We start from the raw sequence: 57,671 nt of genomic DNA on the forward strand, positions 1-57,671 counted from the left end.
GGAGCAGAGGAGCAGGGGAGCGGAGGAGCAGAGGAGCGGAGGAGCGGGGGAGCAGAGGAGCGGAGGAGCGGGGGAGCGGAGGAGCTGGGGAGAATTTTTCTATTCCCCACTCCCCACTCCCTCCCACAAAAGAACTAATCTTGGTATCAGGGTATTCCGGCATCGGTAAATCAGCGCTGGTGCAGGAACTGTACAAACCCATTACTCGACGGCGCGGCTATTTCATTAGTGGAAAATTTGACCAGTATCAGCGTGATATTCCCTACAGTGCAGTGATTAAAGCATTTCGGGGATTAGTTCGGCAATTGCTAACAGAAAGTACCGCACAGCTTGCTGAATGGCGAAACCATATTTTAACGGCTTTGGGAAGAAATGGGCAAGTTATTGCTGATGTGATTCCGGAAGTGGAACTGATTGTCGGGAAGCAACCTTTATTGCCTAGCTTACCACCTACAGAAGCCCTAAATCGTTTTAATTTGGTGTTTCAAAATTTTATTGCCGTCTTTGCAAAGCCAGAACATCCTTTAGCTATCTTTCTCGATGATTTACAGTGGGCAGATGCGGCTTCTTTAAAATTGATGCAACTGTTGATGACGGCTTCAGAGAGTCACTACCTGTTGCTAATTGGAGCTTATCGAGATAACGAGGTGAGTATAGCTCATCCATTAATGCTGACGTTGGAGGAGATTTGTCAAAGCGGAGCTATTGTTAATCAGATTTATCTGGAACCGTTGGAGTTACCTAGCATTACTCAGCTAATTAGCGAAACCTTAAAATGCTCTGCTGATGAAGCCAAACCTCTTGCTGACTTAGTGAAATTAAAAACAGGAGGTAATCCTTTTTTTATTAATGAGTTCTTGAAATCCCTTTATACAGAAAAACTCTTAGAGTTCAATTTTAAACGTGGCGGTTGGCAGTGGGATTTAGTCAAAATTCAAGCCAGTGGATTTACCGATAATGTTGTTGAATTGATGGCGAATAAGATTCAACAACTCACGACTGAAGGTCAACAGGTGTTACAAGTTGCTGCTTGTATCGGTAATTCATTGGACTTAAAAACCTTAGGGATTGTTTTAGAGAAATCTCAAAGAGAAACTGCAATCCAATTGTGGGAAGCGGTATCTAAAGGTCTAATTTTACCTTTAGGGGATGAATATAAGTGGATTGGCGGAGTATTCACATCAGATAACACCAGTTCTGTTAATAAAAATTTAGATAATTTACCGGATAATTTAACGGTTGAATACAAATTCTTTCATGACCGAATTCAACAAGCAGCTTATTCATTGATTCCAGGCGATCGCCAAAAAGAAATCCACCTAAAACTGGGTCGGTTGCTATTAAAAACAACTCCTCTAGAGCAACTAGAAGAACGTATTTTTGAGATTGTTAACCCTCTCAATATCAGTCGTGAGTTAATCACGCTGCCAGAGGAACGCTATCAACTTACCCAACTCAATCTAATCGCTGGCAAGAAAGCTAAGACAGCAACTGCTTACGAAGCCGCCGTCCGGTATTTAACTTTGGGGTTGGAATTGCTACCTGACAAGAGTTGGCAGTTTCAGTATGATTTAACTCTCAGTCTCCACGTTGAAGCCATAGAAGCTGCCTACTTAAATACTCATTTTGAACAGGCAGAAACTCTCGGTAAAGTTGTCTTACAGCAGGCAAAAACCCCGATTGAAAAAGTCAGAGTTTACGAGACAAGTATTCTGTTTTCTGTGTCTCAAAATAAAATGCTCTCAGCGATAGACACGGCAGGAGAAATTTTAGAACTGCTGGGAGTATCTTTATCGCAGGAACCCCCGACTTATCAAACCGTTGAAGAGTTGCTAGAGCTACCAGAGATGACGAATCCGGCTCAACTGGCAGCATTGCGAATTTTAATGAGTGTCATGGCTCCTGCCTATATTGCTAAACCCTCTCTATTGCCATTACTCATTTTTACAATGGTTAATCTATGCGTAAACTCTGGTAATTCTCCCCTAGCAGCCTATGCCTATAGCGTTTACAGTTTGCTTTTATGCGGTAAGCCGGAAACCATCGATTGTGGCTATCGATTTGGTAAACTGGCATTAAAATTATTGGATCAATTTGACACTAGAGACGTTAAAGCGAAAGTTCACCAGCAGTTTAATGCTTTTGTTCGCCCTTGGAAAGAACCAGTCCGAAAAACCCTCAAGCCATTTCTTGAAACAATAAACGTAGCAATTGACAGTGGTGATATTGAATATGCCTGCCACTGTACGGTTAATTACTGCACCTACTCATTTTTTGTGGGACTACCGTTAGATGAGGTGGAGAGCAGGCAAAACCAACATCTCGAACTGACAAACAAGTACAAGCAATTTTTTCAATTCAATTATATAAAAATATGGCATCAATTGGTTCTGGCGTTAAAATCTGAAGAAAAAATAGAATCGATAGATGCAATTCTGGAGAAGGATAATATTTTATCAGAATTATTTCAAACCAATAACCAGTTATCTATCTTTTCGTTATATTTTTCTGATCTTTTTCTCAGTTACCTTTTTAAAGACTCTGCCCGTTCAGTTGCGAGTGCGGCTTTGGCTGAGAAGTATCTTCCTGGTGTTCGGGGATTATTGAACAGTGTTTTATACAATTTTTACTCGTCTCTCGCCTTACTTTCTCTGTGTTCTCAGGTTTCCCAGACAGAGCGCAAGCCCTATCTACAGAAAGTATCACGGCATCAGAAGATGATGAGTCTGTGGGTAAGCCATGCCCCGTATAACTTTAAACACAAATATGAGTTGGTGGAAGCGGAAAGAGCGAGGGTGCGGGGTAAAATTGTCACGGCGATGGAGTGTTATGATTGCGCCATTCAAGGTGCGAGAAAATGGGGATACATTCAAGACGAAGCGCTAGCTTACGAATTGGCAGCAGAATTTTATTTGGCTCTGGGGCGGGAAGAAATTGCTCAAAATTATATGCAAAAAGCTTACTATAGCTACAGTCGATGGGGGGCAACGGCTAAAGTCAAGCAGTTAGAAGAAACCCACAGCAAATTCTTGTTTGCAACATCAAAAGGAAATAGTCCGAGTAACCTTCATCGAAAATCCTCAACGTTTTCAACAACGAGCAGCAGTGAAAGTAATTCTTCGGCAGTTTTAGATTTAGCGACTGTGATGAAAGCGGCGCAAGCCATTTCTAGCGAAACCATACTGGATAAGTTACTGGCTTCACTGATGAAAATTATGATTGAGAATGCGGGAGCCCAAAAGGGTTTTCTGATTTTAGAAACAAAGGGGCAGCTTTTGATCGAAGCGAAAGGGGTTGTTGATAGCGTGCAGCAAGGGTGTGCTGAGTGTAATCAGGTTAAAGTGTTGCAGTCAATTCCTGTTGAAAATTCTCAATTCTTGTCCGTCGCTATTGTCAACTATGTTGCCCGTACTCGGGAAACAGTGGTACTCAATGATGCGGTGCATGAGGGTCGATTTACTAACGACTTTTACATTAAAACGAATCTACCTAAGTCTATTCTCTGTGCACCTTTGATTGATAGAGGTAAACTTAGCGGCATTGTTTATTTAGAAAATAATTTAATCAACGGCGCGTTTACACCCCAGAGATTGGAACTCTTAAATCTTCTCTCAGCACAAGCGGCGATTTCGATTGAAAATACCCGTTTTTATACAAATTTAGCAGAACTAAATGATGCTTATGAGCGCTTTGTTCCCCGTCAATTCCTGGAGTTTTTGAATAAAGAGAGTATTGTTGATGTCCAACTCGGCGATCAAGTTCAGCAGGATATGTCGGTGCTGTTTTCTGATATTCGTAGCTTCACTACCTTGAGTGAAAGTATGACACCGGAGGAAAATTTCCGATTTATCAATTCCTATCTGAGTCGTATGGAACCTGCGATCGCTGAAAATAACGGCTTTATCGATAAATATATAGGTGATGCGATTATGGCGCTGTTTAGCGGCGATGCCGATGATGCAGTTAAAGCTGGAATCGCTATGCTGCACCGCCTGACTGAGTACAATCAACACCGCCAAAATCAGCGTTATGCGCCGATTAAAATTGGTATTGGCATTAATACGGGTTTATTGATGCTAGGTACAGTCGGCGGACGCAACCGGATGAATAGTACGGTGATTAGTGATGCGGTGAATTTAGCTGCTCGTATGGAGAGTTTGACTAAAGAGTATGGAGTTTCCCTGTTAATCTCTCATTACACGTTTGCGAGGTTGCAAAACCCAATGGGCTATTGCATCCGACTAGTCGATCAAGTAAAAGTGAAGGGAAAATCTCGATCGGTGGCAGTTTTTGAGGTGTTTGACGGTGATCCTCGGGAACTTCGAGAGGTGAAGTTAGCGACTGTCAGCACCTTTGAGGAAGGGTTGCTGCTTTATTACCGCGATCGCTTTTCGGAAGCTGCACAGCGGTTTGTCGATTGTTTGCGAATTAACCCTAGCGATCGGGTAGCTCAAATCTATTGGGAACGCTGTCAATTATAGAAGGAACGTAAAAAAAGCTGATTCAACTGAGTCCCTTTGAATCAATTAGGTATTACCGTCACCTCCTAGGGGAGGGTAATACTCTCTCGTTGAGCAACCATTCGCTCAGGAACACCCAACGATGCTCACCCTTCCAGGCTATCAGATTCAGTCCAAGATTTATGAGAGTGACAACTCTCTCGTTTATCGAGGCGTTCGAGAGGCGGACAATCAAGCTGTTATCCTCAAAGTTCTCAAGGGAGAATATCCCACACCCGCAGAACTCACCCAATACAAGCAAGAATATGCGATCGCGCACAGTCTTGACCTAGAGGGTGTGATCAAGGCGTATTGCCTGGAGACGTATCAAAATACCTTAGTAATCGTCTTCGAGGATTTTGGCGGAGATTCCTTACACCTATTAATCAATAAACAAACGTTTAACTTAGCGGAATTTCTCAATCTGGCGATAAAAATTGCCGAGATTCTGAGCCAAATTCACGCCGCCAATATTATCCACAAAGGCATTAACCCATCTAACATAATTTTTAACCCAGAAACTGAGCAAATTAAAATAATTGACTTTGGCATCTCTACAGTTTTGAGGCGAGAAACTGCCGCCCTTCAAAATCCCAATGTTTTAGAAGGGACTCTAGCCTATATGTCCCCCGAACAAACGGGTAGAATGAACCGTTTGCTCGACTATCGTACTGATTTTTACTCTCTTGGTGCTACCTTTTATGAACTACTCACCAATCGCCTGCCCTTTGAAACAACCGATCCTCTGGAGTTAGTTCACTGCCATATTGCGAAACAACCTATCCCCCCCCATGAGCTTAATTCAGCAATTCCCAAAACCCTCTCAGATTTGGTGATCAAACTTTTAGCAAAAACGGCTGAGGAACGATACCAAAGTGCCTGGGGAATTCAAGCCGATTTGGTATTGCTGCTGATGCAGTTAGAAGCGAACGGTGAAATTGAGGACATCATTTTAGGGGAGAATGATGTGTCAGACACATTTCAAATCCCACAAAAATTGTATGGCAGAGATGCAGCGATTGCCACCTTACTGACTGCCTTTGAGCGTGTGAGCCAGGGAACCCGTGAAATGATGCTAGTAACAGGGTATTCTGGTATGGGTAAATCAGCGCTAGTACAAGAAATTTACAAACCCGTCACTCGACAAAAAGGATATTTCATTTCTGGCAAATTTGACCAGTTGCAGCGAAATACTCCCTATGAAGCCTTGATTAAGGCGTTTCAAAAATTAGTCGGGCAACTCTTAACGGAAAGCGAAACCCAACTCCATTGGTGGCGAGAAAAACTTACCGTTGCGTTGGGTGCTAATACTCAAATTATTATTGATGTTATTCCAGAAATAGAACTCATTGTTGGTACGCAACCCGATGCACCAGACGTAACACCACCCCAATCTCAAAACCGCTTTAGTCTACTCTTTCAAAACTTCATCAAAGTGTTTGCCCAACCTGAACATCCCTTAGTCATTTTTCTAGATGACTTAGAATGGGCAGATTCTGCTTCGTTAAAACTGATGCAACTGCTGATGACGGCACCGGATAGTCCCTATCTATTTTTAATCGGGGCGTATCGAGATAACGAAGTCAGTGCAGCTCATCCCTTGATGTTGACTCTGGATGAGATTTGTGAAAGTGGAGCAGTTGTGAATCATATCTCCCTATCACCCTTAGGGTTGCCGGATATCAATCAGCTCATTTCTGAAACGCTCCACTGTCAAACTCAATCCTCACACGCCTTAGCCGAATTAGTGCTAGCTAAAACGGGGGGAAACCCTTTCTTCTTGCAGGAGTTTTTGCAGTCGCTGTACGCAGAAAATTTATTAACTTTTGACTTAGATTGCCTGAGTTGGCAATGGGATTTAGCACAAATTCAAGGGCAAAAAATTACCGATAATGTTGTCGAACTGATGGCTCAAAAGCTTCAAAAATTACCAGAAAATACGCAATGTATTTTAAAATTTGCCGCTTGTATTGGCAATCAGTTTGAGTTAGAGATGTTGGCAATAGTCAGCGAAAATAATCTACAAGACACAGCCTTGATCCTGCATTTAGCCGTTACTGAAGGTATAATATTACCCCTAAGTGACGCTTACAAGTCTGTTGAATTAAAGGCAATTAAGGGTAAGGAAAAACTGATCGTTACTTACAAATTTGTCCATGATCGAATCCAGCAAGCTGCCTATTCCCTTATTTCTGACAGACAAAAGCAGATCATACACCGACAATTGGGACAGCAATTGTTGCAAAGGACTCCACCGGAAAAGCAAAGTCAGAAAATCTTTGACATTGTTAACCAACTCAATTTTAGTATTGAACTTATTAATAACGAATCAGAACGTGTGCAACTGGCACAGTTAAATTTGATAGCCGGTCAAAAAGCAAAAGCGTCAGCAGCGTATGCATCAGCCTTTGATTACCTTCAGGTTGGTATCAAGTTATTGGGAGGCGATCGCTGGCAAAAACAGTATCATTTAACCTTAACTTTATACGAGGAAGCAGCAGAGGCGGCATACCTGCGGGGCGACTTTGAGCAGATGACTCAATTAACAGATACAGTATTTAAACGGGGCAAAACTATTCTGGATAAAGTGAAAGTTTATGAAATTAAAATTCAGGCGTATACCGTACAAAACAAACTCGTAGATGCTGTACAAATCGGGCAGCAGACTCTCAAACAATTAAGAGTAAGATTACCTAAAAATCCAACAACAGTTAACACATTGATCGGCTATCTATCAACAGTCCTAGCCTTAGCTGGAAAAAAGCCCCAAGACTTAAAAGAACTGCCAGATATGACCGATCCGTACAAACTGGCAACGATGCGCATTCTGTTGAGAACTGCGTCCCCAGCATACTTCACCATTCCCAAACTATTTGCACTCATTGTATTTAAATGTATCAAATTATCCGTTAAATATAGCAATGCTGCATCTGCCTATGCTTATGCCACCTACGGACTCATCCTTTGTGGGTTAATCGGTTCTATTACTACGAGCTATGAATTCGGTAAGCTTGCCCTTCATTTACTCGATAAGTCCACTAATAAAGAACTCAAAGCTAGGACGCTTTTAATTTTTAATGGCTTTCTCAGGCATTGGAAGGAGCCGCTCCGGGAAACCTTAACTCCTTTACTCGATACCTATCAAACTGGACTGGAAACCGGAGATTTAGAATATGCAGCATACGCCATTCATATCTACTGTATTAATTCCTACTTTGGGGGTAGGGAACTTCCAGGAGTTGAACGAGAGATGGCAATCTATGGTTCTGCGATAGAACAACTCAAGCAAACTACCGCCTTGTATTCTCATAAAATTTATAGACAAGCTGTACTAAATTTATTAGATCGGGCTGAAAATTATTGTTGTCTGGTTGGTGAGAGTTATGATGAACAGAAAATGCTGCCGCTTCACCTGGAAGCCAATGATCAGACTGCCGTTTATAGCTTATATCTGAATAAATTTTATTTGTGTTATATCTTTCAAAATAAAACCCAGGCTTTTGAAACTCTCAAAAAAGCTCAAACCTATTCCCACTGTATTAAAGCTACCATAACAGTTCCTGTTTTTTATTTTTATAGTTCTCTCACTCAGTTAGCCGTTTATCCAGATGTTTCTAACTCTCTCAAACGTCACCTTCTCCATCAAGTTCGATGGAATCAAAAACGTATGAAACGATGGGCACATCACGCGCCCATCAATTACTTACATAAATTTTATCTGGTGGAAGCCGAGCGATATCGAGTGATCGGGCAAGATACTAACGCCATGGAATTATACGATCGCGCCATTACTCTAGCCAAAGAAAATGAACATCTGAATGAAGAAGCCTTAGCTTACGAACTGGCTGCCAATTTTTATCTATCCAGGGGAAGATATTTAAGTGCCAGAACCTATATGCAAGAGGCTCGTTACTGTTATCTCAAGTGGGGAGCTACAGCTAAAGTCAAGCAGCTCGATGAAACCTATCCCCAACTCTTCCCCTCTTCCCAACCCAGCGCTCAAGAATTCCCCTCCACCCCATCGATAACCGGAATCAATTCGAGTGAGGTGCTAGATTTAGCGACTGTCATGAAAGCCTCTCAAGCGATTTCTAGCAATATCGTGTTGGATAAGTTATTGGCGTCTTTGATGAAGATTCTCATTGAGAATGCTGGGGCGCAGTTTGGCTACCTGATTTTAGAAGCCAAGGGCAAACTGCTAATCGAGGCGTCAGGCTCGGTAGAATCTGAGAGTATTACTGTGTTGCAGTCGATTCCTATTGAAGAGAAGGATAACCTAACTCAACCCCAAAACCTGCCCATTCGATTCTCTACAACCCTCATTAATTACGTTGCCCGAACCAAAGACAGTGTAGTATTAAAGAATGCCACGGAGGAGGGCAAGTTTACCAACGATTCTTATATCAAAGAATATAAACCCAAGTCAATTTTGTGCGCCCCCCTACTCGATCGGGGTCAACTTGCGGGTATTGTTTATCTAGAAAATAATTTAACCACTGGAGCTTTTACACCCCAGAGGCTGAAACTCTTAAATCTCCTCTCAGCCCAAGCCGCCATTTCAATTAACAATGCCCGCTTCTACAACAACATGGCAGAACTGAATAAGGCTTACGAACGCTTTGTTCCCCGGCAATTTCTCCAGTTTTTAGATAAAGAAAGCATTGTCGATGTCCAGCTAGGCGACCAAATTCAACAGGATATGTCGGTGCTGTTTTCCGATATTCGTGATTTTACTAGCTTGAGCGAACGTATGACGCCGGCAGAGAATTTTCAATTTATTAATTCCTATTTGTCCCGGATGGAACCTGCCATCAGCGAACATCACGGTTTTATCGACAAATATATCGGCGATGAAATTATGGCACTCTTCAGTGGTGGTGCTGATGACGCCGTTAAAGCCGCAATTGCCATGCTGCATCGCCTGACTGAGTACAACCAACACCGCCAAAAGCAGGGTTACATACCGATTGAGATTGGCATTGGTATCAATACCGGTTCCTTGATGCTGGGTACGGTTGGGGGACAAAACCGCATGGATGGAACGGTAATTAGCGATGCGGTTAATTTAGCCTCTCGCTTGGAACGCTTGACTAAAGAGTATGGAGTTTCCTTGTTAATTTCTCACCACACCCTAGCCCGTTTGAACGACCCAACGGAGTATAACATCCGGTTAGTAGAACAGGTAAAAGTGAGGGGGAAATCGAAAGCTGTGGCAGTCTTTGAAGTCTTTAACGGCGATCCGCCGGAACTCCGAGACGTGAAGTTAGCGACAGTGGGAGTATTTGAGGAAGGGTTACTGCTTTACTACCGCGATCGCTTTTCAGACGCCGCACTACGGTTTACCCATTGCCTGCAAATTAATCCAGCCGATCAAATCGCTCAACTCTACCTCGAACGCTGCCAGCAACAGATAGGATAGTAGCATTCTTCTATAGAATGTTCAGACCAATCCCCTGCAAAGGAAACGGGTTGTTACAATTTTCCTTAATTTCACTTTTTAAAGTGCCATGACTGACACCGTTCTCGACGTTCGCAACCTACAAGTACAATTCCAAACTGATGAAAAGCGAGTTCTGGCTGTTGACGGTATTAACTTCCAGCTCAAACGGGGACAAACCCTCGGAATTGTAGGCGAGTCGGGTTCGGGGAAATCGGTGACATCACTAGCCGTCATGGGCTTAGTGCCGAGTCCTGGTAAAGTTAGCCAGGGTGAAATTTATTTTAAACCCTCAGAGGATAAGTCAAAACCCATCGATTTGCTGAAACTCAGTAACGAGCAAAAGCGGCTCTACCGGGGCGGTAAAATTTCCATGATTTTCCAGGAACCCATGAGTTCCCTCAACCCCGTCTATACCTGTGGGTTTCAGTTAGTAGAAGCAATTCTCCAGCACCAAACGATTTCTAAAGTGCAAGCGCGGCGTCAGGCAGTTGCCAGCCTCCAAGAAGTCAAACTCCTCCCCAGCGATGACGAGATGAGGCGGCACTATGTGGAAGAATTCCAGCAGGAGAACCCCGGTAAACCTCTGCCAGATGAAAAGGAAATCAATCACCAAATCAATCAGCTCAAGCTAACCATCCTTGAGCGCTATCCCCACGAGCTTTCTGGGGGGCAACTCCAGCGGGTAATGATTGCCATGGCGATTTCCTGCAACCCCGATATATTAATTGCCGATGAACCCAGTACCGCCCTCGATGTCACGGTGCAGGCGGCAATTCTGGATTTACTCCGGGAGTTGCGGGACAATCGCGGGATGTCGATGGTTTTTATCACCCACGACTTGGGGGTAATTGCGGAAATTGCCGACACCGTGGCGGTGATGTATCAGGGAAAAATTGTAGAAAGTGGGGATGTTTTGCAGATTTTCTCCAACCCCCAACACCCATACACCAAAGGTTTGCTAGCGTGTCGCCCCCGCCCGGAAGAACATCTGAAGTACTTGCCCACGGTGTCTGACTTTATGGAAGTAACCCGCGAAGAGAATGGCAAACTGGTGATTCGCGAAAAATCGCCGGATTTGAACGTGGGGAATGGGGAGCAAGGCTTCGCCGTGAGCGTTCAGCCGAACGGGAGCAGAGGAGCGGGGGAGCGGAGGAGCAGGGGAGCGGGCGATCGCATTTCTGCATCCTCTGCATCTCAATCTCCCCTCGTTACCGTTCGCAACTTGCGGGTGGGTTTCCCGGTGCGGGGCGTCTTTGGCAGAGCCAAGCGCGATGTTATGGCAGTCAATAAAGTATCCTTTGACGTTTATCCGGGGGAAACCTTGGGACTGGTAGGCGAATCAGGTTGTGGTAAATCAACTCTTGCCCGGACGTTGCTGCGTTTAATTGAACCGATAGGCGGCAAGATAGAATTTGAAGGTCGAAATATCACCCATCTAACAGGTAAGTCCCTGCGGCAGTTGCGCCGCCAGATGCAAATTATTTTCCAGAATCCTTTTAGTTCCCTCGACCCCCGGATGAAGATTGGGGAGGCGGTGATGGAACCCATGGTAATTCATAATGTTGGTGGTAAGGGGAAAACCCGTCGTGATCGCACGGCGTATTTATTAGAACGGGTAGGCTTGAATCCTGACTTGATGAACCGCTATCCCCACGAGTTTTCTGGGGGGCAGCGTCAACGGGTTTGTGTGGCGAGGGCGCTGGCACTCAAGCCTAAATTTATTATCTGCGATGAATCGGTGTCTGCCCTGGATGTTTCGGTGCAGGCACAGGTACTCAACCTACTTAAGGAGTTGCAGGATGAGTTTAATTTGACCTACATCTTTATTTCCCATGACTTGAGCGTGGTGAAATTCATGAGCGATCGCATTATGGTGATGAACCAGGGCAAAATTGAGGAAATTGGTACTGCTGAGAGTATTTACCGGGAACCGGAAACGGACTACACCCGCCAGCTTATTGCTTCAATTCCAACGGGCAGCTTGGAAAGGATTCAGGCGCAGCAAGAGGGGCGGCGTGTTTCTCAGTTATCGGCAATTAGCGATCCTGGGTCGGTTGGGTAAACGGTGGATCGAACTTACAGGAATATGTATCCTGATCATAGGAGTCAGGTATCAGAAACCAAAGAAAAAACTAGAACGCATAACCAACACAATAGTAATCGCTTCACAAAAGTTTGACAAAATCTTCATATATAGCAAGCCTAAATAAGTTGTACAATTTAAAATAAGCTCACAACTAAATAAATGCTCAAGCGATGGAATTCGGCGGACTATGGAAAAAAATAACCTGCATCCCGTGTTCTGGAAAGCCGTAGTGCTAGTTAAGCGTTTCTATCCCGAGCTGGGGATGCGGTCAATTAGAAATACCCATTTTGCGATCGCGGCTGATGAATCTGACATATTTCGTTGAACAGAGTTAAGCTGATGAACTCTTGAAGGCTTTTCCATCTTTTAACGAAAATTATAAATATATATAATAGAGATAAACCGAGTGGAAGCTTGGGAGTATGAATTAAAGATTATTTTGTATAACTCGCTGAAACTATCCCAAATTTTTCATTATAGAGAAACGCTATCTAAAAATCTAAATAGTTATGGATAAAGTTAAAATTCTCAATATTTTTATCGATAATTTATCCATGTCAGAGTTTCTCGAAGATTTGGAATTTGGCATAGTTTTTACCCCTAACGTTGATCATTTGGTAAAATTACAGAAAGATCAAGAATTTAGACAAGCTTATGATTGTGCTGACTACAAGGTCTGTGATAGCCAATTAATCCTTTTCTTGTCTAAGCTTTTAGGCTCACCTATAAAAGAGAGGGTTTCTGGCTCTGATTTGTTCCCAGCTTTTTGCCAGCATCACAAAAATAATGAAAATATCAAGATATTTCTTTTAGGAGCTGCAGAAGGAGTCGCTCTTAAAGCTCAATATCAAATTAACCAAAAAATCGGCAGGCAGATTATAGCCGATGTTCATTCCCCATCCTTTGGATTTGAAAAGAATGAAAAAGAATGTCAGGAAATTATTGGAATAATAAATCAATCTGGAGCTACAGTCCTGGCAGTAGGAGTTGGATCACCAAAACAAGAGAAGTTTATTTCCAAGTATAAAAAATACTTTCCCAAAATTAAAATATTTTTAGCAATAGGTGCAACGATTGATTTTGAAGCGGGCAATGTAAAGAGAGCGCCAAGGTGGTTGAGTAATTCAGGACTAGAATGGCTTTATAGATTGTTGTCTGAACCAAAGAGATTGTGGAAAAGATACTTGTTTGAAGACGTAATTTTTTTTTGGTTAGTTTTAAAACAGAAATTCAATTTTTATGTGGAACCGTTTATGGAATCAATATCAACAGAAGAAAACTTCAACTTTCAAGTAACTTTTTCAAACAATACTGCTGTAATGCGTCTGCCTGATCGGTTAACTGTGATTGAAGCTGTTACTTGGAAAAATACTTACCAAGATCTTCTCCAAGAAAGTTTAAAATTCAAAGAAATTGTTTTAGATTTCAGTCAAACTAAGTTTATCGATAGCAGTGCTATTGGGGTGCTAATTAGTAATTATAAAAGGACAGTGGAGAGAGGAATTGAACTTTTACTCAGAGGAGTCAATCCCACGGTGATGGCAGTGTTAGAGATGACGGGACTCGATCAAATTTTAACGATTGAGTCACCCCGCCAGCGTAAATCGTTAACAAATCCCGTCAGTTGGCCTAAATGTCAGTTGCCAACAACCCATCCTTCCGTTCGTTCGGGGCTGAAGCGATTTCTGGACATTCTGGGAGCCATCGTGGGTTTAGGAATTACTGCCGTTGTGTTCGTTCCTATTGTCATCGCAATTAAACTCGACAATCCAGGTCCCATCTTCTTCAGCCAAATCCGTTGTGGTTGGATGGGACAGCAGTTTCGGATATGGAAATTTCGCTCGATGTGTGTTGGTGCTGAACGCCTGCAAGACGATATCGACAATCACGCTGATGGGAAAATTTTCAAGAATGAAAATGATCCGAGAATCACGCGAGTCGGTCGTTTTTTACGGAAAACCAGTCTCGATGAACTGCCTCAGTTCTGGAATGTATTAAAAGGTGAAATGAGTCTGGTAGGCACTCGACCCCCTATACCCAAGGAAGTGGAAATCTATGATGTACCGGAGTGGCAGCGGTTAGATGTTAAACCGGGAATGACAGGTGAGTGGCAGGTGAATGGGCGATCAAAAATCCGAAATTTTGAGGACATCATTAAACTGGATTTGCGTTATCAAGAAAACTGGAGTTTGATGCATGACCTGAAGTTAATCGTTAAAACAATTACAGTTGTGTTTGATAAGGATAGTGGTGGTGGTTTTTAGAGTTATAAAATAAAGGATGGTTAATGGTGTTAAGCAATCATTTAGCGTTCCTAGTTATAAATATTCTACTAATTGCGATCGCTCTGGGATTGTTCGTTCCTGTTGCGGTTCTTTTTATTGAGTGTACTGCTGCTTTACTGCCAAGTCGTTCCAAGATAGGAAATGTTCAGACACCCCGACCGAGGACTGCGGTGTTAGTTCCAGCTCACAATGAAGAATCTGGAATTAGTGCCACCTTGCAAACCCTAGTACCCCAGTTAACAGAGCGAGATCGACTGATCGTCATTGCCGATAATTGCACAGATCGAACGGCGGAAATTGCTCGAACTTTCGGTGCGACAGCAATCGAACGACAAGATCTCGAACGGCGGGGTAAGGGGTACGCTTTGGACTATGGTTTGCAGTTCATAGAGGCAGATCCGCCAGATGTAGTCGTGGTAGTAGATGCCGACTGTATTGTTCATCAGGAGACAATTGAACAGATTACCCGCGTCACGGCGGCTTTAGGACAACCTGTGCAAGCAACCTACCTGATGGCACAACCAGCCAACCCTAGCCCGAAGGATTCGGTGTCCGCTTTGGCGTTTATGGTCAAAAACTTAGTGCGTTTGAGGGGATTAGCTCGATTGGGCTTGCCTTGCTTGCTGACAGGCACAGGTATGGCTTTTCCTTGGTCGGTTATTCGTGAAGCACCTCTCGCTAGCGGCAATATTGTTGAGGATATGCAGCTTGGTTTAGATTTAGCGATCGCAGGCTATACGACCGTATTTTGCAGCGAGGCTAAAGTGACCGGACTTCTGCCGCAGCAGCAGCAAGTTGCTAAAGGGCAAAGGACAAGATGGGAACACGGTCATTTGCAAACATTATTAACCCAAGTTCCTCAACTCCTCAAAGCGTCTCTAAGTCAGAAGCGTTTCGACTTGTTCGCCCTTGCCCTAGATATGTGTGTGCCGCCCCTGTCGCTATTGGTCATGCTCTGGCTAGCTGCCACAGGGTTAGCATTACTTGCAGGAGCATTGGGAGCAACCTGGATACCAGGGGTTTTGTTAGGAATAGAAGGACTTCTCCTTCTCCTCTCGATTGTTACGGCTTGGGCTAAATTCGGCCGTGCTGACTTGCCCGTACAGGCGCTGCTGGCTGTACCCTTTTACATTCTGTGGAAGATTCCCCTTTATCTGGCTTTTTTAGTACGTCCTCAGACGAAGTGGATTCGGACTCAACGGGATGCTGTTGATGCTTCGGAGTCTTGATGAACTGGGTGTGAGCGAGTGTTTGCTTCGTTAAAGTTCACAATTTCTTTACAAAAACCTTCTGAGTTAACAGTTCCAAACTTGATATCAGAGGTAAAAATGGATAGAGATAACAATCGAAATTGAAAGCCAATACAGTTGATAAAGGAATCTCAATCGCTCAGATATGGATTGGTATGTTATAATATAAAACTGCCAAAATTAAAATGACCCCGGATACTGAACAGGATTCTAAATTCTTATTAAATAGCAAGCCAAGTGCGCAGTTGCAGGAATTCCCTGTAGAGGAAGAAGTCGAGCCTAGTGCTCCGCCTCAAAAAGGGCTGAATTTGCGTCCCTATTTGAGGACTGCAAAGCGGAGAGCTTGGCTGATTGCTGGTTTCACCGCTATAACTACGGCTGCTGCCTTGTATTCAAGTTCAAAAGCCCTACCCATCTACGGAGGAAATTTTCAGCTATTAGTCGAGCCTGCAACCTCTGAACAGAGAATGGCAGATCCTCTTGCTTTGACTCGCAGTCGAGGAGGAGTACCAGATGCGGGCGCTTTTGAACTGGATTATTCTACTGTTTTCACAATACTAACCAGCTCTAGAATGCTGTCTAGTATTGTTGATCAAATTCAAGCTGAGTATCCCCAGTTTAATGTCGGTCAACTCAGAAGCGGATTACAGGTCGAACGCCTCAAATCGACACAGTTTGGTCCTGGCAGAGACGCAGAAACCAAGATCGTTCAAATTAGCTATCAGGGGCTAGACCCGGAACTGGTCGAATTAGTCTTAGAGCAAACGGCGAAACGATATTTAAAGTACAGCCTTGAGGAGCGCAAGACGAACATTGGTCAAGCGGTTGAGTTCATTGAAGAACAACTCCCCTCGTTACAAGAGCGAGTCAAGACTCTCCGGGCGCAGCAGCAGAAGTTGCAACAGCAGTATAACCTTATCGATCCTACATCCCAGGGTTCAGAATTATTCGCCCAAGTTCGTCAACTTGCCAACGAACAAATAGCCGTCCAACGAGAGCTACAGGAACAAAAAACTCTCTACACCCACTTGCAAGAGCAATTACGTCTAAATCCCGATGATGCCCTTGCCGCTTCAGCGTTGAGTCAAAACCCTGGCTACCAACAGTTGCTGGCTCAACTGAAGGAAGTAGAATCTCAGATTGCAGTAGAGTCAGCTCGCTTCCAACCTGACAGTCCGCAGATCCAATCTTTACAGGAGAAACGACAGAATTTACAAAATTTACTTGATCGAGAAATACAGCAAATTGTGGGGCAGAACTCAACCAATACTGCCAGCAATCCTCAAGTTTTAGCATTTCAAGATTCGACTCGTCAAGGTCTGATTGGACAATTAGTTGAAACCGCTAACCAAATTCAGGTGTTAGAAGTTCGCAATCAAGCACTTCTCCAGACTAAAAATACTTTTGAGCAACAAGCACAGAAATTCCCAGCGATTATCAGCGAGTATACTCAGCTTCAGGGGGAGTTAGATCTGGCGACTCAAACCCTTAACCAACTCTTGAGTCAGCGCGAAACCCTCCGGGTTGAAGCGGCTCAGACTACTGTGCCTTGGGAACTCGTGTCCGAACCTCAGATTGTCCGTGATGGGAGCGGAAATCCACTTCCCCAAGTCGCTGAGTCTAAGAAGAAGCTGATCATGGCAGTGGCAGCAGGTTTGGTATTGGGTATGGGAACAGCCGTATTTTATGAGAAACTCCGCAATATTTTCTACAGTGTTGAGGATATTGAAGATGCAACCCGATTGCCCTTGTTAGGAACAATTCCACAGGAGCGCAGCATTGAACCCTCATCAAAATTCAGGCTACTATCGCCAACATTCAGCTCGTTGGCAGAATCTGGTGAAGAAATTGAAGGTAGTGAACAGAGTAGTTTTCTATTTTGGGAAGCCTTCGATTCCCTCTACACCAATATCCGTTTTATCTCTTGCGATCGCCCAGTTCGTTCTATAGCTGTTTGCTCGGCTACACCTGGGGATGGCAAGTCTGTGGTTGCTTTACATTTAGCTCAAACAGCCGCCGCCACGGGTCAACGAGTTCTGTTGGTAGATGCCAATTTGCGATCGCCTAAACTCCATCGGCGACTAGATACACCAAATTTTAAAGGACTCAGTGACCTTCTTGACACGCAGCTAGAACCAAAAGACCTGATTGAGCAACTGCCTCTAGCGGATAATCTATTTGTATTAACCTCTGGTCAACCTTTACCCAAGTCTACCAAACGGTTAGCATCCGATCGGATGGATTATCTCAAGGAAAAATTTCAGAGACTCTTCGATTTAGTTATTTACGATACACCCAATCTGCTGGATTACCCAGACGCCAGTTTCTTAGCCGCCAATACAGATGGAATCTTGCTAGTTGTGACGGTTGGCGATACTAAGCAATCGTCAGTAATGAAAGCCATTGATCGCTTAAATAATTTTGGTTTACCGCTCTTAGGACTAATTGTTAATCGGGTGAAGGCTCGCTAGGTCTAAGACGGTAGATATAGAGATGTAAATAGCTGCTATTTTTTTATCCATAAGACTAGAATAGTTCTGCTATACAAGCCAAGTCCAATTCATTGATCTACAGGGTTGATATGTCACTGTAAAAATCCAAGTTTTTAATCTTCAAATAAAATTTAAAGTTATAAAAATTAAAACTATTGCCAAGCCAATCTTAAGAAGGCTATAATGATGTTTATACTCAGATAAAAATGAAAAAATTAATAAATAAAGTTTTATAAAAACTAATTAAAAAAAAGGATGACAATTGCTTATTTAGTTAATCAGTATCCCAAAGTAAGTCACAGCTTCATCCGCCGAGAAATTTCGGGGCTTGAAGCCTGCGGTATTCGAGTTGCCCGTTTTTCAATCCGCTCCTGCGAATCTGAGTTGGTTGATGAGGCAGACAAACTAGAGTTGGAAAAGACTCGATTAGTTTTAGGAGTTGGCAAGGTAGGCTTGCTATTTGGCTTGCTCCGCATTTTCGCAACTAAACCTGTTCGTTTCCTAATCGCTTTGGGGCTGACGCTTAAAATTGGCTTAGGTTCAGAGCGAGGTCTTTTGAATCATTTAGCTTACTTGGCTGAAGCCTGTGTTTTGCTGGGTTGGTTCTCAGAGTTGGGAGTAACCCACGTTCACGCTCATTTCGGGACGAACTCAACCACAGTGGCAATGTTGTGTCATGTCTTGGGTGGTGTTCCCTACAGCTTTACAGTGCACGGACCTGAGGAGTTTGATAAAGTTAAAGCGATCGCCTTGGAAGAAAAAATTAAGCGAGCGGCTTTTGTTGTCGCAATCAGTTCCTTCGGGAAAAGCCAGTTATATCGGTGGTGCGAGTATCAACAGTGGTCAAAAATTCATGAAATTCATTGTGGTGTGGACAAGATGTTTCTGCATCAGTCTCTTACCTCCGTACCGGATGAGCCACGGTTAGTTTGTGTCGGTCGGTTGAGCGAGCAAAAGGGACATTTACTTTTAATTGAAGCCGCAGGTCAGTTAGCGGCGGAGGGATTGCCGTTTAAGCTGGTATTAGTGGGGGATGGTTCCCTCAGACCTCAGATTGAAGCTCGGATTGCCCAGCTTGGGTTACAAGATAATGTTGAGATTACTGGCTGGGCTAGTAATGCTGAGGTTCAGCAACAGATTTTGGCTTCGCGGGCGCTGGTACTGCCCAGTTTTGCTGAAGGGTTGCCGGTGGTAATTATGGAAGCGCTAGCTTTAGGTCGTCCTGTAATTGGTACTTATGTGGCTGGGATACCTGAATTGGTGGAGCCTGAGGTTTGTGGTTGGTTGGTGCCGCCTGGGTCGGTTGAAGAACTAATAGCAGTAATGCGAAAAGTTTTGCAGTTGCCAGTGGAAACGCTGGAGCGGATGGGTAAGGCAGGAGTTGAGCGGGTTGCCCAACGACACGATGCAGCGAGGGAGGCTGGTAAATTAGCGGTGCTATTTCGAGCTAGCCTGGAGCCGTTATCGGAGCCAGAAATTAACTCTGAAAAAATTAAGGAGGTTCAATCAGTGAGTTGATTTTTTGTTTCGGCATAGCTGAGATGGGGGACGAAAGCCCCCTTACAATGCTCCCAGCATTCACGAAATCTAGAACCGCTAATACCTCAACGGCGAGAGCATTCCTATAAATTTCCTTGTTTAAAATTTAAAAAGTTCCATCCAGATGCAAAAATATCTCTCAAAACTATTCTATGTCCTGACAGGAACTAAAAGAAAGCTGGCTTTAATCCTGTTGGCATTCATCTCAACATCTGTACTCGAAGCCTTCGGTATTGGACTAATCGGTCCCTTTTTCAGCATAGCGTCTCGCCCCCAAGTGATTCAGGAAGTTTCTATCCTTGACGGGATTTATCAGAAACTAGGATTGCAAGAGAGTAGTCAATTTATTTTAATTTTAGGTTTAGTAATTGTTGTCATATTTTGTGTCCAATCCGCCTTATACTTTCTGGCTCAAACCTACATTTATAGGTACAGCTTCAATCAAAAAACTCGACTAACTTCTAGGTTGATGAAGTCTTATTTAGCAGCGCCTTACACATTTTATTTAAAACAAAACACAGCGGCTATTATTAAAAACATTCTGACTGAGACAAATACTTTTACTCAAAACAGTCTACAAGCACTGCTAATTTTAATCACCAACCTAATTGTTACAGCAGTTCTGTTAATACTACTGGCTTATACTAGCCCACTACTTCTAGTGATGATTCTGGGAATCTTAGTGCCTGTATTTTTATTATTTCAACGACTAGGAAACAAATTCCAAAACTGGGGTCAGATTCAATCCCAAACCCAGAGCGAGATGGTGCGCGTTATTAATCATGGCTTGGGAGGATTGAAAGAAACGCGGGTTATTGGGTGTGAAGAGTACTTTGAGAACCAAATGGATCGGGAAGCTCAGAAATATTCTAGAGCAGCCACCTTATTTCAAGCGGCTCAGTTGTTACCGAATATTCTGATCAAAACCTGTTTACTTGTTTTTGTGGTACTCTTCATCTCATTATCTCAAGTCTTCTTTAAGAATAACGGACAAGACTTAACCGCAGTGATGAGTGTTTTTGCTGTGGCTTCAGTACGCTTAATTCCAGCGTCGAGTCAGTTGATCCAGTCCATCGGCAGAATCCGAAATTCTAGCCATGCTCTTGATATGCTCTACTTGGATTTGAAGGAGATAGAGAAACGAGAGGTTTATGTTTACAAGAATAGGGAGTTATTGCCGGAGTCAAAGAACAATGGCTTGGGCAATTCTAGGTTTAATAAAAATCAAGCCATGACTTTCGTCAATCAAATTGACTTAACTAATGTTACTTACCATTATCCTGACATCTCAGAGCCTGCTGTTAAAGATATTTCTTTAAGTCTTAAAAAGGGTGAATCAATCGCGCTAATCGGTAAATCGGGAGCAGGTAAAACCACATTAGTGGACGTGATTTTAGGTCTATTGGAGCCGCAGAGCGGCGATATCCAGGTTGATGCTGTATCTGTCTATGACAATATCCGCTCCTGGCAAAATCTAATTGGTTATATTCCCCAGTCGATTTTTCTGATCGATGACACAATGGAGAGAAATATTGCCTTTGGTGTTGCCGACGCTCAGATTGACTCGGAGCGATTGCACAAGGCGATTAAAGCAGCACAGCTTGAGGAATTAGTAGAGCAACTGCCGGAAGGGATTAAAACTAGCGTTGGAGAAAGGGGGGTGCGGTTATCGGGGGGACAGCGCCAGCGAATTGGAATTGCACGGGCGCTTTATCATGAACGGGAGATTTTGGTGTTGGATGAGGCGACGGCGGCATTGGATAATGAAACGGAGAGTCGAGTGACTGAGGCAATTAAATCTTTGGCGGGGACGAAAACGATGATTATCATTGCTCACCGTCTGACTACGGTGGAACATTGCGATCGGGTTTATTGTTTGGAGAGGGGGCGTGTAGTTAAGTCGGGGAGTTATCAGGAAGTGGTTTTGGAAGGATGAGAAAGCTGATATCTATGGAAATTGACGTTAAATCTTCTGGTCAAAGATTGGTGAATTATTATTAAAAATTAATGGAAGCAAAACCGCGTTGGAGGTTTCCTGTAATGTTACCTAAAATCAGCGTCTTAATGTCGGTCTACAACGGCAGTAGTTACTTACATGAATCTGTAGAAACTATTATCAATCAAACCTTTACTGATTTTGAATTCATCATTATCAATGATGGTTCAACCGATAAATCTGAATCCATATTGCAAAAGTTTCAAAAGCGGGATAAACGTATCCAACTTATCAGTCGAGGTAATAAAGGACTTACAGCTACCCTGAATGAGGGACTGGGTTACGCTCAAGGGCAATACATTGCCCGAATGGATGCTGACGATATTGCTTTTCCAGACAGATTTGCCAAACAAGTCGAATTTCTTGACCAAAACCCTGACTATGTTGCCGTTGGTTCACGAGTCTTGCTCATCGATCCGGAGGGCTTGTCAATTTGTCCATTCGCTCAACAAACTAGTCATGAAGAAATTGATAATGAGCATATGGCTGGTCATGGTGGCTCAATCGTTCATCCGGCTGTCATGCTTCGTCGCTCTGCCGTGCAACGCATTAACGGCTATCGAGAGGAAATGCAAATTGCCGAGGATTTCGATCTGTTTCTGAGATTAGCAGAAATTGGTAGGCTCGCTAATCTTCCAGATATTCTATTGAAGTACCGTATGCACCCAGAGAGCATCGGTCATAGTCATCGCTTAGAGCAAAAACGGATAGCAAATTTAGCCGTTATGGATGCTCATCGCCGTAGAAAACTCGCACCCCCAACGAAGATAGACAGTGGAGGTGAACATCAGAGTTCACTAAGCGAACTTCACCGTAAATGGGCATGGTGGGCTTTAGGTGCAGGTAATGTGGCAACTGCCAGAAAACACGCTCTTCTCGCACTCACAAAAAAACCAGTTTCCAGCCAATCGTGGAAGGTGCTTGCCTGTGCTATGCGTGGATATTAGTTTCAGTTTAAAAAGAAGGTTTTTCAATGAAAATTACATTCATCCTTCCAGTTGCTAACCTTTCTGGAGGTATTCGCGTCGTGGCAATTTATGCCGAACGATTGAAACGTCGCGGGCATGAGGTATGCGTGGTTTCGATACCTCAACGGAGTCCAAGCCTTAAAGATAAGTTTAAATCCCTCCTTAAAGGCAATGGATGGCTCACAAATCAGAAGCCAAAGCCTTCCCACTTCGACAATGTAGATGTTCCTCACCAAGTAATTGACTCTCCTCGTCCGATCACAGATGCTGATGTGCCGAATGCTGACGTCGTTGTAGCAACTTGGTGGGAAACTGCTGAGTGGGTAGCGAATCTATCTGAAAGAAAAGGGGCAAAAGCCTACTTCATTCAACATCATGAAGTTCATGATTACTTACCTAAAGACAGAGTAGAAGCGACTTATTTACTTCCTCTACACAAAATCACGATCGCCGAGTGGTTGATTGATCTGATGAAAACTCGATATAGCGATCGCAATGTCTCCCTCGTTCCAAATAGCGTAGATTTTGAGCAGTTTTACGCGCCACCGCGTGGCAAACAAAGCATTCCTAGGGTCGGTATGTTGTATTCTAGAACTCCGTGGAAAGGGTGCGATATTACCCTTAAGGCTTTTTCTCTGGCTACCCAAAATATCCCCAATTTGCACTTAGTTGCCTTTGGAAGCCAAGAACCCCATCCAGATTTACCACTGCCCCCGGATACAGAATACATCGGTCAACCACCACAAACTACCATAAAAGACCTTTACGCCAAGTGTGATGCATGGCTTTTTGGTAGTCGCCTAGAGGGTTTTGGTCTCCCAATTTTAGAAGCGATGGCGTGCCGCACACCAGTTATCGGTACTCCTGCTGGTGCTGCCCCCGAACTATTGGGGGATGGTGCAGGGGTGTTGGTGAAACCTGAAGATTCTGAGGATATGGCACGGGCAATAGTACAGGTTTGCAGCCTCTCTGATAGTGAATGGCAGGCAATGTCCAATGCCGCCTATGCCAAAGTTAGAGGTTATACTTGGGATGATGCCACCGAACTATTTGAGGCAGCGCTATACACCGCCATTGAGCGCTGGCAACGGGGTGAGTTTTCCAGCACAACACTGCCAGAAGAGGTGAACTCACAGCAGACTCTGACTTAACTATACTTTGATCAATGACTTAGGAGTGCGATCGCAAGTGAGCAAAAACTCAGTTTGTCTTGATGCCCAGCAAACTCTATGACTCCTCAAGCGCAACTTGCCCTACTCCTCTGGATGCCAGTTGTTTTCTACCTGTTTACCGTGTTTACCCCTCGGAAAGCAGTCATTGTCAGCTTCATCGGAGGATTGCTATTCCTGCCACAGCGAACAGGATTTGCTCTGCCCCTAATCCCAGATTATGCAGGAATGGTGGCGACTTGTTACGGCATTATACTGGCTATCCTTGTCTACGATTCGCAACGCTTGAGTTCATTTCAACCAGGCTGGATTGACCTGCCGATGCTGATCTGGTGTATCTGCCCCTTTGCTTCATCAATCACAAATGGCTTAGGTGCTTACGATGGCTTGAATGAAACACTTTCCCAAATGGCAACCTGGGGATTGCCCTATTATTTGGGGCGGCTGTATCTAGGTAATCTAGCAGGACTGCGAGAGTTAGCCCTTTGCATCCTTAAAGGCGGCATGATCTACGTGCCTCTCTGCCTTTGGGAAGGTCGTATGAGTCCGAATCTACACTTGATGATTTACGGTTACTTCCCCCATTCTTCAGGTCTCAGCCAAGCAATCCGTTATGGGGGATATAGACCGAACGTCTTCATGCAACATGGTCTTATGGTAGGTATGTGGATGATGACGGTGGCGTTGGTTGCGTTTTGGCTCTGGAAGGCTGGGGCTATCAAGAAAATCTGGGGTGTTTCTATAAATTGGCTGGTGGTGGTGCTGCTGTTCACGGTTATCTGGTGCCGATCTACGGGAGCATATATGTATCTAGTGTTAGGGATTATCATCTTGTTCGCTGCCAAGTGGTGGCGTACTAGTTTGCCACTGTTGCTTCTCATCGTGGGACTATCCTACTACCTGTACACTGGAGCAACTGGAACGTTTCAGGGTGATGAGATTGTTTCCTTTATGTCGGAGAAAATTAATCCCGATCGAGCTGGATCATTAGAGTTTAGATTTGATAATGAAGAAATCCTTTCGGAGAAGGCGCGGCAGCAGATGACATTTGGTTGGGGAGGATGGGGACGCAATCGTGTTTATGAAGAGAACTGGCGAGGAGAACTCGTAGATATATCGGTCACAGATAGTTTGTGGATTATCGCATTTGGTGTTAATGGTGCGGTGGGTCTAGCCAGTGTAACAGCATCTCTGTTAGTACCTGCTGCTAGCTTTGGTTTGTTGCGTTATCCACCCAGAACCTGGTTTAACCCTAAAGTAGCACCAGCGGCTGTACTGGCAGTGGCTTTAGCGTTGTTTATGCTGGACTGTGTCTTAAACAATATGTTCAATCCAGTTTTTCCGCTCATTAGTGGGGGGATATCCGGAGTTGTACTCAAACAGCCAGAAAGCCTTAAGACAAAACCCTCTCGTCCAGCAGTAGCCAAGCGCTCCCTGCCGCGACAGAGACAACGCCTGAATGGGAAGCAATCTTTAGCCGTGGGAAGTAAGCTGTCTGATTGACTGAAATAAACAATCCTGATGGCACGGATGATAACTCCTGAACTAGCTAATTAATAAACGTTAGGCAATCGGAACTTAGAGAATTTTCTCATTAGACGACCTTCACAAGAAAAGTAAGATACGGAGATTGATTTATGAACCTAACTTCAAGTAATTACCTAATGATTTTGCAGGTAAACTACTACAGAATTCAAGGGAGTAAAATTGCTATTGAAAGTGCTTTTCTACAACATTTAAGATTGCTAAAGGCAAAACTTAATCCAGTATTCAGCCGATTGACCGTTGCGCTGGTCGAAATGGATGATGGAAGCTATGAGAAGCGCAAGAATTCTCTAGAAATTTTTGATGAAGAACAAGAAGGTATTTTTTGTAAAACCTTATATACCTCTCGGACTAACGAGCGAGATCCTCGCTTTATTGCCTTGAATTTTATTCCCGTATTTAAACATATTTACCAACTCGTAAAAAACTGCGATGTTCTGCATTCAGGGCTTTCTCACAATATTTGGTTTCCGACCAGTTTTATGGCGGTTTTATGTGCAAGTTTACTCAGAAAACCAACTGTCTATGTTGTCGATATAGACTTTAGAAATTCAGCTTGGATGTACTACAAAAGTGGTGAATGGTCTCTGAAAAGCTATTTGCTGTGTAAGTATGTTTATGACAAGTTTCGATCCTTACAAATTTGGGTTGCGATTTCTTTCTGCTCGCTTGTCCTATTAAAAGGTAGGAAAATGTGTGAGGACTATGGGCGAAGAAAAGCCCATGTAATAAACTTCTTGAATGCCGCTCATTCTGAAGAGCATATTATAGACAGCGAAACTCTTTCTAAAAAGCTCTCAACTATAAAAAATGAAGCAAACCTTTTGGAAGTTGTTTACTTCGGAAGACTAGTTACCTATAAGGGAATCGATCGGTGTATCCAGGCAGTTGCTCTAGCACAAAAAAAGACGAAACAGAAGATTATTTTTCATATCATTGGTTCTGGAGAGGAAAAGGAACAGTTGGTACAACTTACTGAAGAACTAGGAATGCAAAACAATATCCTTTTCCACGGTTCTCTACCATTCGGTCCGACTCTCTTCAAAAAATTGTACGAATGCCACTTGTTATTGGCTGCACCTCTTAGAGAAGACACACCCCGAAGTGCTCTCGACGCTATGGCAGCAGGGATTCCTATTCTTGCCTTTGATACTTACTACTATAAAGACCTAGAGGCAACAGGTGCTGTTACCGTGGTTCCGTGGTTATCCACCGAGCAATTGGCGGAAAAAATTGTTTCCCTTAACATCAATAGAGAGAAATTAGCAGATATGGCAGAAAAAGCAGTAGATTTTGCTAAAGACAATACACAAGAAATATGGCTGGAGAAGCGATTTAATTGGACAATTGAAAATATTAATGAGCATCAATTAAAGCATACATCCTGAATGCGAATAATCCATAAGTAAGTAATGAATTTAGTGTAATAATACCCATGCGCCTTGCTATTATTATCGTTAACTATCGCACTCCTAAACTGGTTATTGATTGTTTAGCTTCACTCCAAGGTGAAATTGAGGTGGGTTGTGATTCGGTGGTGGTGGTGGATAACGCCTCCGGTGACAATTCAGTCGAACAAATCGAACAGGCAATTAACCAAAACGAATGGAGTCAATGGGTACAAGTCTTGCCATCTCCCGTCAATGGCGGTTTTTCGGCGGGCAACAATCTGGGATTGAAAGCGGTCATAGCAGACGCTTACCTATTGTTGAATAGCGACACCATTGTTCGGGCTGGAGCAATTAGCTCATTACTAGAGGCTATGCAAGCCCATCCAGAAGCAGGCTTAATCAGTCCGCGCCTTGAGTGGTCTGATGGAACTCCGCAGATTAGCTGTTTCCGCTACCATTCTCCCGTCAGTGAATTGATTGATGCTGCGGCAACCGGACTGATAACCGAACTACTGAAACACTATGATGTACCCATTCCGGTCTCTGACATTCCGATAGAACCCCAGTGGACAAGCTTTGCCTGCGTACTAATTCGACGCGAGGTCATTGAGCAGATTGGCTTGATGGATGAGGGATACTTTATGTATTTCGACGACGTTGACTACTGTCGGCAAGCGAGAAATGCAGGCTGGCAGATTCTACACTGGCCCGCTGCTAGAGTCGTCCACCTGCGCGGGGGTAGTGGTCCGGTAAAGGCAGAGATGGCTGCCCGCAAACGTCCTCGCTCTTATTTGTATGCTTCGAGATCAAGGTACTTTACAAAGTTCTACGGTCTAAGCGGCGTGTGGATAGCAAACTTGTTTTGGCTTGCTGGTCGGAGTATCTCACTCCTGCGCGAGTTAGTGGGCAACAAAAAGCCCCATACCTGTGAATATGAGGCTCAAGACATTTGGATAAACTGGCGAGAACCCATGAAAACTCCCCAGCTACCTGAGATTTAAAGTTACTGACTTACCTTGCCCAGCACTCTGATTAAGCTACTAGTTAGGAACGATAACCTGTGAATAATGCCCCAGACTTTCTGATTATTGGCGCAATGAAATGCGCGACGAGTACCCTGCACGAGCAACTGGCTCTACAGCCAGGTATCTTCATGACTGAGCTGAAAGAACCCAACTTTTTCAGCAACGACGAAGAGTATGCCAAGGGAATAGAATGGTATTTATCTCATTTCAAGTCAGCCAGTCCCGATGATTTATGCGGCGAGTCAAGTACCCATTACACCAAGCTACCGACCTATCCCCATACCATCGAACGCATTCAAAAACACCTGCCCGATGTGAAGCTGATCTATGTAATGCGTCATCCGATTGACCGACTGGTATCGCAATACATTCATGAATGGACGCAAGGCGTGATTTCGGTCGATATTAATCAAGCGATCAGTAAGCATCCCGAACTGCTCGAGTACAGTCGTTATACTATACAACTGAAGCCATATTTTGAGACTTTTGGTCAAGACCGAGTCTTGCCAGTGTTCTTTGAAAGACTGCTCAAGCACCCGCAAGAGGAACTAGAACAAGTCTGTCGCTTCATCGGTTACAAGGATAAACCTGTTTGGGATACCGAACTTGATGCCAAGAACGTCTCAAGCGAGCGGATGCGCAAGAATACCTTACGAGACTTCTTTGTAGAAGCCCCCATCCTTAAAGACTTTCGACGAATGTTCATCCCCAAGAGCTGGCGCACTCAGATCAGAAGTTTGTGGACGATGAAAAAGAAACCAAAGATTGAGCCGCAACAACTAGAACACCTGCGGACTATTTTTGATGAAGATTTAGCTATCCTTGGCTCATGGCTGGGTATTTCACTATCCTGCGATAACTTCAAAGCCACAGCACAAGTCAGCTCCGGGAATTGGATTGATTTGTCCTAAACAGAGTGCCAGATAAACCGATGAAGACAACCCTTCAAGCAACAAATACGCCACAAATCTCTGCCACAGAACCAGATTGGAGCCGCGAACAAATTCGCCAATGGTGGGACTCCAGTCGTCAACTGCTTAAATCTATCCGCGAGTACCAAAAATGGCAAGCACACGGCGGGTTATTCGGACGTTTTTTCCGTTGTTGAGGGGGTTAAAATTGGCGATCACGTTGATATCGGTGCTGGAGCGAAAATCATTCGCCCTGTAAGTATTGGTGTACCTGCCTACGTTATCAATCCGCCAAATCTTCAAGATACATAGTTCTTTTGTTCGTTCAGAGTCGTCAGACAGTTCATGCTTTATCTATTTTTCATATCTATAGCATTTTGTGAATTTTTGGCTAAGTTTTAGTCACTTATAAAGTTCCGCATGATTTAATATTAGTTAACCCATTAATTTTTTAAGTTTAGGAGGCTGCAACCTTTAACTTCATTGGCTTAGAAGTCATATAAAAATTTTCATGAACATTATCCCAACTCAACTCCCTGATGTTTTAATAATCGAACCTCAAGTCTTTGGAGATGACCGGGGGTTTTTCATAGAAAGCTACAACAAGAAGGCTTTCAAGGACAAAGCAGGCATAGATGCTGAGTTTGTCCAAGACAATCATTCCCGTTCCACGCAAAACGTCTTGCGGGGTTTGCACTATCAAATTCACCAGCCTCAAGGTAAATTGGTACGAGCCATTGTCGGAACGGTGTTTGATGTGGCAGTAGACATCAGAAAAACTTCTCCTACCTTCGGTCAGTGGGTTAGCTGCCTCCTCAGTGCTGAAAACAAACGACAGCTCTGGGTGCCACCAGGATTTGCCCACGGCTTCTATGTCGTCTCAGAAGTGGCTGAGGTCATGTACAAAGCCACTGATTACTACGCTCCGCAATACGAACGGTGTATCTTATGGAACGACCCGGATTTAGCGATCGCCTGGCCCCTGACAAAAGACCCAATTTTATCAGCTAAAGATCAAGCGGGTCAACCCTTCAAGACAGCCGAGGTCTTCTCATGACGCGAATCTTGCTCACAGGCACAGCAGGTCAACTCGGTCAGGAACTGAAACAAAGCCTAGCCGCCTTGGGAGAAGTAAGAGATTTTGACCGCCAGATGCTGGATTTAGCCCAACCCGACAAAATTCGTCAGGCAGTCGCTGAAGTCAAGCCCGATTTAATCGTTAATGCTGCTGCCTATACAGCAGTTGACAAGGCTGAAAATGAAAACGAACTGGCTAACGCGATTAACGGCACGGCTCCGACTATCATGGCAGAAGAAGCCCAGCGGTTGGGTGCAGTCCTAATTCACGTTTCCACCGATTACATATTCGATGGTCGTAAAAATACTCCTTATACGGAAGATGATACTCCCAATCCCCTCAGCGCCTACGGTCAATCCAAACTTCTTGGCGAAGAGGGAGTGCAGCAAAAGTGCGATCGCTATATTATTCTCAGAACAGCTTGGGTCTACGGGGTTGGCGGTAAGGGAAATTTTGTCAAAACCATGCTACGACTAGGAGCAGAACGTGAAGAACTGCGGGTAGTAGTTGATCAGGTGGGTAGCCCGACCTGGACGAGGGATATTGCCCGCACCATTGCTCAACTCGGTCAAAAAATCAGCCCAGAACTTGGCAGTAATGGAATGAGTGCTGGTATCTATCACTTCACCAATAGCGGTGCAATTAGTTGGTATGATTTTGCCGTCGCTATCTTTGAAGAAGCCCAGCAGATCGGTTTCCCTTTGAAAGTACGGCAGGTTGTGCCAATTATCACCTCGGAATATCCCACACCAGCGCCTCGTCCGGCTTATTCGGTACTTTCTAGCCAAAAAATATCCGCTATCTTAGGAAATCACCCTCCCCATTGGCGCACAGCACTGCGGCAAATGCTTAAACAACTCTACACTCAAAACTAATTATGAAAGCACTTATTCTTTCAGGTGGTAAAGGCACGCGACTGCGCCCCCTGACCTATACAGGTGCAAAACAACTAGTTCCAGTTGCCAATAAACCAATTTTGTGGTACGGAATTGAAGCCATTGCTGCTGCTGGCATTACAGATATTGGTATTATTATTAGCCCAGAAACGGGAGAGGAAGTTAAAACTAAAACAGGAAATGGCGATCGCTTCGGTGCCAAGATTACCTACATTCTTCAGGATAAACCTGCGGGTTTAGCTCATGCGGTCAAAATAGCTCATCCTTTCCTAGAGAATGCCCCGTTTTTAATGTATCTGGGAGACAACCTGGTTCAAAGTGACCTGCGCCTATTCGTTGATCGCTTTAAAGAGAGGAATTTGGATTCCTTAATCCTCCTATGTACAGTTCCCAATCCCACTGCCTTCGGAGTTGCCAAGATTGACGAAGATGGGCGAGTGTTGGAACTTGTAGAAAAGCCCAAAGTTCCCCCCTCGAATTTGGCACTGGTGGGTATCTATATGTTCTCGAATGCCGTTCACAATGCGATCGCGAAGATCCAACCCTCCCCCCGAAGTGAACTTGAGATTACCGATGCGATTCAGTATCTGATTAATCAGCCCAACAGCAAAGTAGAAGCCCGTCAATTGGAGGGTTGGTGGCTGGATACGGGGAAGAAAGACGACCTCCTAGAAGCTAACCGCACTATTCTGGATGCTTGTCTTAACTGTACGGTTCTGGGTGAAGTTGATGCTCAAAGTCAGGTCATTGGACGGGTACAGATTGGAGCGGGTTCCAAAATCATCAATTGCACGATTCGCGGTCCGGTAACGATTGGTACCGACTGTCACATGGAAAACTCTTTTATCGGTCCTTACAGCAGCGTAGCTGATCACGTCACTCTGATTGATGCTGACCTTGAGCATAGCGTGATTTTGCAGGGCGCTCAGGTTGTAGGCATTCATCAGCGAATTGTGGACAGCGTGATTGGACAGCGAGCTCAGCTTAAGGTTGCGCCACGGCGTCCTAAAGCTTTGCGTTTCATGATTGGTGATGATTCTCAAATTGAGCTAGTTTAACCAATTAGGACAGTTATTTTCTGTAAACGAGAACAACCTTGATTAAGAGAGTGACATCAATGGATTGGACAGTTGTTGCACCCTTTATCCATGAACATAAGGCTGAGAAAGCCTTTTGGCTAACTCCTTTTGTTCCAGGAGAACGGCACCAGTTCCGTATCATCCCGCGCCAGGACACATTAGCTAGTCTGAGTTGGCACAATCGTTCCTCTCGCGTGACTGGATATCGAGAATGGCTTGGATACTGGAAGCAGAGTGAAGAAGCATGGCAAGTTTCACAGGGCGGCATTATCACAGTCTTTCCCCAACTAGCGGCAATGGTAGGAGTGCGGCAGCGTTTAGCCCGTAAGCATATTCCTGTGGTTGCTTGGTGCTTAAACATTGGCGCTTGTTACCCTGGCTTTAAAGGTTGGTTAGCCCGAACCGCTTTTAAGGACATAGATCGGTTCATTGTCCACTCGCAGCGTGAGGTGAACAACTATAGCCAATGGCTGGAACTTCCTAGGGAACGCTTTGAATTTGTTCCGCTGCAACGATCACAGATTCCTGTGACCTATAAGGAAGAAACGAACAACCCCTTCATACTAGCGATGGGTTCTGCTAATCGTGACTACCCAACACTTTTTGAGGCAGTGAAAAAGCTCGGATTGCGTACAGTCGTTGTGGTCGGTCAACATACGTTGAAAGGCTTAACAATTCCAACCTCTGTTGAAGTGCGGTCTGGTCTAACAAGGCATGAGTGTTATTGTTTAGCACAACAAGCTCGGGTGAATGTCGTACCCCTGCTCAATCATGAAACGGCAGCAGGACAAGTCACGATCATTGAAGCAATGCGCATGGGGCGTGCTGTAATCGCCACACAATGCATAGGATCAGAAGACTATATCAAGGAGGGCGAGACAGGTTTCCTAGTGAAACCACATTCAGTCAATGATTTAGCCCAGGCTATCGAATTGCTTTGGAAGAACCAAGAACTACGGAATCGTCTTGGCAAGGCAGGTAGCCGTTATGCGGCTGAACATTTATCCGATGAAGCGGCAGGAGCAGCCTTAGGTCGAATTCTTGATACTGTTGCGGACGAGGTAGGTCAGTGCTGAACCCCCTGGAGTATTGTACAAAGGCACTCTCACCGCGCGCTACACTCTTTCGCCATCAGTTTTCCACTTTTCAGGCTTAACGTTTTCTCGTTGGCAACGACTCTCACACCAAGCTAGTCAGGTTGATTATAGAAATGATACTTTCTGAACAAGAACAGCCAAGTTCAAGACTACCACGCCACTTACTGATTACAGGTGGTGCTGGATTCATCGGCTCAAATTTTGTCCATCATTGGTGCAAACAATATCCAAGCGATCGCGTAGTCGTACTTGACGCCCTCACCTATGCAGGGAACCGCCAAAATCTAGCTCCTTTAGCAGGACATAAAAATTTTCACTTTGTTGAGGGTGATATTTGCGATCGCTCCTTAGTTCAAGCCCTACTCAAGGAAGAAGCGATCAACACTGTAGCTCACTTTGCCGCAGAATCCCACGTTGACCGCTCAATTTTAGAACCGGATGCCTTTATCCGCACCAATCTTGTTGGCACCTTCACCCTACTAGATACCTTTCGGCATCACTGGGAAAGCCAGGGACAGCCAGAAAACTTTCGCTTCCTTCATGTTTCTACGGATGAAGTCTACGGCAGCCTTGGTTCCGATGACCATCCCTTTACCGAAACCACACCCTACGCACCCAACAGTCCCTACTCAGCATCTAAAGCAGGCAGCGATCATCTAGCTAGAGCGTACTATCACACCTATGGTGTACCCACCATCATCACCAACTGCTCTAACAACTACGGTTCTTATCACTTCCCCGAAAAATTGATTCCCCTGATGTGTATCAATATCCTGCTGGGCAAACCGCTGCCAGTTTACGGAGATGGACAAAACATTCGGGATTGGCTGTATGTCGGCGATCATTGCCGTGCGTTAGATGTGGTCGTTCACAAAGGTCAACCAGGCGAAACTTACAATATTGGTGGCAATAACGAAGTTAAAAATATCGACCTCGTACATAAGATTTGCGAACTCATGAACGAGTTAGCACCAGATTTGCCCGTGCGTCCGGCACAAAAGCTAATCACCTTTGTCAAAGATCGACCGGGACACGATCGCCGTTATGCTATTGATGCGACCAAAATCAAAACTGAACTGGGTTGGACGCCAGCAGAAACGTTAGAAGGAGGACTCCGACGTACAATTGAGTGGTATCTGACTCACCGTGATTGGTGGCAACCCCTGTTGTCGGAGGAGTATCAAGCTTACTACCAGCAGGTCTACGCAACTCCATAAAGAAAACAAAGGGAAAAGGCAAAGGAAAAAGTTATTTTATCTTTTCTCCTTAATCTTTTGTTGTTCAGTAATTTTTTTTAAATGTAAAATTAAGCGAAGATAATGAAGACAATTATAGAACTAGAAAAATCCTCACAAATTTCTGCTACAGAACCCGACTGGAACCGTGAAAAACTTCGCCGTTGGTGGGACCCCAGCCGACAACTGCTCAAATCTATCCGGGAGTATCAAAAGTGGAAGGCACGCGGCGGCATAATCGGACGCTTTTTAAGTGCTTGTAATGTAATTCAGCATCGATTCTGGAGCGTTATCACGGCGGCTGACATTCCACTGAACTGCCAGCTTGGAGGAGGTTTACTTCTGACTCATCCTAATGGAGTTGTAATTCACCCAGATGCCTCAATTGGAGCAAATTGTCTAATTTTGCAACAGGTGACAATTGTTAAAGATGTTAAAATCGGTGGTCATGTCGATATCGGTGCTGGTGCTAAAATCATTCGTGCTGTAAGTATCGGCGATCATGCCAAGATTGGGGCAAATGCTGTAGTTATTTGTGACGTACCAGCCGGAGCAACAGCAGTTGGTATTCCCGCCAAAATCATCAATTCTAAAAATTCTGAATGTAATTCAGTGTAAAAAATATAAATGTAATTTTGTAAAAATAATTATAATTTAACTCAATATCAAAATCTAGGTCATTTATAATGCATAATCCAATAGAATTAAAAAATGAAATTTGTTAAATTTATCGCGCTATTTGGAGCAGCCTTAATCCTCATTTTAGTATTTTCAAATACTGTTAACTTATCAAAACAAACTCCTAATCTTACCAATGCCAATAACTACTCTCAGGAAAAATCTGCCTTAGGGACTAACCTGAACGGTATTGCCGATTGGTCAACTGAAATTCCATTTTTAGACATTTTTAAATCGTCTCGAAAATGGATTACCCAGTGTGCAGAAAAAGAACCTAGCTGTAGTGGTTCTTGGAGTACTAATGAATTCGATAAACTGAACTTAGACGAACATGGCTGGGTTAAATCCCTACCGGCTCCCGATGATTCTCCTGAGTATACTCGTGTTAGCACATTAATGTTTAGAGATGTCGGTCGCTATCCTGGAGGACAGTATGTAGTTCTCTATGATGGAGAAGGTACTCTAGAATACGGGTTTGATGCCGCCAAAGATAAAACTGCATCAAAGCCTGGAAGGGATGTTATTAATGTAACTCCATCTAACGGAGGTATTTTTTTAACGATTACCTCTACTGATCCCAATAAGACGGGCAATTACATTCGTAATATTCGGGTCATTCCAGCTAACTATGAAGACAAGTATCAGTCCCTGATTTTTAACCCTGAATTTATCAAGAAAATCACTAAATTTCAAGCTCTGCGCTTCATGGACTGGATGAAGACCAATAATTCTGAGCAAAAGGAATGGGAAAATAGACCAAAACTAGAAGATGCCTCATACGCTTGGAAAGGCGTCCCCCTAGAAATTATGGTCGATCTTGCCAATCGGCTAAAAGTTGACCCTTGGTTTACATTGCCACACATGGCTACAGATGACTACATCACAAACTTTGCCAAACTCGTAAAAGAGAATTTAGCTCCAAATTTAACCATTTACTTGGAATACTCGAATGAAGTTTGGAATGCTCAGTTTAAACAATTTCACTGGGTCAGAGATAATGGTGTGATTCCCGGTGGGACTACTTCATATCAGCCTTACGGTGTACGAACTGCCCAGATGTGTGACGTATGGAAAGGCGTGTTTGGGGAAGAACGTCAGCGCATCAAATGTGTGATGGCAACTCAAACAGCCAACCCTTGGGTAGCCGATCAAGTCTTGAATTGTGATAAATGGAAAGAAGCGCCTTGCTACAAACATGGTATCGACGCGCTAGCAATAACCGGCTACTTTAGTGGCAGATTAGGTAAACCTGAATTTCAAAAGACTATAGAATCCTGGCTAGACAATCCCAAAATTGATGAATTTGAACGAGCCTTAACTCAGTTAAAGGATGGAAGTGTATTAGGAACAGAAGGAGATAATACAACAGAGTTAGTCAAACGTTTTAATGATTACTCTAAAATCGCCAAAGACAAAGGATTAGAGTTACTGGCTTACGAAGGCGGCACTCATGTAGTTGGAACGGGTGGGGTAGAAAACAATGAGAGAATTACAAAATTCTTTATAGAACTGCATAGAAGACCAGAATTTTATGACAGATATAAAGAAATGCTGGAGGCATGGAAAGACCCCGAGGGAACACGTACCCTATTCATGCACTTTGTAGATATCGGTAAGCCCAGTAAATGGGGGAGCTGGGGCGCTTTGGAACACGTTGACCAAGAGAGTTCACCCAAATACGATGCTTTAATAGACTTTATGGATCAAAACTCTTGATATTGGGAAACTCCAACAGGAATCACTATGTCCCAAGCCAAAGAAACAATACTAGTCACAGGGGGAGCTGGATACATCGGCTCTCATACTGTACTAGCACTACTCAGGGCAGGCTACCGCGTCGTTGTTCTCGATAACCTGGAATACGGGCATCGAGAACTCGTCGAAGATGTTCTCAAGGTGGAATTAGTAGTCGGAGACATTCGCTGCCGCACCACCCTAGACCAACTCTTTGCTACCCATAAGTTTGCGGCTGTCATGCACTTAGCCGCCTATATTGCTGTGGGAGAGTCGGTTGAAACACCTGCTAAATACTACCAAAATAATGTGGCAGGCACCCTAAACCTCCTAGAGGCAATGGTGGCGGCAAATGTCAAAAACATTATCTTTGCTTCAACCTGCTCCATCTACGGACTGCCGAAGCAAGTTCCTATGACCGAAGATCATCCCCAAGACCCGATCAACCCCTATGCTACAACGAAATGGGTTGTCGAGCGAATGCTGGCAGATTTCGATCGCGCTTACGATGTGCGTTCCGTTGTTTTCCGCTTCTTCAACGCTGCGGGTGCCGACCCAGGGGGATTACTCGGTGAAGACCATTATCCAGAAACCCACCTCATTCCCTTAGTCATCTTAACCGCTTTGGGTCAACGGGAGTCTATTTCTATTTTCGGTACCGATTACCCCACCACTGACGGCACCTGTCTGCGGGATTACATCCACGTCGGCGATCTAGCCAACGCCTATCTGCTAGGACTCAAATACTTGCTACAAGGTGGTAAGAGTGAAGTCTTTAACTTAGGCAACGGCAACGGCTTTTCTGTCAGAGAAGTCATTGAAACCGCCAAGGCTATTACAAGACAAGATATCAAAGTCGTGGAATGCGATCGCCGACCCGGAGACCCACCTGTCTTAGTTGGCAGTAGCGACAAAGCCAGAAATACGTTGGGTTGGCATCCCCAATACCCAGCCTTGAGTGATATCCTCTCCCATGCATGGCAGTGGCATAAAAAACGTCATGGAAAGACAAGCCAACTAGAGGCAGAACCCCTACATTCTAATTTCTAGGATGAGGTGGGAACAAGGTTGGGGAGGCAAAACCTCCTCTTACAGAGCTTTTTGAGTCGGTGTGGTACAGTCCCCCCCTTGGGTTCGGGGGGTTAGGGGGGTCAAAACCTAGTTCATTAACTTGAAAATCGCTGTAATAAGAACAAAACAAATAAGTTCTCAGCATTTAGGAAAGCACACTTTAGCCAAATAGGGAAAGAGAGCTTGAACGGGTGCAAGTTAAATGCAGGTTAGCAGAGTAAATAACAAATGACCAACGAGCAACAGTTGCAACACATCGGATTAGTTGCCATCGGACGCAATGAAGGAGAGCGCCTACGCCAGTGCCTGCTTTCAGCCATCGGCAAAGTAGCTCACATTGTCTACGTTGATTCTGGCTCAACCGACGGCAGTTTAGAGATGGCACGCTCAGTGGGGGTAGATGTAGTTGAACTCGACCTGTCTACCCCTTTTACCGCAGCTCGCGCTAGGAATGAAGGATTTACCTGCCTACTTCAAACCAACCCGCAAATTGAATTTGTGCAATTTGTCGATGGCGACTGCGAGGTGGTTGAGGGATGGCTCGACCTAGCTCAACACGAACTCGAAGCTCACCCCGATATTGCCGTAGTTTGCGGTCGCCGACGCGAGCGATTCCCCAAACAAACTATCTATAACCGATTGTGTGACATTGAGTGGGATACACCCGTTGGCGAGGCAAAAGCTTGTGGTGGTGATTCCATGATGCGCGTAACCACCTTTCAGCAAGTTGAAGGGTTCAATCCCACCCTCATTGCTGGCGAAGAACCAGAACTCTGCCTTCGACTACGCCAGAACGGGTGGAAAATTTTCCGCCTAGATGCCGAAATGACCCGACACGACGCACAAATGACTCATTTCAGTCAATGGTGGAAACGAATGCTTCGCGCCGGTCACGCTTACGCAGAGGGTTCTTGGTTGCACGGTCGCAGCCCGGAACGCCATTGGGTCAAGGAAAGTCGGAGCATCTGGTTTTGGGGAGTCGTCTTACCCCTGCTAGCTTTGGGTACTGCATGGTCAACCCACGGATTGAGTTTATTGCTCATGAGTGGCTACCCGCTTATTGCTTATCGTGTCTATCGTCACACTCAGCAACGGGGTTTTAGTTCACAGGATGCGGCGCTTTATGGCTTATGTTGTATGCTGGCTAAGTTTCCTCTGGTGCAGGGTCAGATGCAGTTTCACCTAGGTAGATTGCTCGGACGGCGTCGTAATTTAATTGAATACAAGCAAGCTATTCCGATAGACACGGCTACTTAGTACAGCGTGCCAGAAATAACGCTTTAGTTAGAAATTCCCTAAACTATCCCAACAGCTTCCTTTGCCGATTCCTTCGCCATTTCCATTAAAATCGTCTGGGCGCATTGCTCTTTGCCGTCCCCTGAATGGCGTTGGGTATAGTTGCCATTGGGCTGTAATTCCCAAGCGTGACGACTATCTCCTAGCATGACTGCTAGAATTTCTTGCAAGTCTTTGATCATCTTGGGGTCTTCTATCGGTACCACTGCCTCGACACGCCGATCTAGGTTGCGGCGCATCCAGTCGGCACTCCCAATATAAACTTCTTCTTGTCCTTGGTTGTGGAAGTAAAAAATCCGTGAATGTTCTAAAAAGCGACCCACAATACTAATCACCCGAATCGTTTCACTCACACCCTCGACACCGGGACGCAAACAGCAGATGCCACGCACAATTAAGTCAATTTGAACACCTGCCTGAGATGCCTCGTAAAGGGTGGTGATAATCTGATGGTCTACCAAAGAATTCATTTTGGCAACAATGCGACCAGTGCCATCTTTACGACAATGGTCTATCTCACGCCGAATCATAGCCGTCATGCGATCGCGCAAATTCACCGGTGCTACCAACATTTTGCGATAAGACCGCTGCCGCGAGTAACCTGTCAAATAGTTAAACAAATCTGTCAAATCAGCACCCAACTCTTCGCGACAGCTTAAAAGTCCCAAATCTGTATAAAGTTTAGCTGTTTTGGGATTGTAATTCCCTGTACCAATGTGGGCGTAACGGCGAATTCGCTTTTCCTCCCGACGCACCACTAATACAATTTTTGTGTGAGTCTTTAACCCCACCAAACCGTAGACAACATGGACTCCCGCCTGTTCTAACTTACGTGCCCAGAGAATATTATTTTCTTCATCAAAACGAGCTTTTAATTCCACCAAAACTGCCACCTGCTTGCCATTTTCTGCCGCTTTGATTAAGGCACTGATAATCGGCGAGTCCCCAGACGTGCGGTACAATGTCATCTTAATTGCCAACACGTTCGGGTCATCTACGGCTTGGGTAATAAAGCACTGTACCGTTCCCCCAAAGGAGTGATAGGGATGATGGACTAGCACATCCGACTTGCGAATCACGCTGAAAAAATCTTCCCCATCCTCCTCTACCGTTGCTCCTTGCAACGACGATGGCACCACAGGTGTCCAAGGCCGGTCTTTGAGTTCCGGCAGTGGCAACCCTAGAAACGACATTAAATCTTTGAGTCCCAATAGACCATCAATTTCGTAAACATCGCTCTCGGTGAGTGACATCTCGCGCATCAGCGTTTCCCGCAAGGCTTCTGGTGCAGTAGCGTGAATTTCCATGCGTACTGTTGAACCGCCCAATCGCCTTCTGCGCAGTCCTTGCTCGATGGCTAACAGTAAGTCATCGGCTTCATCCTCCTCCACTGCCAAATCTGCATTTCGGGTAATCCGAAAGGGATGATATTCTTGAATATTCATCCCCGGAAACAGAAACTCTAAATTATGGGCAATCACCTGCTCTAGGGGAACCCCCGTCCAGAACCCTGATTTTCCCTTCTGTCGAGATCGCAACGTTTCCGGCAAAGCGACAAACCGAGGCAGAACTTTGGGAACTTTCACTCGTGCAAAAAATTCCTCTCCTTTTTCCGGGTCTTTGACCACGACTGCTAGATTTAAACTGAGATTGGAAATGTAAGGAAATGGGTGCCCCGGATCAACGGCTAGGGGGGTCAAAACTGGAAAAATGTGTTCTTCAAAGTAGTTTTGCAGGTGAGTCCGCTGTTCTGGATTTAAATCTACATAGTCTAGAAGGTAAATACCCTGTTCTGCCAACAGAGGTCGTAGGGCTTGTTCAAAATTTTGGTGCTGTTCCTTTACCATTGGCAGCAACCGCTGGTTGATAGCGTTGAGTTGGTCGCTTGGTGTCCGTCCATCCGGCGTCAGCACACTCACCCCCGCTTCCACCTGCTGTTTCAAACCCGCCACTCGCACCATGAAGAATTCATCAAGGTTTGAGCTAAAGATACTCGTGAACTTTAGCCGTTCCAACAGGGGAGTCCGGGAGTCGGTGGCTTCATGCAATACTCGGCAGTTAAACTCTAACCAACTGAGTTCCCGATTGAAATAGTATTGTGAATCCCTTAGGTTAACATCCGCTGTCGTTTTCTTAGATTTAGCCATGGTAATTTCAGGAACTAAGCGCGATTGGTTTTTTCGGGCAGGGAGAATGTCCGTTCAGATCCTATAACAGTATCCCAAAAATCGCAGCTATACCAACAAAACCCGCTGATGCGGGTTTAAAAATTTATCATTCGTTTTATTTTTGCCGCTTTTAAGGAAGCGAACCTACAGAATGCGGAAAATAAACGGATAACGGTAAGATTGATCAGGATTACTCAAAACTTGCAGAATCGCCAGAATTGGCATAATCCAACTCACAAGAAACAACAGACCTAGTAGGGGCCAGCCAATGAGAACAACTGTTAGAATTCCGAAGATGAGTCCGTAGAGCCAAATGTTCAAGTGAAAATTGAGTGATTCCTGCGCATTCTCTTTGACGATCGGATCGTCGGATATTAACAAGATTGCAATCGGAATACCAATTGAAATTCCTGTAGCGCTAATAAAAACTGACCCATGACATAGGGCTGAAAAAAGCTTGCGTTTGTCGCTGTCATACTCCATGAACCAGACCTCCTTCCCATTCACACAAAACACTTAGGGTTCATCTTGACTCTAGCAAGCCATGGGGTAAAGACGAGTCGTAAATTCCGCCCAGAGTAAGGGAGGATATCGCATTAAGGGGTGACAAGAACGCTACAAAGGATACTGGGTGAGGGTGCTAGACTTTTGTCAGTCAATCAGGGTTGGCGGAATGTAGGTAAGAAGGATATTGCATCGGGTGGGCATTGCCCACCCAATCTTCCCTAAACAGCCACGAAATCTAACTCAGTAAGGGTAGAGGTATTAATCCCGTCGAGGAGCGTATCGTTCCCTTCACCGCCATCAGGACTTACGCACTGAAACGAAAAACTGTCATTCTGAGTCCAGGGAAGAATTTATCCAGAAGCTGAAACATCCATTCTACCGTTCTCCACTGGGCTGAGTGTGTAAGTCCTCAATACTTAATCACTCCCAACCCCAAGGAATGATAACCGCACCGCCGTTTACCTAGCACTCCTTCTCTATGAGTCTCTATGAGTGCTAAATTTGCTAATCTGATTATCAGATACATTAGTTCCCTCTAAATTTTACTCACCTTTCAAACAAAAATTCGCTTCACCCTTACCCTTAAATCGAAAATCTTAATGGGTCGCTATATTGCCAAACGCCTGCTCAATTTGATACCCGTTTTGTTAGGAATTACTCTTTTAGTTTTCACCTTCCTGCACTTAATTCCAGGTGATCCAGCTATAGTCATGTTAGGAGAGCGCGCCACTCCCGAACAACTTGAAGCGTTAAGAGAGCAACTGGGTTTAAATGAACCCCTGCCGCTGCAATACCTTACCTTTTTGACAAATTTGCTACGCCTAGACTTTGGCACCAGCATTATCAGTGGTATTCCTATTATTGAAGAAATTAAAACCCGCTGGCCCGCTACATTTGAATTGTCTTTAGCCGCAATGATAGTAGCCGTTATTTTAGGAATTCCAGCCGGAGTTTTGGCAGCCGTTCGCAAAAATACTTGGACGGATAACCTATCAATGACTGCCTCGTTGATAGGTGTTTCGATGCCAGTATACTGGTTAGGATTGCTGCTAATTTATCTATTTGCTGTTAACTTAAATTGGTTGCCTCCGAGTGGACGAATCAGTATTGAGGCAGGATTGAACTTCCAACCTATTACGGGTTTTTACGTGCTAGATACTTTACTCAAGCTTAATTTTAAAACCCTGCTAGACGTACTCCCTCATCTGATTTTGCCAGCTTTAACCTTAGGTACAATTCCCCTGGCAATTCTGGCTCGAATTACCCGCTCTGCCATGCTGGAAGTGCTATCCCAAGACTATATTCGCACCGCCAGAGCCAAAGGAATTCCGGAGCGTTGGGTGATAGTCAAACACGCGCTAAAAAATGCATTATTACCTGTAGTGACAATTATTGGTTTGCAATTCGGGACGCTTTTAGGTGGCGCAATTCTCACGGAAACTATCTTCTCGTGGCCCGGAATTGGTTTGTGGATTTATGAAGGGATTTTGGCAAGGGATTATCCGGTGGTGCAAGGTGGCGTCGTTTTCGTGTCCGCTGCCTTTGTGTTAATTAATCTCTTGGTCGATATTTCTTACGCTTTTATTGATCCTAGAATTCAATATAGGTAAAAACTACTGTATCCTATCGGCTCAAATACTCTTAATAAGAATAGCTGCAACTCCTTGGGTTAGGGCATTGCAATTATGGGCAATCATTAGGACATGATATTAGAAGGAATGGCACTGACATAATATCGGTTCATTGTCGGCACAAAGCAAGCGAGCCTTAAGCGCTAAAGCACCTACTACAAACCAATAAGTCAGTGCCATTCAGATTAGGGGAGAGGGCAAGACAATGAAAAACGGAAATTTATCAACGCCGTTTGCGATATTTACGTTGTTGACGATGCCGAGATATTTCCTTACGTTTGTGCTTTTCTAATGGAGTTTCAAAAAAGCGATTTTTCTTCATATCAGAGAAAATCCCAGCACTAGATACCTTGCGCTTGAATCGTCGCAGCCCCGATTCAATTCCTTCGTTTTCTCCAATAATAACTTGAGCCATATTTATCTCCTTTCATGCTTAATACAAAAAAGGACAGACTCCTTGCCTGCCCCCCAATTTCAAAAGCTACAACAAGCCACTTGTGTGACAAGTCTTAGCTTTCTCAAAAAGATCTGCGGCTATAGCCACCGCCATTACCGTTTCTTTCTTCACGCGGTCGAGCCTTATTAACTTTCATTGAGCGTCCCATCCATTCAGCACCATCAAGGGTTGAAATGGCGGTAGCTTCGTTAGTCTCAGACTCCATTTCGACAAAAGCAAACCCGCGTGGGCGTCCGGTTTCACGGTCTGTGGGTACGCTGACACGACTTACGCTGCCGTATTCAGCGAAAACTTCCGTTAGATCCTCTTGAGTGACCTCGTAGGACAAATTACCAACATAAATAGACATCAGACACCTCCTTAGTCCTAAATCTGTAGTGAGTTAATCGGAGGCGTGCCTGGAAAAAGAATTGAATCAAGCGTACTCTACCGAAAATCAACAATTTTCACAATCATAACACTTAAATAGAGTTTACGGCAAAACTTTTAATTGTCAGAAGCGCTGAGGGGAGTTAGGGAATGGCGATCGCAAGACCTAGACTAGAATTATCAGCCTCTAATCGCCATGACTACAACAACTGAGTCCTTCACGTTTGAGAAATACCCAAACCTCAACCTGTTGCCCTTACCCCCCAGCCCCCTCTCCCAAATCTGAGAGAGGGGGAGTCAGAAGGGAATTAAAGCTCAGTTCCCAGTACTTTGACACAGGGAAGAAGACTCAAAAGCACTTAATAATGAGTTCCCGACTTACGGTGATGCACCGCCGTCACACCATCGGATAGGACTTTACCATTCGTGACCACCCCATAAACTAACCAATGATCGCCGCATTCCATGCGATTTTCCACGGCGCATTCCACATACGCCAAGGAATCCGTCAGAATTGGGCAACCATTCTCTGCCTCTTGGGTCGCCACCTCAGCAAATCGGTCTTCACCGGGCGCAAAAGGTTTGAGAAAATGCTTCATCAAACTCAGATGTTTTCCTTCTTCTAAGATATTCAAAACAAATTGATCGCCTGGGTACATCAGCGATTCTAGCGCCCGGTCTTTGGCAACCGCTACAGTCAAACCCGGAGGGTTAAACGTCGCTTGCGATATCCAGTCTGCCAGCATCGCCCCCGTGAGTTCTCCCTGTTTGGCAGTGACAATACACAGCGAACCAATCAACCGCCCTACTGCTTGTTCCGTCCGGGCAACTTGAGAATCACTCACTGATTGCCGGGAGGTTCGGGATTTTTTGGCTTTTTTCAAGGCTTGGGCAAAATCAGTCCCCGCTTCTTCGCAATATTTGAGGGTAACTTCCGTCGGCTTGAACTTCACCCGAATCGTATCAAAACCAAACTTATACCCCGCATCCCGGAATTTACTTTCAATCAAGTCAATGGCTTCCCCACTCCAGCCGAAGGAACCAAACACCCCTGCCAGTTTCGTTTTCGTGGCTGTAGATAATACAATACCGAGGGCGGTTTGGATTTGGGTCGGTGCATGACCCCCTAGGGTTGGAGAACCCATAACAAACCCTTCGGCTTTCTCCACTGCTGTCCGAATTTCTTCTGAGTCAGCCGCTTCGCAGTTAATTGATTCTACTCCAACTCCGGCTTTGGTAATCCCCCGTGCGATCGCTTGGGCAATCGTGCCAGTATTCCCATAGGCTGAAGCATAAAGCAGTGCCACCGTTGTATCCTGAGATTTTTGCTCCTCGCACCACTGCCGATAAGACTGGGTTAAGGGTATCAAGCTGTAGCGTACCAACTGCCCATGACCCGTCCCATAAATCCTTGCCGGAAATTCTGCTAGTTTATCTAACGCCTTTTCTACTTGCCGCGCATGGGGTGCCATAACGCAATCGAAGTAATAGCGGCGATGTTCGCTAATAATCGTCCACCCTTCATCTAAGACTTGGTCGCCACAAATATGAGCACTAAATAATTTATCGGTAAACAGAATTTCAGTTTTTTGGTCGTAGGTGCAAAGGGCATCGGGCCACCGGGGATTGGGCGTGGGGATAAATTGCAGGTGATGACCCCTACCTAAATCTAAGGTTTCGTCACCCCGCACTACCTTAATTTTTAAATCCGGTGTTTCTAAGATACCCCGTAGAGCGATCGCTCCTGGATTGGAACATACAAATTGAATTTGCGGTGCCAGTTCTAGTAAGGCTTTTAAAGTAACGCCCCGGTTGGGGTTGACGTGACCGAGAATAACGTAATCAATGGTTTTGGGGTTGATGCGGAGTTGTAATTGGGTGAGAAAGATTTCTGTAAAGGATTCTCCGGGGGGGTCAAAGAGGGCTATTTTATCGCTTTGAATTAAATAAGAGTTGGCTGTGGTGCCGCGTTGTAGGGCGTATTCGATTTCAAATTTGAGTCTGTCCCAAGTGCGAGAACGGAGAACGGTGGTGTCTGGAGCAATTGGGAGGGCTTGGAGGTCGCGGGGTTTGTTCATGGTTTTTTTTAACGCAGAGGTTCGCAGAGGTAACGCGGAGGTACGCAGAGGGGGTTAGAGGTGGTTGACGACTCGTTTGATGCCGTCTTTGCACCTCTGCGCCAACCTCCCTTGTACCTCTGCGTTTTAATAATAATTTCCCACCTTCCGATGGTGAACCGCCGTTAACGCATCCGCCTTAGACACCCGCCCAGCATCAACGATCGCATAAACAACCCAATGGTCACTCAATTCCATCCGGCTTTCCACCTTGCATTCTAAGTAAGCCAGGGCATCAGTAAGAATAGGAGAACCATTCGTCGTCGCTTGAGTCTTCACGCCTTCAAAGCGGTCAGCACCTGGGGGAAAGCGCTTGAGGAAGTGCTTCATTAGTGCCTGATAATTGCCTTCTTCAAGAATATTGAGAACAAAGCGATCGCTTACTTGCATCAACGATTCAATTGCCCGGTCTTTCGCCACGGCAATCGTCAAGCCTAGGGGTTTGAAACTAGCTTGAGATACCCAGGATGCTAACATCGCACTCTTGAGGTCGCCTTTCTGGGCAGTGATAATGTACAAACCACCACTGATGCGTCCCAAGGCTTTTTCTAGGTCGTTATCGATAGATTTACGCTGCTGGATCGTGCGATCGCGAGTTAGCAACTGCCCCATATCCGTTCCTGCTTCTTCGCACAGTTGGTAAATGGCTTCGGTTGGGGTTTCCTTAATCCGAATCGCGTCAAAGCCTTCTTTAAGTCCCAAATTGCGGAATTGACTCAACAGGGGGTCGATGGGTTCGTCGTCGCCGCCGTAGGACTCGAAGATGCCAATGAGTTGTTTGGATTTAGCAGCAGCGAGTACGGTACTCATCGCTGCTGTAGCGGTTTTGATGGACGCTGGCGGCATAGCCAGGGCAATTCCGGCGGCGCGACCGACTGTTTCCTGTACCTCTTGTGGGTCAGCGGATTTTAAGTCCATCATCTCTACACCGACGCCGGTTTTGGTAATGCCTCGGGCAATGGCTTGGGAGATGCGATCGCTATAGCCGTAGTCGGAGACGTAAAATACTACCACCGATGTCTCGGCTTTTGCCTGGGCTTTACTCCAACGGCGGTAGCGTCCTACCAGTTCTTCAACATTATGGTGCAGTAAGGGACCGTGACCTGTGGCAATGGTTGTAATATCGCCCAACTTATCCATCCGCTTCAGGGCAGAGAGTACGGAACGGGCATTGGGAGCCATCAGGCAGTCGTAGTAAAATCGGAAATCTGGTTCAATTGCGGCTAAATCATCATCGTAGGTGCTATCGGAGCAGTAGTGCAGACCGAAAGCATCGCAGGTAAACATGACTTGTGTTCCGGCGTCGTAGCTGAAGATAGTGTCAGGCCAATGGAGGTTGGGGGCGTTAACAAATTCAAAGACATGACCATTGCCGATATCCAGTTTGTCCCCATTTTTGACGATTTGCCGCTTAAAAGGCTGATGCACCAAGTCTTCCAAAAACTGGATGGCTACCTTTGACCCGACTACTGTAATCTCGGGTGCCAGTTCGAGGATATCTTTGACCAAACCGCTATGGTCGGGTTCGGTATGGCTGATAATCAGGTAATCGATTTGGTTGGGTTCGATGAGTTCTAAGAGGGTTTCTAAGTACAGCCGACGGAACTTCCCATGAGAGGTATCGACTAAAGCCGTTTGCTCACCCCGAATCAGAAATGAGTTGTAGGTTGTGCCATTTTGCAGCCCAAATTCGATATCGAAGCGATCGCGATCCCAGTCCAGCGATCGAATTGCCGTTGTATCCGGCGCAATATCTTCGACCTGCATAGTTAACCGCTTTTGGGTTCGGTCGGTGAGCAGTGTCATGAGTGAACTCCTTAATATGGGGTCTATTAAATTTATTTTTTCTTCATTTTTACACGGCTGACGAGTATAGATTATCAGAAAAGCTTATAGAAGTTAAGCAAAAATACCTATGATGCCCGAAAATGGGCAGAGAGAATAGGAGCAAAGGGTAGGCTTTACTGTAGTCTGTACCCGTTGCCCCATAATCAACAGGAGAGCCAATCCTGACTGGCTATCTCACTGTTGCGCTCTTTCCTGAATCTGGTGATCTATGCTTTTGACGGCACTGTAAGAAAAGTGACGACGTAGCCAAGGCATCAAAGTTGCCAGAAATCCTTAAAAAGTGGGGGTTTTGCTGTAAGTTTACAAAATCTTTACAGTAAATGGAGGCTATCTTCATCTAGTCTTTAAATTTTATTCTCCTATCACTGAATAAATCAGTTATATTCTTCTTGGGAAGTTAAAAGTTATTTTAGGTTAGCTGCAAAGTTTAAGACATTTCGGTTCTACATTTAACTAGCTATATTTTTTAAGTCATGAGGATTTATATCCTCATAGCGAACTGAGTGATTCTTAGACTTTCACTTTAATCTTAGGAGTTTAAATCAACCCGCTCCTAGGATAGTTTGTCCTGGCTAGCACAAAATGAAATAACTTAAATAACGTTCTTCCTTTACTAACTCTGTACATCTTAGACCAATTTTTGATTCTACTGAAGTTTGCATTCCCCGAGGGTTTACCATGTCAAAATTCGTCGCTAAATCCTTCTTAGGACTAGCTACTGCATCAGCTTTTTTCGCAGTTTTTTCAGCCCTAACGCCCTCAGTCGGAGCCTTTAAGATTATTGGTAATAGTGTTGAAAACATTACGGCTGATGATCTAGAGAAATCGTTCATCGTTTTTTTGGGAGGACAAATAGATGGCAAATCTCAAGAAGGATTATCATCTGAGGCAACCTTTAAATTAGTCCAATTTGAAACGGTCACTAAAAAAATCAAGGGAGTCCTCCAGGAGTTTACTCAAGTCAGTTTTGATATTTTACTCAGTAATACCTCTAGCAATGCTATTTCATCCAGTCGAACCTCTAGCCTGGGGTTTGATGTTAGTGACCCTATTTTGGACGCGAAGAGCGCAGGTACTGATGCCAGTACCGCGCCGCTTTTTACCAATGCCAATTTAAGCACTAAATTGTTTGATGGCAAAAACGGAGACGTTGATCTTTGTTTTAGCGATAATCGGAATAACTGTAGAGGTGGCAAAAATGGCGGGGTGAAGCCGAAAGAAACAGGCAGTTTCTCTGCCTCCTTTACTTTGTCTCCCTCAGCCAAAGAAATTGCTTTGAGTAACTTTGGGGTACGGTATCAGAGCATCGATTTGGCAAATACGAAAAAACTTGATGATGAAAGCGGGACGGGTTACGCCGTCAATGTTGCACCGAATGGTAGCAAGAATTGGACTGATTCTAAAGATTCTCATCTTTGGTAAACTGATAAGTTGCACCTTTGTCGATAAGCCCGAAAATCCGCCCAGAGTTCAAACTCCGGGCTAATAGCTCAAGTCCATTTCAATGGACTGAAAGTCTTGTAGAGTCAGTATTTAGTCCTCATAGCGAGGACTTTATCTATGAGCCAGTGGTTTAAACCAGTGGCGGTTAGTGAGACTGGTGCAAGATGTGAGGTAAACGGATTTTGCTGGTATAGCAATCCTATTTGAGTTACAAACTTTGGCTGTTGAGATCCCCGGCTTCTTGAAGAAGTCGGGGATCTTGGAGTTTACGAATCCTAGGGAATAGGGAAGTAGAGTCCCCTTCAGCGTTTCCGCACCGCTTCTAAGGCAGCCTCTATCCCCCGCTCTTTTTGGGGGTCGGCTCCCTGAGCGTATTCTGGGGAAAAGGGAATGAGTATATCGGGTATCACACCTTGTCCTTCTAGGCGTTGTCCGTCAACATATACATCGGCAACCGTCTTCAAGCTGCTGCTGGTATTGGTCACTCCCATAAGACCACATATGGACGTAGCCAATTTTTTTACCCTCCCGTTCGATTACCTGGGTACTTGCTCGTTGGGCATCCAGAAACATCGTGGTTGTATCCAGTATCTTCGGCGTAACAATAATAGTTTGCTGACTGTCGGGTTCGGGCGATCGCTCAACCAATACCTTCACCTCTTGATCCGCTTTCCCTGCAAAGGACTGAATCGGATGAAATGGACGACTATCAACACTCATTATGCGATCACCCACCATCAACCCGGCTTTTGCCGCCGGACTGCCATCGAAAATAGCACTAACAAAGGTCTTGCCGTCGATATCTTTCGTAACGATGCCAATACCACTGTATTCAGGCTTACCATTGGGGAGAAAATCCTTAAGCTGTTTCTGTAAGTCAGGGATTCTGGGAGCAAAGATTCCTAAAACCTGGTAGTAGGCTGGTTCGTTCGGAGTGTAGAAGTGAGTATGAGAAGTATTTAACTCCGATAGCATCTGATTGATAAGAACAGCCATGTCTTCGGTTGACTGAGCTTGCTTGACTTCAGGCTCATATTTAGACCGCATAGCTTGCCAATCGACACCATTAAAGTTTGGGTCGTAAAAGTTCTCGTTCACCGTTTCCCAAACATCCTCAAAAATTGCAGAGGTCGGTTGTTCTGTCCTGGAAAGTGCTGGAGAAATAAGCCCGTACAGAAATACGAGTGAAACACTAATTAAGGTTAATATAACGAGGCGACTATCTCTTAGTAATCTAAATTGTGTCATAAAAATATCTTTTGAAATTGTGCTGGTAGGCTGTTGAAGACGAAAGTATCTATTTTTACATACTTTGTAGTGCAGACATTTTGCCTGCTTTGTTGAATGAAAAAGGGGCAGCATAATTACCTGTTATGCTACTTCAGGTTGTTGGTGAAGCAGTATTTCGAGATTATTGCTGAGAAATGGTATCTGCTACCCTAGCTGTATACCCAGTTGAGCCAAGCAGCAAATACAGAATCTACCGTGACTGACGAGAGCCTATACCTCAAACGATTCCTAGATCCTATAAAGGTTTGCAGACGGTACAAGCCCAAATTCGGATTGGGAAATAAAGAGGCAGGATTAGATCTGTCCCGCTTTCTATTGCTTTATGGAGCTGATCCGTTTTACTCGTGGATTGGTCTCAACTCAGATGTGATGTATGCTGCCCATAAAGCGGCTGGTGGAATGACCTCGGTTTATCGACAGATTGGCAGGGGGTGTGAAAATTTATTTAGGCAAATAATAATAGATCACACAGAGTACGACGATCCAAAGTATGCCATGTGGTCTTACGTTACAAAGACGAAAAATGATAAGGATAAAACTTTGTCGTTGGATGCTCGGCTAGAGGTTACAAAAATTCGTAATCCTGATATTAAAGCAAGAGTTATGCAGTGGATAGCAGATTACAGCCAAACTCTCAGCGTACCTGCGCCAGCAAATGGAGCCGTGTTTGAAGTTCGACAAGGATACAAAAGTAAAGATAGCAAAAGACAAAATGCTGACATAGATAATATTGCTGTTGCTTGGGCAAATGGTTATCTCCCAGTTTTTGCAATTTTCTCCTCTCAAATTGACGCAGATTTGGTATTACGCTACCGCAATAGCCGTGGCGGGATAATTATTGGAACTACATCAGGTAGTAACCAAAGCTCGTTGTTTGCTTTCTCCAAAGAGGTTATGACCTATGATTTAGCGGATTTCTTTCGTCGCAACTCGGAGCTAATCAAGAGTGAAATTCATGATACGCTAGAAGCTTTATTAAGTGCGGATTAATGTTATCTACTGTTAAGCAAAGAGCTGACTATACATTCAAATTTAATCGCACTCTTGGAAGACATGGATGGTTGCGCCTTACTCCAGCCTATGGGGTAAAGCTTGTTGAAAAAATTCTGGCTTCTGTTGAGAGAGATGCTATTATTCTTGATCCTTTCTCAGGTACTGCTACAACAGGACTTGTCGCTGCTGAACATGGCAATCAAGCCGTTACATTTGATATTAATCCGTTTCTCGTCTGGCTTGGAAATGCTAAGTGTCGTAACTACTGTGAGGATTGCCTAATAAATATTCGTAAGGGTGTACAGCAAGCATTAAAAGAGTACAAAAGTCTTGTAGAACAAGATAATTGGATACCACAGATATTCAATATTGAGCGGTGGTGGTCTAGTTATACTCTCAAATGTATTGCTGCTTTGCGAACGGCTTTAGTGAATCAATTTGGAGAAACTGAAGAAAATAAACTATATGACCTTGTTTGGATAGCATTTTGTCGCTTGATAATCGAAACTTCGTCAGCCAGCTTTAATCATGTCTCCATGTCATTCAACGAAACCACCACTCATTTTGAGATTGAATATATTGAGGAGCTTTTTGTCACTATTCTTGGTTTTGTGTTGAGTTCGGCTGAACAACACATTCAAGGTAAAGCAAAAGTAATTAAAACAGATTCTCGGAATATAGTCGAATTAAATAATATCAAAGTCGATCAAGTAATAACCTCACCACCTTATCCAAATCGAATGAGTTACATTCGTGAACTTCGTCCCTATATGTACTGGACTAAATTCCTGGATGAAGCCAAGGAAGCCGGTGAAATAGATTGGATGGCAATTGGTGGAACGTGGGGGATTGCAACCAGTCGCCTTACTTCTTGGCAAGTGCAAGAATGGAAATTACCAGAAGACATTTTTTTAGTTGCAGAAAGAATTCAAACATCTAAGGGAAAAAACGCCGCGCTTCTGGCCGTCTACGTGCTGAAGTACTTTCATGATATGCATCTACATTTGTCTTCGCTTCGACACATTCTTAAAAATGGAGCTGAATTGCACTACATAGTTGGGAATTCAACATTTTTCGGTAACATGGTTGATACATCAGCTCTAATTTCTAAGTCCATGCAAATGCTTGGTTACAGCGAGATTCATTCTAAAATTATTAGAAAACGAAACTGTAAAAAGGCTTTATATGAGTACTGTGTTTCCGCCGCTTGGTCAGATTCGTGACAGGTGAATAAAACAGCCGCTCATTAATAAAATGTACGTTGCCTCAACCTATCACAAATAGTTGTAGGCAACGTCTTTAAAATTTAAAAGCTTTCTCTCAATCAGCAGTCCCTTTATTAATCAGTAACGCAACGGGAAAGTGTTTGAGAACATCCCGAATCCAGAGGGTGTCATCTCCCTGAACTTCCTGTCCACTCATAGCATCATACCAGGTTGAAGATGCTCCAGGCGGTAAAGAGAGGCGGGTTTCCTGCCAAACCTGTTCACCTAACGGATGCTCTCCCTCTTTAATTAAGGAAGTCAAAAACCGAGGAGCGATCGCCATAATTGTCGTATGATCCCAGTGTCTGGCAAAGGCAACAATATGATCCCGTAAGCTACCAATCACCGTCAGTTTCTCGTAATCGCCACGCTGGAACAATTCCAGATACTCTCGGCGAGTTTGCAGCGCTTGGTAAATTAGAAACAGCTTGATTCTCCCGTCTTCTGGAGTTTCCAATAGCTCCTGAATTAGACCCAAATAATCCGTTTCAATGTGGTTCTTAAAGTCTCGAAGTATACCGATGCATTGTTCAAAATCAACGGGACGACGATTATCTGGATCTACTAAACTCAAATCCCACAGTTCTGTTCCTTGATAAAAGTCTGGAACTCCAGGAGAGGTCAGTTTCAGTAACGTTTGTGAGAGGGAATTAAAGATACCGTAATGTTGAATTCTGCGCTGGAAGGGTCGGAACGCCTGCAAAAATTCATTGTCTTCAGAATCTTTCAACAAGCGTTCTGCAAATTGGATAAAACCATCTTCATAGCCAGTATCGGGTCTCAACCACGCTGTGTGAACTTTGGCTTCTCGGATGGCTTTGATAATATACTCTTTAATCCGTCCCACAAAGGCTGGATACTCACTCTCATAAAATGGGTAAGTTCCTAGCAGAGTTTGGTAAAAAAAGTATTCATCATTGGGATCGGGAACATCTAAACCCTCAACGCACTCCTTATGACCCCCATTGATTTCCTGCCATTTTCTGATAGTGTTTTCCCACTGACCTGGGATTTCTGATAACACATTAATCCTCGCTCGAATATCTTCTCCTCGTTTTGTGTCGTGGGTTGAACTCGCATTTGTGGTATGGGGCCAGTAGGCAGCGCGATGATGGTTAAAGCTGTGAAATTCGTCTACAGAAACGCCAAATTCCCCAGGATTGGAGCCGACTTCATTAAGAGATACCAACCTGTTGTAGATATACAGAACGGTATCTTCTACCCCTTTTGCCATCAAAGGACCGGTGAACTGTTGCAGGCGCATAGCGAAGTAACGCTGTTGCTCTTTTTCTTCCTGGGTTAGAGACTCATCAAACTCCTGCAAAAGGAACTTTTCAATAAAATTGAGTTCATTCAAGAAAACGGGTGTATTTTCTCTCGCTTTAGTAATGACTTGCTGAATGCACTCCCGGTCTGCTTTACTCGACCCTTCGGCGCTAATATAAGTCCGATAGACTGGAAACACTGCCATGATTTCTACTAAAGCACCTTTTAAGGCGTAAATAGTAAAGTCACTGGCATACCTGTACAAGCCGGAGAGATGCTTTAATAAGTTAGCTAGGTTATCAATATCTCCCGTTAAGTGTTTACCAATAATCAGCCGTTTTTTATCATCAACTAATGTCTCATAAGGTGTGGAATTGCCAATGAAGCGGTGGTAGACACTATTAAACTTCTCTTGTGTAGCTTGTTGACAAAATATCCCATTCACCTGATTGAGAAAATCATAACCTGTGGTGCCTTGCACGGGCCAGTTTAGGGGTAGTTCTTCGTGTCGTTCTAGAATCTTTTCGACCGTAATGTAAGCATCTGGAACTCTTTCCCTCAACCTGTGTAAATATTGGGCAGGGTCGTAAAGACCATCAATATGGTCGATTCTGAGTCCAGTGAATTCTTGCGTATCTATCAGCTTAAAAATCAGAGAGTGGTTGTGTTCAAAAACCCTTTCGTCTTCCACCCGCATTGAAATCAGGTCGTTAACCGTAAAAAATCGCCGATAGTTCAATTCCTCATTTCCTACTTTCCAGTAAGAGAGGCGGAAGAACTGTTCAGCTAGTAAGCTTTCTAATAAATTGAAGCTTTCTGGGTTTCCGGGTTCTCCGTTAAAGATTTTGATACTTTCTTGAATGAATTCTCGGATATCGGGATTCTCACTCCAGAGTTCCCATACCATCCCTTTGATGAAGGTAATTTGGTCGTACCGTTCTCTGCCTTCTTCACCTGAAGGAATATATTTTAAAGCATAAAGAGCGCCTAATAGCTTGACAAAATCTGGATGTTTTCGTCCTAATTTCTGACGCAACTGTCCCAATTCGTGGGTTAAAACCTGAATGTAGGATTCGATGCGGATGGGAAACTTTAGACCGTAGTAGTTAATGGTTAGTCCCCGTTCTTCATACTGGAGTTGCAGTTCGCCGCTTTCTAAGCAATCCCCACAAAATTTCCCTAAAAAAGGAGCAAGGACTCGTCCCCGAATGCCTTCATAGGGATGCTCCCAATTAATATCAAAATAATCTTTGTACTGAGAATCAGGACCGTTTTCGAGAACATCGACCAGCATTTGGTTTTGACTGTCGAATGCCATGTGATTGGGGACAATATCCTGAACCCATCCCAATCCATAATTCTGAAGTTCCTGCACCAGATTTTCAAACGTCTTGGGTCCCCCTAGTTCGGTGTTAATCTGATTGGGGTTCACCACATCGTAGCCGTGGGTACTCCCCTTCCGGGATTGAAAGACTGGGGAAGCATATAGATCAGAAATCCCTAATTCAGCCAGATAGGAAGCGATCGCTTTGGCGTCCTGAAACGTAAAAGCCGGACTGAACTGAATTCTATAGGTTGCTAATGGAATCCGCATCATAAGGCATTCACAGGAGAGAGTTAACAGGCAGAGTTTACGTCCCGGTTATGACGTGCTTTATATTGTAGACCTGTCAGCATATATTTTCGACTTACCTTTGGCAGTGCGGATTTTGAGGAGTTGATGGCGATCGCGCCAAACCGCTTGCGCTAGTTAATGTACTAGTGTTAGGAGTGAGGGGACTCAAGGATCGATCAGGCTTGTAAGAACCCGAGGTGGGAGATTCCTGTAAGTCCCCATTACCAGGAAGCTTCTCTGATTGCCCCCTACAGGAATAAACCCCGAATAGCAAAAACCCCAGCACTGGATAAGCACTGAGGACTATAGTGAAGGTAGACACACCTCCAGGTAGATCATCACGCAGACTTTTTAAATCATTCAGGCAGCAAAACATCTCTTTCTATAGAATCACTTGCTTTTCGTTTATTTTCTAGATCGGTTTAAGACCAGTGAGCCATACTTAAACTGAGCTTGACAAGTAGCAAGACTTTCCGATTCCCCTGAGAAATTTAAATAGAGTACTATTTCAGCCGATTGACTGACAAAACTTGTGAGCAGATGCCCAGGAAGCCCTCACCCTTGGGGAAAGGAAGAGGGGTTGGGGGTAAGGGCGCTAGACTTTTGTCAGACTCCACTCTCCAATGACAGTTTTCCGCTTCAGTGCGTAAGTCTTACCATAGTAAAAGCGATCGCCTTCGGGCTTGCTTTCCCGCTAGTTCTGTGTTGGATGGAAAACCGTTAGCCTCAGCCTCGGCTACTAGACGTTGAATGAATTACATCGATCGGTACTATCAAATCCTCGGACTCAACAAGAGTGCTTCATTAGAGCAAGTAAAGCAAGCTTACAGGGAATTAGCGATGAGCTGGCATCCCGATCGCTTCCCCAATAATCCCCAACTCCAAGAAAAAGGGCAAGAGCAGCTCAAACAAATTAACGACGCTTACCAACAGCTCAAATTCTATTATCAAAATCCATCCTATCAAACGGCTTCACCCCCGACCGACTCCCGCCCGGTTGCCGACCCCGAAACCTACTACAACTCGGGCATGGAGAAAGCCAGACGAACCTACTACCAAGAAGCGATTGAGGACTTCAATACAACATTGCGGCTCGACTCCCACTTCGTTCCTGCCTACAAGTATCGGGGGCTAGCCTACTCCCAACTCGGACAACACCAGCAAGCGATCGCAGATTTTCAACAAGCTGCCGACTTGTATTGGCAGCAAGGCAATCTCCACGATTACCAAGATGCTCTCTTCTGTATTAGCAAACTACAAAACGTAGTACTAGACCCGCTCCAGCAAAACTGGCGCTGCATTCATACCCTCAAAGGGCATAGCTCCTTTGTCTATGCCGTCGCACTTAGCCCCAATCGACAAATTCTAGCCAGTGGCAGCACCGACGGAACCATTAAAATTTGGCAGCTAGATACTGGCACAGAACTGCGTGCCCTCAAAGGACATTCCGGACGGTTTTGCTACATTCAGTCCCTAGCAATTAGTCCCGACGGGCAAATTCTTGTCAGTGGCAGCGATGACAAAACCATTAAGCTTTGGCAACTCAGCAACGGACGGGAACTGCACACACTCAAAGGACATTCCGGTTTATTCGCCGGCGTCAAATCCGTCGCCATTAGCCCCTACGGTAAAATTCTTGCCAGTGGCAGCGACGATAAAACCATCAAACTGTGGCAGTTTGAAAAGGGACGAGAACTACGCACCCTCACCGGTCACAGTGGTGGCATTAACGCCGTTGCTATCAGTCCCGATGGCAAAATGGTTGCCAGTGGCAGCGACGACAAAACCATCAAACTGTGGCAGTTAGGCAAGGGGCGAGAACTTCATGTCCTCAAAGGACACACCGATGCCATCAACTCTATTGCCTTCAGTTCAGACGGTCAAATTCTCGCCACCGGCAGCAGTGATAAAACCATCAAGATTTGGCACCTCAGTAGCGGAC

General features: G+C 44.6%; 39 protein-coding genes and 1 pseudogene (1 of these 40 running past the window's edge). 31 read left to right on the forward strand and 9 right to left on the reverse strand.

Going from position 1 to position 57,671, the window contains the following annotated elements; genetic code table 11:
• Nucleotides 1-140 precede the first annotated feature (140 nt).
• From IQ257_RS07935 to IQ257_RS08055, 26 genes and pseudogenes are all read left to right on the forward strand, one after another.
• Complete coding sequence (locus IQ257_RS07935) at nucleotides 141-4,481, forward strand: AAA family ATPase (protein ID WP_228060517.1); 4,341 nt, start codon at nucleotides 141-143, stop codon at nucleotides 4,479-4,481.
• Nucleotides 4,482-4,602: 121 nt separating this feature from the next.
• Nucleotides 4,603-9,918, forward strand: a complete 5,316-nt coding sequence (locus tag IQ257_RS07940; protein WP_193880603.1) for an AAA family ATPase — start codon at nucleotides 4,603-4,605, stop codon at nucleotides 9,916-9,918.
• Between the two features lie 88 nt (nucleotides 9,919-10,006).
• Nucleotides 10,007-12,001: an ABC transporter ATP-binding protein gene (locus IQ257_RS07945; protein WP_193932990.1), complete on the forward strand. Its 1,995-nt coding sequence runs from the start codon at nucleotides 10,007-10,009 to the stop codon at nucleotides 11,999-12,001.
• 211 nt (nucleotides 12,002-12,212) lie between these two features.
• Nucleotides 12,213-12,350, forward strand: coding sequence for a hypothetical protein (locus tag IQ257_RS07950; RefSeq protein ID WP_193873392.1), 138 nt, complete (start codon nucleotides 12,213-12,215; stop codon nucleotides 12,348-12,350).
• 229 nt (nucleotides 12,351-12,579) lie between these two features.
• Nucleotides 12,580-13,203 (forward strand): annotated as a pseudogene (locus IQ257_RS31420) (WecB/TagA/CpsF family glycosyltransferase); the annotation flags it as partial.
• Nucleotides 13,204-13,278: 75 nt separating this feature from the next.
• The gene (locus IQ257_RS31425; RefSeq protein WP_228060524.1) at nucleotides 13,279-14,289 is read left to right on the forward strand and encodes an anti-sigma factor antagonist; all 1,011 of its coding nucleotides are present in this window, start codon (nucleotides 13,279-13,281) and stop codon (nucleotides 14,287-14,289) included.
• 23 nt (nucleotides 14,290-14,312) lie between these two features.
• Complete coding sequence (locus IQ257_RS07960) at nucleotides 14,313-15,539, forward strand: glycosyltransferase family 2 protein (RefSeq protein ID WP_193873394.1); 1,227 nt, start codon at nucleotides 14,313-14,315, stop codon at nucleotides 15,537-15,539.
• A gap of 206 nt (nucleotides 15,540-15,745) precedes the next feature.
• A complete protein-coding gene (locus tag IQ257_RS07965; RefSeq protein WP_193873395.1) occupies nucleotides 15,746-18,031 on the forward strand; it encodes a GumC family protein in 2,286 nt (761 codons plus the stop codon).
• A 276-nt stretch (nucleotides 18,032-18,307) separates the two neighbouring features.
• Complete coding sequence (locus IQ257_RS07970; protein ID WP_193873396.1) at nucleotides 18,308-19,570, forward strand: glycosyltransferase; 1,263 nt, start codon at nucleotides 18,308-18,310, stop codon at nucleotides 19,568-19,570.
• Between the two features lie 145 nt (nucleotides 19,571-19,715).
• The gene (locus IQ257_RS07975) at nucleotides 19,716-21,527 is read left to right on the forward strand and encodes an ABC transporter ATP-binding protein (RefSeq protein ID WP_193873397.1); all 1,812 of its coding nucleotides are present in this window, start codon (nucleotides 19,716-19,718) and stop codon (nucleotides 21,525-21,527) included.
• A 104-nt stretch (nucleotides 21,528-21,631) separates the two neighbouring features.
• Entirely contained in the window at nucleotides 21,632-22,534 is a 903-nt protein-coding gene (locus tag IQ257_RS07980; protein ID WP_228060518.1) for a glycosyltransferase, read from the forward strand.
• Between the two features lie 26 nt (nucleotides 22,535-22,560).
• A complete protein-coding gene (locus IQ257_RS07985) occupies nucleotides 22,561-23,706 on the forward strand; it encodes a glycosyltransferase family 4 protein (protein WP_193873399.1) in 1,146 nt (381 codons plus the stop codon).
• A gap of 78 nt (nucleotides 23,707-23,784) precedes the next feature.
• Complete coding sequence (locus tag IQ257_RS07990) at nucleotides 23,785-25,227, forward strand: O-antigen ligase domain-containing protein (protein WP_193873400.1); 1,443 nt, start codon at nucleotides 23,785-23,787, stop codon at nucleotides 25,225-25,227.
• Between the two features lie 134 nt (nucleotides 25,228-25,361).
• Nucleotides 25,362-26,657 carry a glycosyltransferase gene (locus IQ257_RS07995; protein WP_193873401.1) on the forward strand — a complete coding sequence of 432 codons (1,296 nt, stop codon included), beginning with the start codon at nucleotides 25,362-25,364 and terminating at the stop codon, nucleotides 26,655-26,657.
• Between the two features lie 47 nt (nucleotides 26,658-26,704).
• The gene (locus IQ257_RS08000; RefSeq protein WP_193873402.1) at nucleotides 26,705-27,661 is read left to right on the forward strand and encodes a glycosyltransferase family 2 protein; all 957 of its coding nucleotides are present in this window, start codon (nucleotides 26,705-26,707) and stop codon (nucleotides 27,659-27,661) included.
• 59 nt (nucleotides 27,662-27,720) lie between these two features.
• Nucleotides 27,721-28,596: a sulfotransferase family protein gene (locus tag IQ257_RS08005; RefSeq protein ID WP_193873403.1), complete on the forward strand. Its 876-nt coding sequence runs from the start codon at nucleotides 27,721-27,723 to the stop codon at nucleotides 28,594-28,596.
• Nucleotides 28,597-28,616: 20 nt separating this feature from the next.
• A complete protein-coding gene (locus IQ257_RS29915; protein WP_228060519.1) occupies nucleotides 28,617-28,793 on the forward strand; it encodes a hypothetical protein in 177 nt (58 codons plus the stop codon).
• A gap of 314 nt (nucleotides 28,794-29,107) precedes the next feature.
• The gene (gene rfbC / locus IQ257_RS08015) at nucleotides 29,108-29,653 is read left to right on the forward strand and encodes a dTDP-4-dehydrorhamnose 3,5-epimerase (protein ID WP_193873404.1); all 546 of its coding nucleotides are present in this window, start codon (nucleotides 29,108-29,110) and stop codon (nucleotides 29,651-29,653) included.
• Nucleotides 29,650-30,549, forward strand: coding sequence for a dTDP-4-dehydrorhamnose reductase (rfbD, locus tag IQ257_RS08020; protein ID WP_193873405.1), 900 nt, complete (start codon nucleotides 29,650-29,652; stop codon nucleotides 30,547-30,549). The genes rfbC and rfbD overlap by 4 nt, the downstream gene beginning before the upstream one ends.
• Before the next feature lie 2 nt (nucleotides 30,550-30,551).
• Nucleotides 30,552-31,628 (forward strand): glucose-1-phosphate thymidylyltransferase, encoded by a 1,077-nt coding sequence (locus tag IQ257_RS08025; protein ID WP_193873406.1) that lies wholly within the window; start codon nucleotides 30,552-30,554, stop codon nucleotides 31,626-31,628.
• Nucleotides 31,629-31,687: 59 nt separating this feature from the next.
• The gene (locus IQ257_RS08030; RefSeq protein WP_193873407.1) at nucleotides 31,688-32,725 is read left to right on the forward strand and encodes a glycosyltransferase family 4 protein; all 1,038 of its coding nucleotides are present in this window, start codon (nucleotides 31,688-31,690) and stop codon (nucleotides 32,723-32,725) included.
• Nucleotides 32,726-32,859: 134 nt separating this feature from the next.
• Nucleotides 32,860-33,963: a dTDP-glucose 4,6-dehydratase gene (gene rfbB / locus IQ257_RS08035; protein ID WP_193873408.1), complete on the forward strand. Its 1,104-nt coding sequence runs from the start codon at nucleotides 32,860-32,862 to the stop codon at nucleotides 33,961-33,963.
• Nucleotides 33,964-34,065: 102 nt separating this feature from the next.
• On the forward strand, nucleotides 34,066-34,599 hold the full coding sequence (locus tag IQ257_RS08040) for a serine O-acetyltransferase (protein WP_193873409.1): 534 nt from the start codon (nucleotides 34,066-34,068) through the stop codon (nucleotides 34,597-34,599).
• Between the two features lie 93 nt (nucleotides 34,600-34,692).
• Nucleotides 34,693-36,375: a cellulose-binding protein gene (locus IQ257_RS08045; protein WP_193873410.1), complete on the forward strand. Its 1,683-nt coding sequence runs from the start codon at nucleotides 34,693-34,695 to the stop codon at nucleotides 36,373-36,375.
• A gap of 27 nt (nucleotides 36,376-36,402) precedes the next feature.
• Complete coding sequence (gene galE, locus IQ257_RS08050) at nucleotides 36,403-37,443, forward strand: UDP-glucose 4-epimerase GalE (protein WP_193873411.1); 1,041 nt, start codon at nucleotides 36,403-36,405, stop codon at nucleotides 37,441-37,443.
• Between the two features lie 267 nt (nucleotides 37,444-37,710).
• Nucleotides 37,711-38,721: a glycosyltransferase gene (locus tag IQ257_RS08055; RefSeq protein ID WP_193873422.1), complete on the forward strand. Its 1,011-nt coding sequence runs from the start codon at nucleotides 37,711-37,713 to the stop codon at nucleotides 38,719-38,721.
• Between the two features lie 38 nt (nucleotides 38,722-38,759).
• On the opposite strand, the gene ppk1 is transcribed toward IQ257_RS08055, so the two are convergent.
• The gene (gene ppk1 / locus IQ257_RS08060; RefSeq protein WP_193873412.1) at nucleotides 38,760-40,907 is read right to left on the reverse strand and encodes a polyphosphate kinase 1; all 2,148 of its coding nucleotides are present in this window, start codon (nucleotides 40,905-40,907) and stop codon (nucleotides 38,760-38,762) included.
• Between the two features lie 165 nt (nucleotides 40,908-41,072).
• Entirely contained in the window at nucleotides 41,073-41,411 is a 339-nt protein-coding gene (locus tag IQ257_RS08065) for a DUF4870 domain-containing protein (protein ID WP_193873413.1), read from the reverse strand.
• A gap of 623 nt (nucleotides 41,412-42,034) precedes the next feature.
• On the opposite strand from IQ257_RS08065, the gene IQ257_RS08070 reads away from it, so the two are divergent.
• On the forward strand, nucleotides 42,035-43,045 hold the full coding sequence (locus IQ257_RS08070) for an ABC transporter permease (RefSeq protein WP_193873414.1): 1,011 nt from the start codon (nucleotides 42,035-42,037) through the stop codon (nucleotides 43,043-43,045).
• 244 nt (nucleotides 43,046-43,289) lie between these two features.
• Here IQ257_RS08070 and rpsU read toward each other — a convergent pair whose 3' ends face one another.
• From rpsU to IQ257_RS08090, 4 genes are all read right to left on the reverse strand, one after another.
• Complete coding sequence (gene rpsU / locus IQ257_RS08075) at nucleotides 43,290-43,481, reverse strand: 30S ribosomal protein S21 (protein ID WP_193873415.1); 192 nt, start codon at nucleotides 43,479-43,481, stop codon at nucleotides 43,290-43,292.
• 103 nt (nucleotides 43,482-43,584) lie between these two features.
• Nucleotides 43,585-43,872: an RNA recognition motif domain-containing protein gene (locus IQ257_RS08080; protein ID WP_193873416.1), complete on the reverse strand. Its 288-nt coding sequence runs from the start codon at nucleotides 43,870-43,872 to the stop codon at nucleotides 43,585-43,587.
• Nucleotides 43,873-44,251: 379 nt separating this feature from the next.
• Nucleotides 44,252-45,970 (reverse strand): diflavin flavoprotein, encoded by a 1,719-nt coding sequence (locus tag IQ257_RS08085; RefSeq protein WP_193873417.1) that lies wholly within the window; start codon nucleotides 45,968-45,970, stop codon nucleotides 44,252-44,254.
• A gap of 126 nt (nucleotides 45,971-46,096) precedes the next feature.
• Nucleotides 46,097-47,815, reverse strand: coding sequence for a diflavin flavoprotein (locus tag IQ257_RS08090; protein WP_193873418.1), 1,719 nt, complete (start codon nucleotides 47,813-47,815; stop codon nucleotides 46,097-46,099).
• Between the two features lie 720 nt (nucleotides 47,816-48,535).
• On the opposite strand from IQ257_RS08090, the gene IQ257_RS08095 reads away from it, so the two are divergent.
• Nucleotides 48,536-49,279 (forward strand): cistern family PEP-CTERM protein, encoded by a 744-nt coding sequence (locus tag IQ257_RS08095; RefSeq protein ID WP_193873419.1) that lies wholly within the window; start codon nucleotides 48,536-48,538, stop codon nucleotides 49,277-49,279.
• A 323-nt stretch (nucleotides 49,280-49,602) separates the two neighbouring features.
• Here IQ257_RS08095 and IQ257_RS29920 read toward each other — a convergent pair whose 3' ends face one another.
• Nucleotides 49,603-49,764 carry a hypothetical protein gene (locus IQ257_RS29920; protein WP_228060520.1) on the reverse strand — a complete coding sequence of 54 codons (162 nt, stop codon included), beginning with the start codon at nucleotides 49,762-49,764 and terminating at the stop codon, nucleotides 49,603-49,605.
• Nucleotides 49,736-50,548 carry a S41 family peptidase gene (locus IQ257_RS08100; RefSeq protein WP_228060521.1) on the reverse strand — a complete coding sequence of 271 codons (813 nt, stop codon included), beginning with the start codon at nucleotides 50,546-50,548 and terminating at the stop codon, nucleotides 49,736-49,738. The genes IQ257_RS29920 and IQ257_RS08100 overlap by 29 nt, the downstream gene beginning before the upstream one ends.
• Before the next feature lie 315 nt (nucleotides 50,549-50,863).
• Here IQ257_RS08100 and IQ257_RS08105 point away from each other — a divergent pair, with 315 nt between their 5' ends.
• Together IQ257_RS08105 and IQ257_RS08110 are read left to right on the forward strand one after the other, a co-directional pair.
• Entirely contained in the window at nucleotides 50,864-51,580 is a 717-nt protein-coding gene (locus IQ257_RS08105; RefSeq protein ID WP_228060522.1) for a hypothetical protein, read from the forward strand.
• Entirely contained in the window at nucleotides 51,580-52,806 is a 1,227-nt protein-coding gene (locus IQ257_RS08110; RefSeq protein ID WP_193873420.1) for a DNA methyltransferase, read from the forward strand. The genes IQ257_RS08105 and IQ257_RS08110 overlap by 1 nt, the downstream gene beginning before the upstream one ends.
• 97 nt (nucleotides 52,807-52,903) lie before the next feature.
• On the opposite strand, the gene treY is transcribed toward IQ257_RS08110, so the two are convergent.
• Nucleotides 52,904-55,708: a malto-oligosyltrehalose synthase gene (treY, locus tag IQ257_RS08115; RefSeq protein ID WP_193873424.1), complete on the reverse strand. Its 2,805-nt coding sequence runs from the start codon at nucleotides 55,706-55,708 to the stop codon at nucleotides 52,904-52,906.
• Between the two features lie 771 nt (nucleotides 55,709-56,479).
• Between treY and IQ257_RS08120 the strand changes: the two genes are divergently transcribed.
• A protein-coding gene (locus IQ257_RS08120; protein ID WP_193873421.1) for a DnaJ domain-containing protein crosses the window boundary here: on the forward strand, nucleotides 56,480-57,671 show its 5' portion. 248 nt of this gene lie beyond the right edge of the window; 1,192 of the gene's 1,440 nt are visible here — the first part of the coding sequence; its start codon is at nucleotides 56,480-56,482; its stop codon lies beyond the right edge, outside the window.

This window comes from Coleofasciculus sp. LEGE 07092 (assembly GCF_015207375.1).
Classification (GTDB): Bacteria; Cyanobacteriota; Cyanobacteriia; order Cyanobacteriales; family Coleofasciculaceae; genus LEGE-07092.

What these genes read in the sequence shown, in the direction of transcription:
- IQ257_RS07940 (WP_193880603.1), top strand. Translation starts at nt 4,603, where the DNA reads ATGCTCACCCTTCCAGGCTATCAGATTCAGTCCAAGATTTATGAGAGT.
- IQ257_RS07945 (WP_193932990.1), top strand. Translation starts at nt 10,007, where the DNA reads ATGACTGACACCGTTCTCGACGTTCGCAACCTACAAGTACAATTCCAA.
- IQ257_RS07950 (WP_193873392.1), top strand. Translation starts at nt 12,213, where the DNA reads ATGGAAAAAAATAACCTGCATCCCGTGTTCTGGAAAGCCGTAGTGCTA.
- IQ257_RS31425 (WP_228060524.1), top strand. Translation starts at nt 13,279, where the DNA reads ATGGAATCAATATCAACAGAAGAAAACTTCAACTTTCAAGTAACTTTT.
- IQ257_RS07960 (WP_193873394.1), top strand. Translation starts at nt 14,313, where the DNA reads ATGGTGTTAAGCAATCATTTAGCGTTCCTAGTTATAAATATTCTACTA.
- IQ257_RS07965 (WP_193873395.1), top strand. Translation starts at nt 15,746, where the DNA reads ATGACCCCGGATACTGAACAGGATTCTAAATTCTTATTAAATAGCAAG.
- IQ257_RS07970 (WP_193873396.1), top strand. Translation starts at nt 18,308, where the DNA reads ATGACAATTGCTTATTTAGTTAATCAGTATCCCAAAGTAAGTCACAGC.
- IQ257_RS07975 (WP_193873397.1), top strand. Translation starts at nt 19,716, where the DNA reads ATGCAAAAATATCTCTCAAAACTATTCTATGTCCTGACAGGAACTAAA.
- IQ257_RS07980 (WP_228060518.1), top strand. Translation starts at nt 21,632, where the DNA reads ATGTTACCTAAAATCAGCGTCTTAATGTCGGTCTACAACGGCAGTAGT.
- IQ257_RS07985 (WP_193873399.1), top strand. Translation starts at nt 22,561, where the DNA reads ATGAAAATTACATTCATCCTTCCAGTTGCTAACCTTTCTGGAGGTATT.
- IQ257_RS07990 (WP_193873400.1), top strand. Translation starts at nt 23,785, where the DNA reads ATGACTCCTCAAGCGCAACTTGCCCTACTCCTCTGGATGCCAGTTGTT.
- IQ257_RS07995 (WP_193873401.1), top strand. Translation starts at nt 25,362, where the DNA reads ATGAACCTAACTTCAAGTAATTACCTAATGATTTTGCAGGTAAACTAC.
- IQ257_RS08000 (WP_193873402.1), top strand. Translation starts at nt 26,705, where the DNA reads ATGCGCCTTGCTATTATTATCGTTAACTATCGCACTCCTAAACTGGTT.
- IQ257_RS29915 (WP_228060519.1), top strand. Translation starts at nt 28,617, where the DNA reads ATGAAGACAACCCTTCAAGCAACAAATACGCCACAAATCTCTGCCACA.
- rfbC (WP_193873404.1), top strand. Translation starts at nt 29,108, where the DNA reads ATGAACATTATCCCAACTCAACTCCCTGATGTTTTAATAATCGAACCT.
- rfbD (WP_193873405.1), top strand. Translation starts at nt 29,650, where the DNA reads ATGACGCGAATCTTGCTCACAGGCACAGCAGGTCAACTCGGTCAGGAA.
- IQ257_RS08025 (WP_193873406.1), top strand. Translation starts at nt 30,552, where the DNA reads ATGAAAGCACTTATTCTTTCAGGTGGTAAAGGCACGCGACTGCGCCCC.
- IQ257_RS08030 (WP_193873407.1), top strand. Translation starts at nt 31,688, where the DNA reads ATGGATTGGACAGTTGTTGCACCCTTTATCCATGAACATAAGGCTGAG.
- rfbB (WP_193873408.1), top strand. Translation starts at nt 32,860, where the DNA reads ATGATACTTTCTGAACAAGAACAGCCAAGTTCAAGACTACCACGCCAC.
- IQ257_RS08040 (WP_193873409.1), top strand. Translation starts at nt 34,066, where the DNA reads ATGAAGACAATTATAGAACTAGAAAAATCCTCACAAATTTCTGCTACA.
- IQ257_RS08045 (WP_193873410.1), top strand. Translation starts at nt 34,693, where the DNA reads ATGAAATTTGTTAAATTTATCGCGCTATTTGGAGCAGCCTTAATCCTC.
- galE (WP_193873411.1), top strand. Translation starts at nt 36,403, where the DNA reads ATGTCCCAAGCCAAAGAAACAATACTAGTCACAGGGGGAGCTGGATAC.
- ppk1 (WP_193873412.1), bottom strand. Translation starts at nt 40,907, where the DNA reads ATGGCTAAATCTAAGAAAACGACAGCGGATGTTAACCTAAGGGATTCA.
- IQ257_RS08065 (WP_193873413.1), bottom strand. Translation starts at nt 41,411, where the DNA reads ATGGAGTATGACAGCGACAAACGCAAGCTTTTTTCAGCCCTATGTCAT.
- IQ257_RS08070 (WP_193873414.1), top strand. Translation starts at nt 42,035, where the DNA reads ATGGGTCGCTATATTGCCAAACGCCTGCTCAATTTGATACCCGTTTTG.
- rpsU (WP_193873415.1), bottom strand. Translation starts at nt 43,481, where the DNA reads ATGGCTCAAGTTATTATTGGAGAAAACGAAGGAATTGAATCGGGGCTG.
- IQ257_RS08080 (WP_193873416.1), bottom strand. Translation starts at nt 43,872, where the DNA reads ATGTCTATTTATGTTGGTAATTTGTCCTACGAGGTCACTCAAGAGGAT.
- IQ257_RS08085 (WP_193873417.1), bottom strand. Translation starts at nt 45,970, where the DNA reads ATGAACAAACCCCGCGACCTCCAAGCCCTCCCAATTGCTCCAGACACC.
- IQ257_RS08090 (WP_193873418.1), bottom strand. Translation starts at nt 47,815, where the DNA reads ATGACACTGCTCACCGACCGAACCCAAAAGCGGTTAACTATGCAGGTC.
- IQ257_RS08095 (WP_193873419.1), top strand. Translation starts at nt 48,536, where the DNA reads ATGTCAAAATTCGTCGCTAAATCCTTCTTAGGACTAGCTACTGCATCA.
- IQ257_RS08100 (WP_228060521.1), bottom strand. Translation starts at nt 50,548, where the DNA reads ATGACACAATTTAGATTACTAAGAGATAGTCGCCTCGTTATATTAACC.
- IQ257_RS08110 (WP_193873420.1), top strand. Translation starts at nt 51,580, where the DNA reads ATGTTATCTACTGTTAAGCAAAGAGCTGACTATACATTCAAATTTAAT.
- treY (WP_193873424.1), bottom strand. Translation starts at nt 55,708, where the DNA reads ATGCGGATTCCATTAGCAACCTATAGAATTCAGTTCAGTCCGGCTTTT.